Origin of the sequence: Streptomyces scopuliridis (assembly GCF_042790125.1) — a bacterium.
In the GTDB taxonomy this organism is placed as follows: Bacteria; Actinomycetota; Actinomycetes; order Streptomycetales; family Streptomycetaceae; genus Streptomyces; species Streptomyces scopuliridis_A.
On the sequence record NZ_JBHTZS010000027.1, the window covers coordinates 1 to 55332 of the forward strand.

The window sequence follows — 55332 nt, forward strand, 5'->3', positions numbered from 1 at the left end:
GGCTACGAGGGTGCCGGCCTCGCCGACCTGGCCGAAGCCATGGGTATCTCCCGCAAGAGCATGTACGCGGCCTTCGGCAACAGGGAGCAGCTCTTCCGAAAGGCGTTGCAGCGCCACACGGAAGGGCCCGGCGCCTTTCTCGTCCAGGTGTTGCAGGCATCCACCGCCCGCGAGGTCGCCGCGGCTCCTCGCCGGCTCGGTTGCGAGCCCAGACCCGGACCGGATGCCCCACTGGGCGCCTGGGCGTGCAGGGCGCGCTGGCCGTCGGCGAGACCGGGCAGGTCGCGCGTGACACCCTGACCGAATGGCGTGCCCAGAGCCAGGTGTACCTGCGCGACCGGTTTGAGCGGGCCGTCGCGGAGGGCGACTGCCCGCCGACGCCGCCCCGGAACTGCTCGCCCGCTACGTCACGACGATCGAACGGCATGGCCGTGCAGGCGGCAGGTGGTGCGGCGGGCGAGGATCTCCAGCGAGTGGCCGACGCCGCTCTCCGGAACTGGCCGCCGTCCTGACAACTGCTGCGTTTGAAGCAGCCGACCAGTGAGGTTCGCGACCAGGATCCGTTTTCCTGGACCGGCCTGTCATCGGCGGATCCGCAAGGCCTGATGTGCTGTCCACAACACGCAGACGATCACGCGGTGCCCGAGCCTGTTCCAGCGGCCTCAACCGGCTGGATCACGAACTGCGCTGGAGTACTGACGACAGGCAGTACCCGACACGGATCGGTGCCGGGGTAGCGGTGGCGTCATGCCTCGTTTCCGGTGGGCGTGGCCAGGAGCTGCATCTCCCAGGCGAAGGCCACACCGCTGGCACCGCCGTGCTGCGACTGGACCTCGGCGGCGCCCGGCACGGTCTTCTCACGGGCCCAGTCGCGCTGCCACTCGCCCATCACGGCCATCCAGGTGATCGGCACCACGCCCGCCTGGACCATGCGCAGCACCGCCATGTCGTGGGCCTCCTTCGAGACACCGCCCGACGCGTCGGTGACGACGTAGACCTCGAAGCCCTCGCCCGCCGCCTGTATCGCCGGCATGGCCACACATATCTCCGTCCAGAGGCCGGCGATGATCAGCTTCTTGCGTCCTGTCGCCTTGACGGCGTTCACGACACGCTCGTCCTGCCAGGTGTTGATGAAGGTCCTGTTGATCGGCTTCTGCTCCGGGAACACATCCTGCAGACCCTGGAGAAGAAGGCCACCGCGCTCCTCCAGGACGGTGGTCAGAATGGTCGGAACGTCGTACACCTTGGCGGCCTTGGCGAGCCCGACGGCGTTGTTGATGACCATCGTCGGTTCGTGGCTGTGCAGGTTGGCGACCTGGAACGGCTGGTGGTCGATAAGGGCGAGCACGCTCTCCTCGGGCGTCAGCAGCGCGCCGAGTCCGGCCTTGTTCTCAGTACCCACGAGATTCCCCTTCTGAAACTTTGCGTCCGTAAGTCTCCGGCAGTGCACCGACCTCTCGATACCCCGCAGTGAGCCAGATACGAGTTGGCCGGGCTGGCGACCCCAAACCATTTTGTTGACGCGTCATCGACATTAGATGTTGATCGGTGATGCGTCAACTAGCAACCGTCTTGGGCGTTCAGGCGAACTGGTCAGGCATGGCCACCGGCGTCCAGCGCGAAGAAGCTTTCCATCGCGGCGTTGTCACCCGCCGCACCGACCCGGCCCATCGAGCCTTGCGGTCTCAGAAGAGACCGACTGTCGCTCATGCGCCTTCCGTTCACGTCAGTTGACGACTCCGTGCTCCCACGCCCATGCAGCGATCTCCACACGGTTGCGGGCCCGCAGTTTGTCCTGGATCCGGCTCAAGTGGCTTTTCACTGTGCTCAGCGAGAGGGTCAGCTCCTCCGCAATCTCCTTGTTCGTGCGCCCTCGCGCCACGAAGCGGACGATCTTGTGCTCCTGCGGGCTCAGTCGCTGTGTGGCGGCCGAGTTCTCGGTGTGCTGCGGTGGGCTCAGGTGCTCCAGAAGCCGCACCGTGACAGACGGGGAGATGAGAGCGTCCCCTCCGGCCGCGGCATGCACCGCCTCGATCAGCAGCCGAGAGCCGGAGTTCTTGACCACGAAGCCGCTCGCGCCGGCGCGCAGCGCGCTATATACGTACTCGTCGAGGTCGAAAGTGGTCACGATGACGATCTTTGTGTCGTCCGTCGCGTTCCCCGGCGTCCGCCGGAGCTGCCGGGTGGCCTCAAGCCCGTCCAACTTCGGCATCCGGATGTCCATGAGACACACGTCGGGGCGCAGCCGACGCACCGCCTCGACAGCCTCCACACCGTCGGACGCCTCACCGATCACGGATATCTCGTCCTGTGCCTCCAGGATGAGGCGGAAGCCTGTCCTCACCATCTCCTGGTCGTCAGCGATCACTACTGAGATGCTCACCGCGGTTTCCTGTCTGCCCAATTCAGGGGTATCGATGCGGATAGTTCCCAGCCGCCTTCCGGCATCGGTCCGCTGCTGAGTTCACCGTCGAGTTCGTGGACTCGCTCCCGCAGACCGATCATGCCGAACCCACTGGGCAGGAACCAGGACCGTCCGTGGTGCTGGCTGGTCGCGTTGTCCCGAACATGGATGACCAGCCGGCCTGCCGCGACCTCCATCCTTACTTGTACGGCGGACGCGGTGCGGGCGTGCTTGCGCACGTTGGTCAGACCTTCCTGAACCAAGCGCTTCGCGGTCTTGGCGAGCTGCGGTGGCCAGTCGTCGGCCTTCACCTCCTCGGCGATCTCCAGCGAAACACGCTGCCCTGCTGAGTCGGCACGCCTGACGAGTTCCTTGATGCTCGTCACCACGGGTGTCACCGCGGCCTGCGCCGTCGCGGTCTCAGAGGTGCGCAGGAGTCTGACCATGCGTTGCATCGCCACCAGACCGTCCTGGCCGGTCTGCTCGATGTTGCTGAACAGCCTCCGCGCCGTCGCGGGGTCCTTCTCCACGATGTGCTCGCCGGCCTGGGCCTGGACAACGATGGCGGTGACGTAATGAGCCACGTGATCGTGCAGATCCCGAGCCAGGTCCAGCCGCTCGGCCCGCCGGACGTCGTGTGCGGCCGCCCGGCGTCTGCCGTCCTCACTGCGCAGATAGCCGCCCAGCAGCACGAAGGCCATGGGGAGGAGGACGAACAAGCCGTCGATGTCCCTGAACACCGGCAGCTCCGATACCACCGGAGCACGCTCCTGCGTCCGCATCGCCGCGAGGAACAGCGGAACCGAGCACACCATGACCAGTGACGGCCGTGCATAGCGACAGGTCAGACACAGCAGGGCCAGAAGGCCGCACAGCTCGGCCCAGCCGGGGGTGCGCTGCAACACCGCACCTTGCACCAAAGACGTGGTGAGCAACGAACACGCCGCCACGCAAAGGCTGAGCCCGCACGCGACGACATGCCGGCCTGTGCCGTATATCCATGTCTGCGCCGCTGCGCCTCCCAGGGCAAGGGCTCCGCTCGCCAGGACCGCCAGTCCCACATGACTCCTGCTCACGACAGACGCGTCGAGCAGGAAAGACAGTAAGCACAGGCCCGTCATGACGCTGGGCCCGACAGCGGGACGGCGTGGGGGTACACGGAGCATGGACAGAACCTCAGGCAGCCCTTCAGCGACGAGGAGAGTTCGTACTTTCGGCCATCCCCAAGGGGGCGGATTCCGCCTTACGACCGAACCGACGCGGCAGCGCGTCACGAACAATAGGTCACACAAGACGAGCGAACCACCTACCCGCAGGAGTTGCCGTGACATCCGCCAAGACCCGCCCCCTCGGCAAGGTGCTGCTGGTAGTGGGAGCCCTCTCACTGACCGCAGTGATCGGCTGGAGCGTGTCCGGAGAGAGCTGGGACGTCAAGCTCGAAGTGGTCGGCGGTGGCAGCGGCAACGTCAGCTACGCCTTCTCCGGCGACAACGAGGGCAAGTCGGAGAACGGCCAGAAGCTGCCCTGGAGCAAGACCCAGAACGTCGGCTTCGGCTTCAACGACGTCACTGTCACCGACGCGGAACCGGGCGCCGCCTGCCGCATCTACGTCGATGGAAAGCTCAAGGACGAACAGCGGACGCCGAATGCCGAGGGCAAGATTTCCTGCTTCGTGAACCTCCAGGACTGAGCCGTCCGCGGCACACCGTCTGCCTGGCGGACACCCAGGAGCCGACAAGGCCACAGCAGGGTCTTCGCCGCGTTGACCAGGAGGCCCCGTGGGGACAGTGGGAGATGCGGCTGGTGGCTGCCTGTGGCGACACCAGCCGCATCGCTTGTCAGCACGCGATGTCAGGCACGGGCCGGCTGGGACTTCCCTGTCCGGTGGGGGCCGGCGCCCGCCCATGACGGCCGGCCCCTGACTGATCATTTTTGCCGGACAACCTTCACCGCCGGCCAGACCCGCCGCCTGGGACGGTCACGAAGGGCAAGGCCGAGTCGGAGCAGCGCCCGGCGGACGTCATCGGAAGCGCCGGGCACGGTGCCCACAAGGGCGTCCGCCCCAGGCGTGGGTGAGGCACCGATCCGCAGCGAGCCCGGGTGGCGGTGACCTCCTGCGCGTACGGCCGGGACGGCTCCTGGGCGAAGTAGGGGGCGCCCGGTCCCGGCCGCGCATCCGGTCGTGCAGCGCCGCACGGTCACGTACCGCGCGGCTGACGCCGATGTACGGCCAGGCCGTTGGTGGCGTCTGCGATCGGGATCACTCCGGCTACGACGGCAGCGCCCGCTCCTCCGCTGGACTCACGCGCTCTGCGCTGCGGGTACCACGGGTTGCGGGTCGCGCGGTGCGGTACAGCACTGCGTAGTGCTGCTGCAGGCCATCTCCGGTGTCGCGGTACGCCCGAACGTCGTGAGGCCGACGCGTCGGTAGCGGCATGGAAGCGGGGACGCTTCAGATGCCACCCACCGTGTGGTGCCTCAGGTCTGGTTCTCGCCACCGTCGACGTAGACGTTCGCGCCGACGACGTAGCTGCTCTGTTCCGAGGCCAGGAAGGCCACGACCGCGGCGGCCTCCTCGGGCCGGCCCATGCGGCCCTTGGGCACGGTCGCGGCGACCTGCTCCTTGATGGCCCGGGCGGTCTCCTCGTCGCCGAAGGCGGCGGTGCCCCCGGGAGTCTCGATCCATGCCGGCGAGACCACGTTGACCCGGATGCCACGGCCCTTGAGCTCGGCGGACCACGTCCGCGCGAAGGACCGGACGGCCGCCTTCGACGCCGCGTACGCGCCGAACGCCTCCATTCCGCGGTCAGCGGCCGTCGAACCGACCAGGACGATCGAGGCTCCGTCGTTGAGCACCGGCAACGCCTTCTGCACGGTGAACAGCGTGCCTCGGGTGTTGACCGCGAAGGTCTGGTCGAAGTGCTCCTCGGTGGTCTGCTCCAGCGTCATGAACGAACCGATCGCCGCGTTCGCCACGAGCACGTCCAAGCCCTGGCCTCGTGCCCGGACCGCCTCGTAGAGCCGCTCCAGGTCCTCCGGGTTCGCGATGTCGCCGACGACCGCGGTGGCTCGGTCCGTTCCGATGGTCTTGACGGCGGCCTCCAGTTCGGCCTCGCGTCGCCCGGTGACGAACACGTACGCGCCCTCGCCCGCCAGCCGTACGGCGGTGGCCAGACCGATACCGGTGCTGCCCCCAGTGACCACCGCTGTCTTGCCTTCCAGCTGTCCCATGTGGGTGTCTCCATCACTTTCTCGATGCCGATCCATCCAACATCGATACTGCGGGAGATCGCGAATACTATCTATGATGCACAGTCCACAGTTCTTTACGTATCGTCCAGGAGGTGTCGTCGGTGCTCGGATTTCGGGATCCAGTGGCTGACGCGATCAGCCTGCTCCGGCCCCGCACGGTGATCGGGCCCAGCCTCCGGGCCGCGGGAGAGTGGGCGCTGCGCTTCGACACGTTCTTGCACGTGCGGATCGGGGGCCTCGTGCGCGGCACGTGCTGGTTGATCCTCGAAGGGCACGAGCCGGTGCTCCTGCAGGAGGGTGACACCTTCATGCTGGGCAACCCGCCGCCCTACGTGCTGGCCGGCACGCTCGACGCGAGCCCGCGCCCTGCGGAGCAGGTGTGGGCGGGTGCCGAAGACGGGTTTGTGCGGATCGGCCCGGAGTCCGAGGAGGACCTCTACCTCTGCGTCGGGCACATCGCGTTCGACGACAGGAACGCGGCCCTCCTGACCGATCTTCTGCCGCCGCTCGTGATCGTCCGCGTGGGCGATCCTCATGGCGGGCGGCTCGCGCAGCTGATCGATCTCCTGGCCACCGAGGTCGGGGTCGCCGCCGCCGGCGGCCCGCTGGTGCAGAACCACCTCGCACAGATCCTGCTCGTGCACATGCTGCGTGCTCACGCCGGTCAGACGGACCGGCCCACCGGCTGGCTGAGCGCCCTGAACAAGGACGGCATCGGGGCCGCCCTGCGCGCCGTGCACGCGGACGTGGCCCACTCCTGGAGCCTCAAGGAGCTCGCCGAGATCAGCCACATGTCGCGTTCCGCGTTCGCCCAGGCATTCAAGAGCCACGTCGGGGTCCCGCCGTTGGAGTACCTGATCCAATGGCGCATGAGCCTCGCGCGCGACGCCCTCGCCCGCGACTCTCTGTCGATCTCCGAGCTCGCACGGGCCACGGGTTACCTGTCCGAGAGCGCGTTCAGTACCGCGTTCCGCCGCGTGGTCGGCTCATCGCCCGCACAGTTCCGGAGCCAGGCACGGCAGCCAGCGCACTCGGCCGCGAACGGAAGCTGAAGGAGGCGTCCTGTGCTCAGCAGCGAGCTCGGTCGGCGTGGCCGTCCGGGGGATTCGGCCGTGGATCGTGGACGACGAGTTGTGGGCGCTGATCGAGCCGCTGCTGCCGCCTTGGCCGGCCCGTCGCAGGCCCGATGCCCCGCTCGGCGACAAGCGTTACGACTCCAACGCCCACCGCGACGAGCTGCGACAACAACGAATCCTGCCCGTCATCTCCCGCAAGGGATCACCGAACATCAAGGGGATGGGGAAAGCTCCGCCACGTCGTGGAGCAGGCCTTCGCCCCGCTCCACCACTTCAAACGCCTCAGCGTCCGCTGGCAACGCCGCACCGAGCTCCACGACGTCCTTGTCTCCCTCGCCTGCAGCCTCATCGGCTGGAGAGTCGCTACAAGAAGACCCGCTCATGCTCGTGTTACGAGCTCCAAGCTCGTCCTTTTCGGCGGTCGTGAGCCGGTCATCGTCTTCGCTGCGGTCGGCCTCGGCCTGGCGGACAGATCAGTGCAGGGCCTCCTTGCGGATGCCCCGGTCGCGGACCGGCAACGCAGTGCCGATGCCGCGAATACCAAGGGCCGGTCAGCGGGCAGGGGATGCATTCCCCCGGGAGCTCCAGGTTCCGCTCGGCGTCCGCTGTCTGCCGGTCGGGCCAGGCTGGCGGCAAGTGGTGGGAGGAAAAGGCGGGCGGTACGTGGTCGAGTCCGCGGCCGGGCCGGCGTGCGAGGCCGAGCCGACGGCGGCTGTCCGTTCAATCCCGTGGCGGTAGTTGCGGCAGGTCGGCCACGATCAGGGTCTGCAGGCCCGTCATGTCGGGGGACCCCTCGTGGCCAGGCGGCGGGCCTGGCGGGTGGCCATGCGTTCCACGGTCTGCCGGGCGTTGCCGAAGGAGCGGTCTCTCGGCTGGGCCTCGAAGAACTCCAGCAGCGCCTGCCGTACGTCGGGGGCGCACTCGAACCCGGACAGGGCGGCCTGTCGGCGGACGATCGTGACGAGCTGCTCCGAGGTGTGGAGTCCGGGAACTCGATGTGCCGTGAGAAGCGGGTGGACAGACCAGGGTTGGAGGCCGGGAAGCGGTTCATCTCGCTTGTGTATCGCGCGACGATGACCACGACGTCGTCGCGGTGGTCCTCCATCAGTTTCAGCAGGGTGTCGACGGCCTCGCGACCGAAATCGGCGCCTGAGTTCTGCTGTCGGAGGCGAGCGTGTACGCCTCGTCGACGAACAGCACGCCGTCGAGCGCCCGGTTGAACGTTTCGGTGGTCTTGATCGCCGTGCCGCCGACCACCTGCGTGACCAGGTCGGCTCGTGAGACCTCGACGAGGTGTCCGGAGCGCAGACTGCCCAGCTCGGCCAGGACGGAGCCGTAGAGACGGGCGACGGTGGTCTTCCCGGTGCCGGGGGCGCCCGCGAAGATCAGGTGCCTGCTCATCGGCGGGGCCGGAAGGCCGAGGCTGGCCCGGCACTGGGCCAGCCTCGTCAGGGACGGCGAGAGCCTGTTCACCAACCAAGCCGAAGCCGACGAGGAGAAGCAGGACACTAGCCCTGGACGGGTGTGATCACAGACGCCCTCGACCGCCTGCAGGCTCTCCCGAACCCGGCTGACCGGCACCTTCCCGCCCCGGCATGACGGCAGGCACCGGAGAAGGCCCGGCTGTTCCGCAGGGTTCCGTGGTCGAGCTCGACCGTCACGGATGCACCGGTGTTGTCAGTCAATCCCTGAGTCATCTGACTGTCTTTCTTCAGAGAGCGTCACGGAGTGGCCACACTGCTCCGGTCCGGCCGAGTGCGTCTGTTTTCTGTGACGAGGGCTCAAAAAGTTTTGTCGGAGCAGGGGTGGCGGTAAGCACGCGAAGCCGGTCGGCGTCGACATTGGCTCCGAAGGCGGGGGTTCCGGGCTCGAGTCGGACGCCCGCTGCGAGGTCGCCGATGGTGACTGGGTCGAATCCGAGAGTGTCAATCAGCGCAGACACCACAGCGAGATCCTCGGGCGAGTCACCGGCGAGCGCGATGGCCTTGCGTCCGAGGCCGCCGGCTGGACGAGCCTCGTCTTCGAGGTCGTGGTAGCCCATGTGGTTGAGGGCTTTCACGACACGTGCGCCCGCCAGGAACCGCTGAACCACTTCGCTCGAAGAGGCATCGAGCGGGAGGATCGCGTCGCGGGGACCATCGACCTCCCACCAGTGGTTCATCGCGTCGATGACCAGCTTTCCTTCCAACTCCGGAACTGGGAGGTCGCGGTGTTTGCCGAGCGGGAGAGCCAGGACCACCACGTCGGCGGCATCCGCGGCCTGGGCCGGCCACACGGCGGTCGCTCCGGGGGTGAGGATTTTGACGGTAAGCGCGATCTTGGAGGGGTCACCGGACCCTGAAATCAGGGCTCGATAGCCGGCGGCGACCGCCAGGCGCGCCAGGACGGTGCCGACTTTCCCGGCTCCCAGGATCCCGATAGTGGTGACAGGGTTGGTCATCGCGCCGCTCCCGCCGTGGTCGCGGGCTGCTCGGCCAGAAGCTCGCGGACCCGGGGGATGACTTGGGTGCCGTACAGCTCGACCGAACGTAGACGTGCGGAGGCTGAAACTGTGCCGGCAGCGGAGTAGATCATGTCGAACCGGCCCGCGTTCAGTACCCGGATAGCATGAGCGATCTTGGTCGCGACCGTCTCAACCGAGCCGACATACAGAGACCCGCGGTCCACTTCGGCGTTGAATTCTTCCCGGCGGAGCGGCGGCCAGCCCCGCTCCCCTCCGATCCGGTCGCGGATCTCCTTGTACCCAGGGTAGAAGAGCTCCTTGGCCTCTTCGTCAGTGGAGGCGACCAAGCCGGGCGAATGCGTCCCGATCGGATGTGCGGTCGTGCCGAACTCCTTGCTGGCACGCTGGTACAGATCCACGTAGGGAGCGAACCGGTCAGGGGCGCCGCCGATGATTGCCAGCATGAGCCGGAAGCCGTACTGAGCGGTGCGGAGCACGGACTGCGGTGTCCCGCCAACCCCTACCCAGGTGTTGAGACGTCCCGAGTCCGTCTTCGGGTACACGTCCGCATTGTGCAGGGCGGCGCGTGTGGTGCCTTCCCAGGTGACCGGCCTCTCGTCCAGGAGCCGATGGAAAAGGTCGATCTTCTCCTCGAAGAGCACCTCGTAGTCCTTGAGGTCGTATCCGAACAGGGGGAACGACTCGGTGAAGGAACCGCGTCCGAGGATCACCTCGGCGCGACCGTTGGAGAGCGCATCGACCGTGGCGAACCGCTGGAAAACTCGCACCGGGTCGTCCGAGGACAGCACTGTCACGCCCGAGGCGAGCCGGATACGCTTCGTGGTTGTCGCGATGCCGGCCAGTACTGTCTCAGGGCTGGAGATCGCGTACTCAGGCCGGTGGTGCTCGCCCAACGCAACAACGTCGATACCCACCTGGTCGGCAAGGACCGCTTCGGCCACCGCGGCGCGGATCGCCTGCGCGTGCGAGATGATCACGCCCTGGTCGTTTCGGGGCCGGTCTCCGAAGCTGTCGATACCGAACTCGATTTGCGAAACATCCATCGTGTTCACTTTGTTCAATGCTTTCGTCGTATCGGGGTGTGGTGGCGCGTGGTTCGTGACGACCGGGCGGGACGCCTGTCCCGGGCAACCTGCGCGAGTTCTCTGCCGGTCGGGCCCCGCGTGTCGTCATCGCCGGCAGCAGTTCGCGCGCAGACGGGGGAGGGGATCCTGTTCGCGAACGTCGGATGCTCTGCTCCGCAGTCCGCTTGGTCACCCACACCACCTCCGCCGATCTAGTTGACACGTAAACCATGGCACTTTTATGGTTTACGTGTCAACTAGATCGTGGCGCGGTGGGTGCAACTGCACGTCGCCGGTCGGGGCAGCCCCTCTTGGCAGGCCCCGGCGGTGCGAGCAATCCCAACGTCACGAGATCCGCGCCCCACTGTTCAACGGCCTCGGCGGGCTTGGCGTTTTCGCGCTCGGCGACATCGGAGCGCATTATCGAGCTTCTCGACGACATTCAAGCCGATTCATCGGCAGCTGCTCTCGATGACGGGTTTCACGGCCGCTTTCCCGCGGCCTCTACGTCGGAGCCGGGAGGATCCTTCGATGGCGGCTTCAGTCGTATAAGGGATCGATCGCTCGTCGGGTCGACCAGCTTTCGGGAATCTGCATCCTCGTGCTTGCGGGTGCGTTGGCTGTGAGCAGTGTTTGACGGCGGTCAGCCTGATCAGGTGTTCTGCCGGGCGTACTCGGTGGGTGTGAGTCCATAGCGCAGCTTGAAAGCGTGGCTGAAGTGGCTGCTGTCGGCGAACTGCCAATGTGCGGCGATTTCCGAGACGGCCGGCCGAGACGCCGACGGCGCCAGCCTGGCCAACTCCAAGCGCCGTTCCCGGATGTAGGCGGTCAGCGATTCCCCGCCCGCCGCGAACGCGCGCTGCAGAGTACGCACGGAGACGTTCAGCTCCCGGGCCAGCGTCGCCGGCGAGAGATCAGCGTCTGCGAGCCGCCGCTCTGCGAGCTTCTTCGCCGCCTGGGCGAGGGCCGGGGCAAGGCGGGTATTGACATCGTCGAAGCCGTAGTGCGTCACCGTGGTGGCCAACTCGACCAGCGTGTCTCGCGCGGCCTGGACACCGGCCGGGCTCAGATCGGGCAGCGTCTGCTCAACCATGTCGGCGTGCGCCACCAGGAGGCGTAACTCGGCGGCGTCGGCGGGACCGGCGACTTCCCGGCCGCCGAGCAAAAGGGAGAAGGGGGCAGCAGGCAACACGATGCACTTCGCTCTCGTGTGGGGCGGGAGAGCGAAGTGACGCATCCGCGCGGCATGTCGGAGCAGGAAACGTCCCGGCATCACGGTGTGTTCCACCGTGTTTCGCTTGCCGCCCAGCGCCCAGGCTCCGCTGTGCACCAGCCATAGGCGTACCTGATCGGCGTCATGACTCGGCCCGTCCGCCGTCTGCGCTGCCGACGCCCCGTCCACGCTGGTGATCGCCACGTCGCGCACCCTGGCGGCACGGAAGCGTAGTCGGAAGTCGGTCGCTGTCGCCTCGCTGAACCGGGGGAGGGGGAACTCATCTCCGACGTGGGTACGCGAACTCCGCTCGAAGTCGTCCCGACCGGTCGTGGCGGCATGGCGTGAGTCGAGCGAAAAGGATGCCGTCTTGTTGTCTCCATCGTCCTACGAGTCTGCTCTCAGGATGTGCTTGTCGCCGATGTTCCGGTCGGTTGTCGCCCTGATACATGCCGGGACTTCCGTGATCTTCCTAGTCTTCGAAGCACCCGCACATCAGGAGGACTTGGTGAACGACCAGAACAGCCGCGTGGCCGTGATCACTGGTGCCAGGGGCGGCCTGGGCGTCCATATCGCACACCGCTTCGTCGCCGACGGATCCACCACAGTACTGGTGGGGCGTACCGAATCGCCCTTGCGCCAGGCTGCCGAGAGCGGACCGGACGGGGGCGACATGCACCCGTGGGTCGGCGACGTCTCCGACCTGGCCGCCGTCACCACACTCATGGACGGGGTGGCCGAGCGGTTCGGGCGTCTGGACGTCCTCGTCAACAACGCGGGGCTGGCGCAGCCGGGCACCGTAACGGCCAAATCGATCTCTTCCGCTGACGCGGCGCGACCACGGTTCAACCTTGTAAGGGGGCGGCGTCGCCGCGGCCGAATCGGCGACCCGCGCCGTCGGCGTGCAGTTGCGACGCCTCGAATCCATACCAGCAGGTCACCCCCCCCCGAGCCGGGGTGGGAGCCGCGAAAGGAAAGGGAAGTAGTGGTTTTCAAGGTCGATGTGCCGGGCCGCATGGTTCACGGTGACGTGGATGAAGGCTACGGCGTAGTGGCCGACGCCTGTCGCGAGAACTTCGCCGTACGCAACGAGATCGGCGCTGCCTGCGTCGTCTACCACGGCGGGCGGAAGGTCGTGGACCTCTGGGGCGGCTACCTTGACGGCCGCAACGTCTCCCCTGGGAGGCGGAGACGATGGTGCCGGTCTTCTCGATATCCAAGGGTGTGGCAGCAGTGACGCTCGCGGTGTTGCACGCACGTGGTCTGCTCGACCACGATGAGCGTGCGGCGGCCTATTGGCCCGAATTCGCTGCCGCCGGCAAGGGCGATGTCACCGTCCGCCGTTGCTTGCCCATCAGGCGGGACTGCCGGTGATCGACCGGCCACTTGGGCTCGGCGACCTGAACGGCTCCCGCACCCTTTCCAGGGCTCTTGCCGAGCAGCGTCCGGCGTGGGAGCCGGGCACCCGGCACGGCTACCACGGCCAGTCGTTGGGCTGGTACGAGAGTGAGCTCGTAAGTCGGATCGACCCTGGGAAACGTCGTATCGGCCGGTTCTTCGCCGACGAGGTCGCTGCGCCGCTCGGCCTCGGCTTCCACTTCGGTCTGCCGCAGGACACTGATCTCGATCGGGTCGCCCGTATCCAAGGATTTCGTCCCTGGGAGGTGATGCTGCACCTGAGAGCGATGCCGGTGTCATTCGTCCGGGCATACGCGAATCCACGCAGCCTGTCCGCCAGGGCGTTCGGCAATCCGCGGGTGCTGGGCACCGTGGAGAACTTCAACCGGCCGGACGTGCAGGCCGCGGAGATTCCGGCGGCCAACGGCGTCGGCCAGGTGTGGTCGATCGCGAAGCTCTACGGGGAGGTGGCAACCGGCGGTGCCGCCCTGGGGCTCACCGATGCCACGATGGACGCGTTGCGCGTCGCTGCCCCACCTCCGACGAACGGACTGTTCGACGGGTGCTGCGCGTCGATACGAGGTTCTCCCTGGGGTACGTCAAGCCGTTCCCGGCGTTCAGGTTCGGCTCCGCGTCGGTCCGGGCCTTCGGCACGATGGGCCTGGGCGGGTCGCCTTCGCAGACCCGGATACCGGTACGGGCTTCGCGTACGCGATGAACCGCACTGGATTTCGGCTTTGGGACGATCCTCGTGAAGTTGCGCTGCGAGAGGCGCTCTTCGTGCGGATCCTCGGCGAGCGGCCTCAGCGGCCCGACCCGACCTCCGAGCGTTCTGGCCTCTGATGCGCGAGGTGTGCGCCCACGGCGGCGAACAGTGTCTGAGGATTGCCGGCGAGCGTTTGCGGAGTGCGGCTACTTCTGTCCTGAACGTCAGAAGTTGACCGGTCAACCATGTTGGCCTAGAGTCTTGGGTGAAAGCTCAGCAAACCCTGCGCTCTTCCAGTCCCGGCGTGGGAGGAGTGGAGGGAAGCCCCCGTGTACATGGCTGCGGCTGTCGTCGGCGTGACCCTCGCTCTCGTGAGCCTGGCCGCGGGTGCGCCCAAGGAGAAGGAGCTGCTCAAGGGTGAGGTCTCCGCCGGGTTGCAGTCCCACATCGGGTTGAGCGCCGGGTTCGTCCGGTTCATCGGGCTGGTCGAGGCCGTCGCCACTGTCGGCTTGGTTCTCGGGCTCTTCTGGCAGCCCCTGGTTATTGCCTCTGCTGTCGGTGTGACCGTCACGTTGGTCGGTGCGGTCGTCCTCTGTGTCAGGGCGGGGGGCCATGCCGACCCCGGGAACCAGGTAATTCAGCGGTGTGCGAGTCTGTCGCGAATTCGGCCGGGGCCCCGCGCGACGTCGCTCCGGCCGGAAAAGGGCGGACCTCTCGTGATCCAGGCATTCGCATCCGCCCTCCCGGTCAGTCCGGCTGCTTCTCTATGTGGTCCAGGATGCGCTGGGAGATCCGGCCGAATGTTTTGAGCTGGTTCGGGGTCAGGGCGTCGATGAAGAGGTGGCGGACGTGCTCGACGTGCTGGGGTGCGGCCTCTTCGATCGCCTTGTAGCCGGCCGGGGTGGCGACGATGAATGCTCCGCGTCCGTCGTCGGGGCACTCCTCCCTGACCACGAGCCCGCGTTTCGCCATCCGCGTGACCTGGTGGGACATCCGGCTCTTCTCCCACTCAGCGAGTTTGGTCAGATCCAGGAAGCGCATCCGCCCTTTGCCTCTTTCGGTGAGGTTGACGAGCACGATGTAGTCGGAGGCTGACATTCCGGAGTCGGCCTGGATGTGTCGGGACAGCCGTCCGATGAGTGTCTCCTGCATTCGGATGAAGCTGTTCCAGGCGTCCTTTTGTTCTGGGTCGAGCCAGCGTGGCGGTGCGTCCATGAGGGCAGTCTAACCAAGTAGATGACAGGTCATCTACTGGCGGTGGCGGCGATGCAACCCTCAGCCAGGCCGTGTCCGTCGTGACCGAGATGCTTCGGTTCACGCCCGGCCCCGGTGCGCGAGCCGGAAGGTGCCGGGACCGATGCCTGTCGGACGGGTGGGGAACGTCGCCGAGGGTTAAGTTGATGCATCAACCTAGTGAGGCTAGGGTGAGGTCCTGGCTGGCGAGATTCCGCCGAGTTGAGCAGGATCAGACCCCCCAAGGAGGACACATGACGATCGAAGTGAGCGACGCGCCCGAGGCGAAGCGCTACGAGGCCCGTGTCGATGGAGAGTCCAAGGTGGCGGGCGTCGCGGAATACATCCGTACGACGGAACTCATCGCGTTCCTGCACACCGAGGTCGAGGCGGAGTACGAGGGCGCGGGAGTCGGGTCCGCGCTGGCCCGTACAGCCCTTGACGAGGCTCGCGCCTCGAACCTGCGGGTGCTGGCCACCTGTCCCTTCTTCGCGGGCTGGATCAGCCGGCACCCCGAGTACCAGGACCTGCTGTACCAGTCCCGCAGCAAGGTCAGTGACTGAAGAGCCGAGCACGGCAGGAACGGAGGATTGCGAGGTGGCGGCCGGGCCGATGAGCATGGTTTCCTCACCGCGAGCGGCGAGTGGATCACCGACGCACCACGCTGGGCCCCGCGCGTGCTGGGCTTCACGCCCGATCCGCTGACCGGGCAGGTTGTGATGCCGCACCCGACGACGGTGCGCCGCCTGCTCGCCCCGCCTGAACGGTGACGAGCTGGACACCGCGATCGGCGCCTTCTTGGCCGCTCGGACGGACGAGGCCGGTCGCAGCCCTTCCGTCTTCCCCGTACGAGGCTGGCGATGTAGTCGCCGAGGCTCAGGCCGCGATCAGCGGCGCCGGTCTCCGCCAGGTACTTGACATCGTTGTCGATGCGCGCGCCCAGTTGTGTCGCCATCTCCCCGTGATAGCAGCTGTTACCCCCCTTCGGGCGCCTGGGCGGAGGCCCTGCTCCATCACGACGGGCCAAGTCGTCCCTCGGGCTGTGTGGAACTGGTGAGGCTTTCCCGCAGCCAGGCGTGGCGGAACTGGTAGGCCTGTCCCGTTACCCGGAGGAGGTTGCGGCGATGGGCGTCTTCCAGGAAGGACATCAGGCGCACCGGGGTGCCTTCGCTGCGGGAGAGCTGGACGGCGGTGAGGGCAGCGGCAACACCGAGATTCCCCGACCGGGCCGGCCATGAGGCACTGCCACAGGCCTGCGGTGCCACCGACCAACAGCCCTGTCATCAGGCCGTACTGGTGGGCCACGACTGAGCCGAAGAACAGCGCGACTGCGACTCCCGTCGTCAGGCCGAGGACCAGCCTCAGCCTGATGTGGTGGCGCCATACATCCTGTGCCAGGGTCGCGCCGAAGCCGAGCGGAAGCATGGAGAGATAGGTGAGCCAGGCCGGCAGCGGATAAACGAGCCAGGACACGGTTCCCGAGAACAGCCAGACAAAGGCGCCGAAAGCGACGGCGCCGGGTGGGAAGATGTCGCGCCACCCCGCGCTGGGGAGTGACTGCTGCTCGCTGAGCTTTGAATGGCGGCGGGCGGCCTGGGATGCCGCGATGAGTACGCCGAGGGGTGCGAGCAGGCATGCCCACACCAGGCCATTCGTCCACCACAGCATGAAGAAACCGGCCATCCCGCACAGCAGGCCCGTGATGGCCCCGGCGAGTTTCATCCTGGGGCGGGGGTCGGTCCACGCGGGGATGCGCCACCAGCGCAGCTCACGGTCGTCTTGGGCCCGGGTGACCTGCGCGGCGAGATAACGCAGCGTCCGTTCGGCGGTCTCGGTGGAGTAGCGCGGCGTGGGCGGTTGGGGCCGGGGGTGTACGCGGCGGTGATCACTTGGGCCAGGAGGTGGTTCTGGAGGGATCGGGTGCTGGGGAAGCGGGCGGTGTCCAGCAGCTCGTCTACGGGGCGTCCTCCGTTGTCGGTGTAGATGTCGCGGAGCAGGCTGATCGCCAGCGGATTGGTCAGAGTCCCGGCCACCACGCTGCCGGGTTCGTCGAGAAGTCTGCGGTTGAGTTCCTGCCAGCCGGACGGCGTCGGGTCCGGCAGGGGTGTCATCAGGTAGGTGCTGGCGTCCTGGGAGCACACCGGCTGGATCTCCAGCGCCAACGCTCCGCTCAGCCGCTGTCGCCTGCCGACCAGATCCCTGGCCCGGGAGACAGCGACCACACGGAAGTCCGCGTCCGCCAGCGCGCTCAGCATGGCGGCGCGCAGCTTCCGATCGACCTCGTCGAGCTCGTCCAGGAACAGCGCGATCCGTCCCTTCTCCAACAGTTCCCTCGCACGGGCGAGCCCGTCTTTGCCCCGGAAGAGGGTGTACTCGCGGGAGAGCCGGCCGCCCAGTCGGTCGCACTCTCCTTGGCGGGGTCCCACCCGAACGGCGTGAGCATCACCGGTACGGGGATACGGGCCTGCTTGTCCGGCTCCGCGTCCGCGCGGTAGTCGAGCGCCGCCAGAAGCAGCAGCACCGCGGCGGACGTCTTGCCCACCGCCGGCTCGCCCACCAGCAACAGACGGCCCGAGGCCAACCCCCCGTACACCGCGTGCAGTTCGGGCAGCGCACCGCCCTGGCGCAGAACGTCGCGGGTGACCGCGGTCAACCCCGGCAGCGGGGCGAAACGGGCGCGGCCTTCCCCGGCGATCGCCCCGTCGATCCGGCCTGCCACCTTGCGCCGGGTCGCCTGCCATCGCACCGGAAGGTGCGCAGGCTCCAGGAGCCGCCGCAGCTTGGCCTCCTCGTTCCATTTCTTGCGCACGGCCGTGGCCAGTGCATCGGCAGCAACGTCCAGCGGGGGGCGCGGAGCGGCGGCCTGTTGCACCAGGATGAATTTCCTGATCCACACAGGTCCGGTGCCGGCGAAGCTGTTGTTGCTGGCATGGGCATCCCCGGTGCCGCTCACATGTACCGGGCCTGCGGGCCCAGGTCCGGCGCCGGATTGACCGAAGGGGTGGTGGCGGCGACCGGGCCATCTCACCATCGGACACACCTCTCCGGGCTGCTGTGGCCCTGACCGCGGCCCGGTCAGCTGAGGTCGACACCTGTACTCGCGCTGCTGCCGGGCCCGTCCGCAGTGGCGTCACCGGTTCGCTCCACCCGAAAGGGCACGTTCCCAGCCTCCGGCGTTCCTCGCACACCGGTGGCTGCCTGGCCTCCATCGGTCACCGTGGCCCTCCCGGTGTCGAGCACCACAAACCCGAGCTGCGGGGGCTCCGGATCGGCGGAGGACCGCATCAACGCCACAACCAGAGCGCCGATACCAACGGCGCCCTGGACCGAGGCACCAACCATCTGGCCGGTATCCGGGTTGTCCATCAGCCAGAAGAACGGCGTCGACGCCATCAGCACGACCGCGACCACCATCACCGTGATCTTCCTACTTCGCGACATACCCACTCACCCCTCCGGCACCCAACGAACATCCCACCCAACAGGCTCGGACGCGCCCGGCTGACGCGCAAGAACGCCTCTGCACGACGACCACCGGTTCCAGCCACACGCCACTGTCACGCTGGTCGGCTGCTCCCGCCCCTGGAACGGCTCGTTGGCGCGGGCTGCGGACGGATGGGGCGTGAGCGCTGTCTTCCCCGTGGGACCTGCTGGGCGAAAGTGGCCAGGTAACGGCAGGGGCGAGTGCGGGGTGGGGCGACTTCCCCTCCTGGGCCTGCCTCCAGCTCCCGGGACGACGGGGCGCAGACCGTAGGCTGCCTGCACGGCGGCGATGGCCTGCTCGTAGGTGTCTGTTTCGGTGTTGATGGTCAGCCGCACGCTCGCGCCCTTTCGTAATTGCTGTTGCCGTCGTGCCGCAACGCTCTGCTGGTGTCTGCCTGTTGGGTACCGGCGGCCGAACAGTGAGTCGGGCCGGGGGCTGAGATGTGGGATGGTGAAGTGATACGTGTCGCAGACACGTATCACTTCACGCGGGGTGGTGCCCGGCAGCGGGATGCCTGCGACGAAGATGGGCCTCGGGGGGGGGGGGGGCCCGGGGGGGGGCGCGCCCCCCCCCCGGGGGGAATTAATATGGGGGACGAGACCAAAACCGCCCGAGGGGAAATGTCAGTGGCTCACGTACCGATCACCGGACGCGTGGGTGCGGGGCGCGCGTGTCACCCGGTGGTGTCCCACTTCCACCTGCCGCAGATGTCGTCTCGGGCGGGAATATCGACACATGCCCGGTACTTGATGGTCTGTCCCTTGGTGAAGCTGCGGTTGAAGTCCTTGTAGGTACGGCAGCCGCCGCTGTGACGCAGGGTTTGCACCTTCGCTCCGGCCCTTTGGTACTGCGCGTATACGGAACGGCTGTCGCACTTGGTGTCCGAGACGCGGAAGTCGTCGGTACTGGTCCAGTAGGTGACCCGGCCCGCTTCGGACTGGTTGGTGTACACCTGGGCCTTCCCCGTCGCGGATGCCGGTGATACGACGATCAGCGATATTGCGCCCGCCGCGCAGGCCGCCATAGCCGCACGGCGCAGATTGTTCATGTACATGTTTGGCCCTTCGTCGTTGTGGAAGCCGCATGCGGCTTCCCGATGAGCCCGCTTGCTTTGCCGGCCGACTAGCCCTCCCCCGCAGGGCGAGTGCCACGAGTCCGGCGTGGCAAGGAGCACCTTCGAGAATCGAGTCTTGGCTGCCGCGAGTTGTTGCGCAGCCCCCGTTTGCGCAGCGAAACATTTCTTTGCGCTGCTCTCGGGGCGATGGACTGAACTCCGGTCTCGTTCCTTCGCGGAACGGGTCGTTCATGCCACGTGCATGAGGCCCACTCATGAGCCCGGACGGCAATGGGTCATTGTTGCGTACCGCGAATCCGGGCTGCGCAACAATGCGGGCACCTCTAAGACTCAGTGGTGCAGGGCCTGCCTTCCGTCGTCACCGTGACGGAGCGCATGCGTTACGGCTTAGGCGATACCTGAACGGTATTCGGATCACGCTTCGGCAGGTTTCTGCTCAACCGGAGAACAGGGATGAGCCTCACCGGCTCAAGAAGCTAAGGAACGATCTATGCGAATGAGGCGCTCACCCGTTGCCGTGTTTGCAGCGGGGGCCGCGATTGCCCTGTCTGCACCGAATACGGCGACCGCGTCTGCCGCTGCCGTCCCGGCATCTTTGCCCGTATCCGTCGCACTGGAGCAGCCGATGGGGGCGTCTCGCGCCGCCGGCCAGTGCACATTCGGCAAGGTGTGCGGCAGGGTCCACAATGCCGACAACCGGATTGACCTCCTGATCACCAGCAACTGGTACTACAAGAACCAGTCGTGGACCTGGCGCGTACTCAAACCTGGACAGGACGGCCGCAATGTCGGCGTCAAGGATGTCGACGGGCTGTGGGTCGGGCGCGGATGCAGGGTGAAGACGAAGATCAGGTACTCGTTTGTACCCCGGACGTACTACAAGACCTTCGGACACGGTTGGCACAGGGTGAAAGACCATATGACCGTAAAGGTCTACGACACCCTCTGCTGACCAGGCACTGAATGGCGGGCTCGGAGCCTTCACGGGACCTGCCGCACCGGCCGTTCGTCCGTCGGCTCCGCTCATGACGGGGCCGACGGACTTCCCTCGGCGAAACTCATCCTGCCGACGAGGGCGGCACCGACCGGGCTCGGCTTCCGGTGCAGGTCTTGCGGTAGGGAATTCCGGGGAGGAACTCCCGCCATTCCTTGCGTGTGAGGTCGCGGGCCACCGAGGCGCAGAGTTGCGCTTCGGTGTGCTGCGGTTCGGTGTTCCACAGCATGGCGGTGTGATCGTCACTGCCGGTGGCCAGAGTGCGGCCGTCGGGGCTGAACTCCACGGAACGGACCTGCCGGGTGTGGCCGGCGAGTGTTGCAAGTTGGCTACGTCGGGCCAGATCCCAGAGCACTACCGTTGTATCTGCGCTGGCGGTGGCCAGGGTGCGGCCGTCCGGGCTGAACGCCACGGCGAGCGCGGGCCCGGTGTGGCCCCCAAGAGTCGCCAGGCGCGTGCCGTGGGCGACATCCCACAGTGAGACTGTCTGGTCGATGCTGGCGGTGGCCAGGGTGCGGCCGTCGGGACTGAACGCGACCGCTCTGATGGATCTGGTGTGGCCGACGAGGGCGGCTCGGCGGCTGCGCTTGGACACATCCCACAGGATGGCGCTCCCGTCGCGGCGGGCGGTGGCCAGGGTGCGGCCGTCGGGACTGAATGCGACGGCGTTGGATGCTGCCTGGGTGTCGATGGTGGCCTGTTGGGTGTCCTTGACGGCATTCCACAGCTTGATCGTTCTGTCCGAGCTGGCGGTGGCCAGAGTGCGGCCGTCGGGACTGAACGCGACGGCCATCACTCGGTCGGTATGCCCGGTGAGTTCGGCGAGGGAGGAGCCGGTCGCCGGATTCCAGAGTGCGAGCGCGTAGTCGTGGGCACGGACAGGCTGCTGGGCGGTGCCGGTAGCCGCGGCCAGGGTATGACCGTCGGGACTGAACGCGACGGCATTGACCGGCCCGGTATCGCCTGCCAGCGTGGTCTTACGAGTGCGGCCTTCGACGTCCCAGAGCACGGCGGTTCCGTCATCACCGGCGGTGGCAAGGGTGCGCCCGTCCGGGCTGAACGCGACATTGTTCACGCGGTCTGCGTGTCCAGCGAGCGGGATCCGCGTGGGATCCCATAGGACGACCGTTCCGTCCTCCCCGGCCGAGGCGAGAAGGTGACCGCGCGGATCGAACGCGAGCGTATAGAGATTGCTGGTGTGTCCGGTGAGGGTCGCCCTGCGGATATGGCGGTCGGCATCCCACAGCATGACGGTGTTGTCGTGCCCAGTGGTCGCCACGGTGCGACCGTCCGGGCTGTAGGTGATTGCTCGGACTTGTCCGCTGTGCCCGGTGAGGGTGGCCTTGCGGGTGTGGCGTCTGGCATCCCAGAGTATCGCGGTCTGGTCCTGACTGGCGCTGGCCAGCGTACGGCCGTCGGGACTGAAGGCGATGGCGTCGACGGATTGAGTATGGCCGGTGAGCGTGGCCAGCCGAGCACCGGTCGCCGCATCCCACAGTCCGATGCTCCGGTCGGCGCCGGCGCTGGCCAGCGTGCGGCCGTCCGGGCTGAACGCCACCGCGTTCACAAGGCCGGTATGGCCGGAGAGAGTCAACCGCCCGGATCGGCGTTCGGTGTCCCACAGCTTCACAGTGCTGTCACTGCCGGCGCTCGCCACGGTGCGGCCGTCGGGCGCGAACGCGATGTCCTCGACCTGTTGGGTGTGCCCAGTCAGGGTCGCCACTTTCTTGCGTGCCGGGACGTCCCACAGCACCACGTTCTTATCATCTCCTCCGGTGGCCAGCAGGCGGCCGTCGGGACTGAATGTCACCGCTCGGAGCCAGGTGGCATGGCCGCTGAGCGTGGCCAGCTGACGACGACGTTGTGTGTCCCACAGCCTCAAGGTCTGGTCCCGGCTGACGGTGGCAAGGAGACCATCAGGGCTGAAGGCGACCTCGGAGACGGCGTCGGTGTGGCCGGCGAGTTCGGTTCGGTAGTACTCGTGGGCGGACATCGTCAGCAGCGCGCCGCGTGCCTCGGGTGTCGGCGCGATGCGGTATGCCTCGACACTGAGTAACATCGCTGTGCCTGGTCGTGACTCGGCCAGTCCCAGCGCCTGTGCTGCCAGTTGGCGGGAGAGCGCGACCTGGTGGGCCTGCACGGCGTCCTGACGCTGCTGAACGGCGACCACGCTGATACCCGTGACCACCAGCAACATCATCGCGAGGCCGGCGGCGAGGTAGCGCAGTTGGCGGTTGCGCCGTGCGGTCACAGCGCGCTCCTGCTCACGCAGGCCGACGCTGGCATCGAGAAAAGCACGCTCCGGTGAGTTGAGGCTGTCCCGGTTTCCTTCCCGGGCCGCCCAGTCGCAGGCGACAGCCAGCCGCACGCCCCGGTACAGCGCACCTGAGTCCCGGTCCAGTTCCTCCCACACGCCGGCCGCCTCAGTGAGCCGTCGCTGCAGAAGCAGACCTTCGCGATCCTCCTCGATCCACGCGACCAGCCGGGGCCAAGCGGTGATCAAGGCCTCGTGGGCAAGGTCTACGGTGTCGTCGTCGAGGATGACGAGCCGGGAACGGGCGAGACGCTCCAGGACCAGGGCGGTGTCATCGGGCCGGCCGGTGTCGAGCTCGCTGCGGGCAGCAGGACGGCGGGTATCCTGCGCACTCTCACCCGGGATGATCAGACGCAGCAGAATGCGCCGGGCGACGCTGACCTGATCAGGCGTCAGGCGGGTGCAGAGGTCTTCAGCGGTCTTCGCGATGGCGCCGCGAAGACCGCCTGCGGCTTCATAGCCGGCCTCGGTCAACGCACGGCCGCGGCGGCGACGCCAGGTCTCCAGGAGTACGTGCGACATGAGCGGCAACCCACCCGGCTCGGCCTCGACCTCGTCGATGATCCTCGCGGTCAGGGCGCGCTCGACAATCAGGCCCGAGGCCGCCGCCGGTTTCACAATCGCCTCGCGAAGCTCAGCCGGACTCATAGGACCGAGCAGCAGACTCGCGTCACGTAAGGCTACGGCGAGTTCCCCGTACTCGGCGCAACGCCCGTAGAAGTCCCCGCGTATGGCGATAATGACGCGTAATCGACTGTCCGGCCGACGGGCAGTAAGCAGCAGGTCGATGAACTCTCCACGCTCACTGGCGTCATGGCAGAGAGTGAACACCTCTTCGAACTGGTCGACGACGATGACCGTATCGCCGGCAGTGTCCTTTGGCACGAGCAGGTCTGCGTGAGTACGCACCGGATGCTCGCCGGGCGTAAAGATCACGATGGCCCCGGGACGCTCACGCGGTTCTTCGGTGTGCTGAAGCAACGGGATCAACCCGGCACGCAGCAGAGAGGACTTACCGCTGCCCGAGGAGCCGGCCACGGCGACGAACCGCCGCCCGCGCACCAGTTCCGCCAAGTCACCGAGAAGCTGGTCTCGACCGAAGAACCGATCCCGGTCGCCCGACTCGAACCGGGCCAACCCCTGATACGGCGGCGCGGCGTCGTCATCAGCCGCCCCGAGAGCCGCATCCTCAGCCGCCAGGTGCCAGCGCCGCTCCCACTCCTCGCGGTCCCCACCACACGCCTCAACGTACGCCAGGACCACTTGCAATGTCGGCAGTTGCTCGCCCGATGCAGCCCTCGACAGCGTAGGGACCGTGTAAGGCGTACGCCGCGACATCACCCGGTAGGTGACACCACCCGCCTCCTGCCGAAGCTTCCGCAACTCGAACGCGAAACGCTGCACCGGACCAGCGCTCGGATCCAGTGGGCGCTCTTGACGGCCCATATGGGCTCCCTCTCCAGCGCTCACGGGCATCAGGATGGGGATGCACCTGACCGTTCGTGACAACCAATCTGGACACTCCCGTGACCGCGCTGTAGCCAGGATCCACGATAAATGGACAGGCATCCAGTGTGCCGAATCGGTCATTCGCCGGCCGCATGTGGCCAGTGATTCGAGGATCTGATCCGCGGTCTTCGTCCAGACGAACGGCCTGGGGTCTTCGTTCCACGAGTCGGTCCAGGTGCGGATGTCCTTCTCCAGCGCCTGGACCGACTCGTGGACGCCTCGCCGTATCTGCTTGTTTCGTCAGCTCCGCGAACCATCGCTCGACCAGGTTCAGCCAGGACGTGCAGGAGGGTCGCGGTCCGCGACCAGGTAGCGCGGGATTTTCCTCGCGTGGCTGCGCGGGTGCGGGCGTTCGCGGTCGACGACGGCCGTCGTCTGACCGAGGGGGAACGGGAGGGTGGACGTGCCGCCTTCGGCATTCCCTCGGCGGAGGCGGCGGTGTGTCTGGTCGGCGGCTGGTGGCCGCATAAGGACATCGACGTGATCGACCAGGCGTTGGCCCGCCTTCGGGAGCCGCTCCATCTGATCGTCACCGGCCATCCGCTGGACGACAGCGTCCTCGCCCGCTGGCGGGCCCTGCCAAACATGCGGCTCCACGTCGAGCCCGGGACGCTCTCCGAGCCGATACTGCGCCTGGTGTACGCCGCCGCCGACGCGGCCCTGGTGGCCCGGCATCCGGGCGTGGGGAAGGAGTCCGGGCTCGTGATGGACGCGGCCCGCTACAGGGTGCCGCTGATCGTCTCCGACCACGACCCGGACCTCACCGCACGGCTGCGGGACCAGCCCTGGGCTCGCATCTTCACCACCGGAGACCCGGCCTCTCTCGCCTCGGCTCTGGAGGACCTGGTGCGCCGGCCCTTCGACCTGCCGGGCCCCGGCGCCCCGAAGGTGCTGGACATGTGGACTGCTGCCGAACAGGCCGGGTTCCTGACCCGGACCGCCCTCGGCCTGCACTCGAAGGAGGCAGGATCAGGATGCTGACGCCTACCCTGATCGCCGTGGTCGGGCCCGTCGAACCACCGCTGCTCACGGCCTGGATCCGGCACTACCGGTGGCTGGGCGTCGAACGCTTCCTGCTCGCCTTCCACTTCCCCGAGCACGTCCCCAACGCATTGCGGCACGAACTGCAGGCCGTGTGCCGCCAGGCGGGCATCATTCCCGCCGGGACCAGCAGCGGACCGTGGCACGAGCACACCGACACGCGGATCCGTGACGCGCTGCGCCACCAGGCGGGCCAAGGATGGCACCTGTTCGCCGACGCGGACGAGTTCCAGCAGTACCCCGCCCCGCTACGCGAAGTCGTCGCCCAGGCTGAACGCAACCGCCAGCCGGTGGTGGGCGGCGTGCTCCTGGACCGTATCTCGGCGAGCGGGCGTCTGAGCGACTGGAATCCGCGTGGCGGCCTGGATCTCGCCTATCCGCTCGGCGGGCACATCACGCACCGGCTCCTGCACGGCGACCCGCGCAAGATCGTCCTCGCCCGCCACGACATCACCCTCGCCTCCGGCAACCATCGCACGCCCGGCCAAGAGGGTGGCTGGTCAGCAGTTCCTCGATCCTTGTCCGAGGCGGTTCCTCCCGTGTTCCTACGGGTTCCGTCCGAAGCGCCGGGCTCATGACGCCATCGCCGAGTCGCGCTTCCTTGCCCGCTACTCCTACGAGTGGGTGGTCGAGGGCGACATCGAGGCGTGCTTCGACACGATCGACCATGCGGCCCTGATGGACCGAGTGCGTCGACGCGTCGGGGACAAACGCGTCCTGGTCCTGGTGAAGGCATTCCTCAAAGCGGGCATCCTCACCGAAGGCGGCCTGCTCAAGGACTCCAGCACCGGCACCCCGCAAGGGGGGCATCCTCTCCCCGCTGCTGGCCAATATCGCCCTGACCGTGTTGGACGAGTACGTCGCCAAACGGCCGGGCGGACCGGGCACCTCCCCGGACCGACGCAGGACGCGGCTCCGCCGTGGCGAACCCAACCTCCGGTTGGTCCGCTACGCGGACGACTTCCTCGTGCTCGTAGCCTGGACTCGCGAGCACTGTGACGTGCTTCGCGAGGAGGTGGCAGCGGTCCTCGCACCGATGGGCATGCGCCTGTCGATGGAGAAGACGAGGATCACCCATATCGACGAGGGCCTCGACTTCCTCGGATGGCGCATCCAGCGTCACCGCAAGCGAGGCACCGATCGGCACTACGTCTACACCTACCCGGCGAAGAAGTCCGTGAGGACCGTCGCCAGGAAGATCAAGACCATCTGCCGGACAGACGTCAACCAGCCGCTACCGGTCCTGCTGCGTCAGCTCAACTCGATGCTGCGAGGCTGGTGCGCCTACTTCCGGCCCGGCGTTTCAAGCGCCACGTTCCAGTTCCTGCGCCAGCTCGTCTGGGGTCAGGCCATTCGCTGGATCAGGCGCAAGCACCGCCGGATCCACCGCCGGATCACCTGGAAGGATCTCCGCCGACGCTACTGCAACGGCGGATGGTGGCCAACCACGGAGGACATCACCCTGTTCGGCCCGGCCAAGGTACGCACGACGCGCTACCGATACCGGGGAGCGGTGATTCCTTCGCCCTGGCCCACCAAGGGATAAGGAACCCGAGGCTGTCAAAGGGGACTTGTGGAGAGCCCGGTGCTCGGAAACGGGCACGCCGGGTTCGGGAGGCGGTTCGGGGAAACCCATCAGCAGCAATGCCGGCAGGGCGCCCCGAACCGACCTCACATCAAGCAAGGCGAGCACCACACCCAGGCCATCCTCAGCCTCGCCCGCCGCCGAGCAGACGTCCTCTTCGCCATGCTCCGCGACGGCACCTCCTACCAGCCCCAACCCGCCCCATCAGCTTGACGAAACCCATAGGGGCACCCCCCCGAAGGAGTCACCTGTTGAGTGTGGAGTGGTCGAACTTCACGTGCTAGGTGATCCGTTCGTCGAGACCATGCGGTGAACCGTGTGCAGCACGAAGCGGATGGCTCCGGGGTCCTCAAGGGCCAAGTGAGCGCAGTCGGCGATGCGCAGTGTGGCCTGCGGGAGGCCCGTGACGAGTTCGCGGGCATGTGCCAACGGGGTAGCCACATCTTTCGTCCCGCCGACTACCCATGTGGGCGCCCGGACGCTTGGCAGATCCGCTCGCAGGTCGAGTTCTGCAAGGGCGTCGCAGCAAGCCGCATAGCCGGCAGGGTCCACGGCCGCGAGTGATCGGACCAGAGACCGGCCGAGCCCCGACTGTGCCGTCTTCTGATCGCCGAACCATCGGGCGGAGCTGCTTGCCACCACTGGGGCCATGCCCGCGCTGCGGACCAGGGCGGCCCGCTCCAGCCATCCTACCCGGGCGCCGAACTGGGCCGACGTGCAGATCAGGGCGAGAGCGCTGACCCGGTCCGGGTGTCCGACAGCGAGTTGCGTGCCGATGGCTCCTCCCAGGGAGACGCCCGCGTAGCTGAAGGTCTTCCGACCTTGTGCGTCCACCACGGTAAGTACGAGGTCGGCGAGGTCCGCCACCGTCGTGCGCCCGGGCAACGGGTCTCCGAGAGCCTCCGTCGGTGAGGCGCCATGGCCCGGCAGATCGTAGCGGAGCACTCGGAACGTTTCGTTGAGGCAGGCGATGTGCGGGTCCCACAGGGCCCGAGTGGTGCCCAGGGACGGGCCGAGAACCAGCAGGGGCCCGTCGGGCGGGCCGGAGATGTCGTAGTGCAGTCGAGGCCGGTCGGCGGATCGGCGTATTTCTGATGCCATTGCGTTCAGCTTTCGAGAACGAGGGCGAGACCCTGCCCCACGCCGATGCACAGCGTGGCGACACCGACGCCGCCGCCCCGCCGGGCGAGTTGGTGGGCGACCGTGCCGACGAGGCGCGCCCCGGACGCTCCGAGCGGATGCCCCAATGCGATGGCTCCGCCCTGCGGGTTGAGGACGGTCGGGTCGAACGGGGGCCACTCGGCGAGACAGCCGAGTACCTGTGCGGCGAATGCCTCGTTGAGCTCCAGAACCGACAGATCCGCGAAGTCCTTGCCGGCTTTGGCCAGTGCCCGGTTGACGGCTGTGACCGGGGCCAGTCCGAAGTAGCGCGGGTCGAGGGCGGAGACACCGGTCGCGCTCACCCGTGCCAACGGCTCACGGCCCGTGGCCCGCAGGCCTTCTTCGTCGGTGAGGAGCAGCGCGGCGGCGCCATCGTTGAGAGGAGAGGCATTGCCCGCGGTCACGGTGCCGTTCTCGGGACGGAACGAGGGCTTGAGCTGTGCCATCGCCTTGAGCGAGGTATCGGCGCGCACTGACTCGTCGGCGCAGAAGACCGCGGGGGTGCCGTTTCGCCGCGGTATCAGCACGGGTGTCAACTCGGACCGGAACAGCCCCTGTTCCTGCGCGGCGACCGCTTTGCGGTGGCTGTGCAGGGCGAACTCGTCCTGCTGCTCGCGGCTGATCTTGTGCTTCTCGGCGACCAGCTCGGCCGACTCGCCCAGCGGGATGGTCCACTCGGGGTTCATGGCAGGGTTGACCAAGCGCCAGCCCAGTGTGGTCGAGTACAGCTCGGCGTGCCCGGCAGGGAACGGCTTGCCGTTCTTCGGCAGCACATAGGGCGCGCGGGTCATGGATTCCACGCCGCCGGCGACTGCGATCGAGGCATCACCGGCGGCGATGGCACGGGCGGCCTGGATAACGGCTTCCAGGCCGGAGGCACACAGACGGTTGACAGTCACCCCGGGTACAGAGACGGGAATGCCCGCGAGAAGGGCGGCCATGCGGCCGACGTTGCGGTTCTCCTCGCCCGCGCCGTTGGCGTTCCCGAAGTAGACATCCGCAATTTGGGAGGGGTCCAGTGCCGGTGTCCGGGCCAGCAGATCGCGGATGGTGTGCGCGGCCAGGTCGTCCGGGCGCATGCCCGCCAGCGCACCGTTGTACCGGCCGATCGGTGTACGCACCGCGTCGACGACGTAGACGTCTCTCACGCCTGGCTCCCCTCCGCTACCCGTACCGCCGCGCGCGTCCTGGCCACTACGGTGTCGGTGCTGATCCCTGGTGCCGTCTCCACGAGGACGAGCCCCTGGTCCGTCACGTCGAGCACGCCGAGGTCGGTGACGATCCGGCTCACACAGGCCCTTCCCGTCAGCGGCAGGGTGCACCGTTCGAGGATCTTCGGTGCGCCGTCCTTCGCGGTGTGTGTCATGATCACGATAACCGTGCGCGCACCATGTACCAGGTCCATCGCTCCGCCGATTCCGGTGACCAGCTTGCCGGGGACGGCCCAGTTGGCCAGGTCGCCGGTCGCGGACACCTGCATCGCGCCGAGCACGGCGACGTCGATGTGTCCGCCTCGGATCATCGAGAAGGACAGCGCCGAGTCGAAGAAGGAGGCCCCCGGCAGTACGGTGACGGTCTCCTTGCCCGCGTTGATCAGATCCGGGTCCAGGGCGTCCTCGCGGGGGTAGGGGCCGGTGCCCAGAATGCCGTTCTCGGATTCCAGGATCACCTCAACGCCCGGCGGCAGATGGTTCGGGATCAGCGTTGGCAGTCCGATGCCGAGATTCACGTACTGCCCGTCCCGCAACTCGCGCGCGGCCCGTGCGGCCATCTCCTCGCGTGTCCAGGCCATCAACTACTCACCGTCCGTCGTTCGATCTTCTTGTCCGCGGCCTGCTCGGGTGTCAGGGCGACCACCCGCTGCACGAAGATGCCTGGCAGATGGACCGCGTCCGGGTCGATCTCGCCGGGCTCGACGAGTTGCTCCACCTCGGCGACCGTCACCCGGCCGGCCATCGCGGCGAGGGGATTGAAGTTCCGGGCGGACTTGTTGAACACCAGGTTTCCGTGCCGGTCTCCCTTCGCCGCGCGTACCAGCGCGAAGTCGGTACGGATGCCGTGCTCCAGGACGTACCGCACGCCGTCGAACTCCCTCACCTCCTTCGGCGGCGAGCCGAGTGCGACGCCGCCCCGGCCGTCGTAGCGCCAGGGCAGTCCGCCCTCGGCGATCTGCGTGCCGACTCCGGCCGGAGTGTAGAAGGCGGGGATGCCGGCGCCGCCGGCGCGCAGCCGCTCGGCCAGCGTGCCCTGGGGGATCAGCTCGACCTCAAGTTCACCGGCGAGGTACTGCCGGGCGAACTCCTTGTTCGCGCCGATGTAGGAGCCGGTCACGCGGGCGATCCGCCCGGACGCGAGCAGTACCGCGAGGCCGGACTCCATCGCCCCACAGTTGTTGGAGACCACCGACAGCCTGCTCGCACCCTGTCTGTACAGGGCCTGGACGAGCGCGTTCGGTACACCGCTCAGCCCGAAACCGCCCACCGCCAGGGAAGCGCCGTCCGGCACATCGGCCACCGCCTCCGCCGCGGTGGTCACTACCTTGCTCCTCATGCTGCGCCCTCACCGGCGGCCGCGAGATCGGATGGGTGTTGTGCCAGCGGTACGACTTCGATCTTCATGAAGGGGAAGAGGGGGAGGTTCCAGAGGATGCGGTGCAGTGCCTCGTTGTCGGCGACGTCGAAGACGCTGATGTTGGCGTACTCGCCGACGCACCGCCAGATGTGCACCCACTGTCCTGACTTCTGTAGCTCCTGGCAGTATGCCTTCTCTCGCGCCACCAGGTCCCCGCGGACCTCGGTGGCGAGGTCGCGGGGCATCGTCACGTCCATCCGTATGGCGAAAAGCATGACGCATCAGGCCTTGTCGAGGACGAAGTCGTAACGGACTTCTTGGTCGTTACCGTTCCCGGTCGGGGTCGGGTGCAGGATCAGCTCGGGCTTCACCGCCGAGGCGATGTCGTTGTCGACGTACTGGCCGCCCTGGAAGTACAGCTGGGTCGTGATGAGCTGATGCCCGGGTGCGGAGACCTTGAGGTGCAGGTGGGCGGGGCGCCAGGGATGCCAGCCGGCCGCCTCGATCAGCTCGCCGCAGGCGCCGTCGGTGGGGATCCGGTACGGCGCGGGCTGAATCGTATGGATCTTGAAGTGCCCCGTCTCGTTGGCGAACACGGTGCCCCGCAGGTTCCACTCGGGCAGCCCCGGCGCGAACTGGGAGTAGTAGCCCGCGTCGTCGGCCTGCCAGATCTCCACCTTGGCGGCCGGCAGTGGGCTTCCGTCCACGTCGGCCACCTGGCCCTGGAAGAGCAGCGGGGTGCCCGCCTCTTCCTCGCTCATGGGCAGGGTCGCCTCGGCGGGCAGGGCCGGCGCGTCGGGAACGTAGTACGGGCCTTCGATGGTGCCCTTGCTGCCCTCGCGGGTCTCGCCGGCGACTTCTTCCACGACGTGCTCGACCCAGACGTCCAGGAAGAGTGGCCACTCGCCGTCCTCGCCGACCTGGATCAGCCAGGACTTCAAGGCGTCGTACTCGGCGTAGGTGACCTTGTGGCGGCGGACGATGTCGTGTGTGGCGTTGAGCAGTTCGGTGACAAGAGTGTGGACGCGCTGGGTGTCGACGTCGGTGGTCCGCGATTTCTGCTTGCTGCGGAACTGCTCGGTCGCGGCGGCTCCGGAGGCAGCGGCTGTGGCGCTCTCGGCGGCGATGTCGGTCATGGTGTCCCGTTCCCTTTCCGTGGTGTGCGGCTTGTGCTGGGTCAGCGATCCTGGCGGTAGCGCGCCAGTTTGTCCGAGTCGATCTGGATGCCGAGTCCGTTGCCCTCGCGGACACGGAGGGTTCCGCCCTCGATGGTCAGCGGCTCGGAGAGCAGGTCGTCGGTCATATCGAGGAAGTTCGACAGTTCTCCGGGGTGACGGGCGCTGGCGAGGTGAGCGGCCCCGAAGGCGACGGTGCACAAGGTGCCGATCTGTCCGTCGATCTGATTGCCCATCACCACCTCCACACCGAGCCCCACGCACTCGTGGAGCACGCGCTGGGAAGCGGTGAACCCGGTGCGCGCGGTCTTGATGCTGATGGCAGTGGCCGAGCCGCCGAGCAGTTCACGAGTGACTTCCGCCGGCTTCGTGGCGCTCTCGTCCGCGATAAACGGAAGGGGGCTGCGCGCCACCAGCCAGCGGCGGCCCAACACGTCGTCCGCAGGGCAGAGTTCCTCGGCGAAGGTCAGATCGAGGTCCTCCATCTCACGCAGGGCGCGCGCCGCCTCGGAGGGCGTCCAGCCCCGGTTTCCGTCGATGTACAGGCTGACGTCCGGCCCGAGCGCCTCGCGCAGGGCGCGGCACGCGACGACGTCGTCGGTGTAGGGTCGGCGGCCCACCTTCACCTTGAATGTGGTGATGCCGTAGGTGCCTCGGATGCGCCCGGCCTCCGCGACCATCTCGTCGACGGGGGCGAAGCCGACCATGTGGCTCACGCGCATTCCGTCGCTGTAGCCGCCGAGCAGCCCGGACACCGGCATGGCGGCGTACTGGCCGAGGATGTCCCACAGAGCCATGTCGATGGCCGCCTTGGCGGTCGGGTTGCCGACGGTGCGGTCGAGCCTCTGGTGCACGACCTCGCGCGACAGGGGGCTCAGGCCGAGGATCTGCGGTGCGAAGACCTTCTGGATGACCGCGATGATCGATTCCTGGGTCTCGCCGTAGGTGAAGGGGCGCGGCGGTGCTTCGGCCGTGCCGACGACACCCTCGTCGGTGTGCACCCTCACCAGAACGTGCTCGGCCGTGCGCACCTCGCCGCTGGCGAATCTCAGCGGCTTCGCGTACGGGATGGCGAAGGGGATGGCCTCCACTTTGGCGATCTTCATGACACACCTTTGAGTAACACGTCGTCGTGCTCCGGCACCTGGGGAAGTTCGTGCGGCGGCGAGTTGTCGCCGCGATGAGGCAAAGGAACGCCTTGGGATCGGCGGGGTTCACCAGTGGCTCTCGGCGCTGTCGTGGATGAGTGCCTCCATGTGCCGGGCAATGCCGAGTAGGAGGCCCGCGCGGTCGGGGTGTCCGATCAGCTGGAGGCCCAGGGGCAGGCCGTTGGGGTCGCGGTGGCCGGGGACGGTTGCCACGGGCAGTCCGAGCAACTGCCAGGGACGGCTCAGGACCGGTGTTCCTGTGGCGTCCAACCCGCGGGGTGCAGGACCCGGGGCGGCCGGGCCGAGGATCACGTCGGCATCGTCACGCAGCAGCGCGAGGACTTTGGCACGGGAGACGGCCCTGACGGCAAGGGCGGCCTCGTAGTCGGCTGTCGAGGTGTCGCGTCCGCGGGCCAGAAGTTCGTTGAGGGGGGCGCTCAGGGATTCGGGCCGCTGTGCCTCCACGTCGAGTGCGCGGGCGGCTTCGTAGGCCATGACGACCGCGTGTGTATGCGCGAGTTCCGTCGTACTGACGGGGAGGGCCGGTCCCGCCGTCCGCGCGCCGGCCTTCACGAGGGCCTGGCCGGCGTGCTCCAGGGCGGCGAGCATCGCGGGGTCGATATCGGTCAGTTCGGTACCAGGCCACAGCAGCACTCTGATCGACCCCGGCCGTTCGGCCCGGGTGTTGTCGACGGCCTCGACCGCCGTGGCCAGAGTGCTGGTACCGGCTGCGAGTAGCCCCGGAGCATCCAGGGTCGGGCTCAGTCCGGTGAAGCCCGCCATCGGCCAGGCGCCTGTCGCGGGGACGTATCCGGCGACACCGCAGAACGACGCGGGCCGGGTCAGGGAACCCGCGGTCTGCGAGCCCAGCGCGAGCGGCACCACCCCCGCCGCGACGGCGGCGGCCGAGCCACTGGAGGAACCGCCCGGCGTGTGCTCCGGCTGGTGCGGATTGTGGGTGGGGCCGGGATGGAAGTAGGCGAACTCGGTGGTCACGGTCTTGCCGAGAGGAACGGCCCCGGCCGCGCGCAGCCGTTGGACCAGCCAGGCGTCGGCCTCGGCGATCCGGCCACGGCGCAGCGGCGAGCCGCACTCCGTGGGCAGGCCGGCGACGTCGATGATGTCCTTGACGCCGAACGGTACCCCGCACAGCGGCCCGTCCGGTGCCCGCTCGGCCCGCGCCCGGGCGCGATCGGCGTCGACGCGGACCCAGGCCCGCAGACCGGGCTCGGTCAGCTCCAGCCGGCGCAGCGCCTGAGCCACGGCAGCCGCGCGTTGGGCCGTCATGACGCGGAGCCTTCCGGGACGAGGGGGGCGGCGTCGAGCCGGTGGAACTCCCTGTTGAAGTAGACGAGGCTCTGGCCGCCGGAGCAGGTGCGTATCTGTTCGATGTCGACGAAGAGCACGCTGTGCGAGCCCATGGGGACGGTGTGCTTGATGGTGCCGACCGCCGTGACCAAGGCGTCCTTGAGGACGGGAACATCCTGAGTACGGTCCCAGATGTCCCAGGTGAAGCGTTCGGCCATGGCCACCTTGGTGGCTCCGGCGAAGTGCAGGGCCAGTTCCTGCTGGTCACCGCCGAGGACGTTCAGGCCCACACGCCCGTTGGCCCTGAAGACGTCGTGCATCGCGCTGCCCTGGTTGACGCACACCAGGACGGTCGGTGGGTCGTCGGTCACCGAGCACACGGCGCTGAGGGTGATGCCGCAACGTCCGCTCGGTCCGTCGGTGGTCAGGATGTTGACGGCGGCCGGGAGGTGAGCCATCGCCTCCCGGAAGTCGGTGCTGCTGGGGGGCACGGCGTCACCCTTCCTGTTGTGTTCGTACGTCGGAATGCTCGGAACTGTCGGTGTGCCGACGTCGTCCGGAGAGTCAGTGGCACGGGGGCCGCTCACCACAGCTCCACGACCAGACGCGGCGACTTCGCTCGTGACACACAGGCGGCGATCTGGTCTCCGGCCGCCTTCTCTTTCGCGGACAGGCAGTGGTCCCGGTGATCGGGCTCGCCGTCCAGGACGCGCAGCACGCAGGTCCCGCAGATGCCCTCGCGGCACGAGGTGTCGAGCGGAACGCCGTTGGCCTCCAGCACCTCGGCGATACTCCGGTCCGGCGGGACCGTGTACACCTCACCGGTGTCCAGCTGGACCTCGAAACCGCGCGCGGGACCGGCGTCCGGCACATCACCGGCCTGGAACAGCTCACGGTGGATGCGCTCTTCGGCAACCGTGCGAGCAGCCAAGGCCGTGATCTCGTCCATGAAGCCCAGGGGGCCACACGTATAGACATGGGTCCGCGGGCCCGCGTCCGCCAGTTCGGTGGTCAGAGCAGCGGTGGTGGCCTCGCGCCGCAGGCCGAAGTGGAAGCGGACCCGGTCGGCGAAGGAGCAGCGCTCCAGCAGGCCGGCGAAGGCCGCCTGGGCCCGGCTGCGGGCCACGTAGTACAGCCGGAACTCGGCCCCGGCCGCGTGCAGCTCGTAGGCCATCGCCAGCAGGGGGGTGATGCCGATCCCGGCGGCCACCAGGTGGTGCATCGCCGCGTCGTGGGCGAGGCCGAACAGCTGGCGGGGCGCGCCGACGGTCAGCTCCGTGCCCGGTGCCGCCTTCTCGTGCAGGGCCACCGAGCCGCCGCGCGAGTCCTCCTCGCGTTTGACGGCGATGGTGTACGCACCGGTGTCGTCGGGCGGTCCGCACAGCGAGTACGGCCGGGTGACCCCGGTGGGCCCGGTCACATCGACGTGCGCGCCCGCAGGGTAGGCGGGGAGCCTCTCCTCGTCTGTGCGGACGAGCCGCAGGACATTGATGGTGTCGGTTTCCTCGACGTTCTCGGTGACGGTGACAGTGAACATCCGTCCGCCTTCGCGGTCGCAGGTGGGGCTGACGGCGCTGTCAGCGCATGTACAGGCCGCCGTTGGCGTCCCAGCAGGCTCCGGTGACCGCGTCAGCGTGCTCGGCGGCGAGCAGGACGGCCATGTCGGCCACGAAGTCGGGTCGGCCGAGCCGACGGACGGGAATCGAGGACTCGATCCGCGCGAGCTGCTCGGCGGCCACCATCTCGCGAACCACCGGCAGGTCCTGCGGTCCGGGGGAGATGGCGTTGACCGTTACTCCACGCGGGCCGAGTTCCCGGGCGAACACCTTCGTCAGGGTCGCGACTCCGCCTTTGGCCGCCGCATAGTGGGCGCCGGTGGCCGTCCCTCCGTTCTGTCCGGCCAGCGAAGCGATGTTGACGATGCGTCCGTCGCCGCGCTCGGCGAAGTAGGAGCCGAAGACCTGGCAGCCGAAGAACGTGCCGTTGAGGTTGGTCGACACCACGGCGTCGAAGCTGTCCGGGCTGATCTCCATCAGCGCCTCCACCTTGGAGCGGCCGGCGTTGTTGACCAGGACGTGCACGGCGCCCCAGCGCTGGACCAGCCGGTCGAGGACGGTGTCGAAGGCGCTCTTGTCACGGACATCCAGGGCGAGTCCGACGGTGCGGTGTCCCTCCGGGTCGAGGCGCGCCGCCGCCTCGGCCGCGGCCTGTTGGTCGAGGTCGGTGAGGGCCACGCGATAGCCGTGGTCGTACAGCCGTGCGGCGATGTGGGCGCCGAGGCCCCGGGCCGCGCCGGTCACCAAGGCGACGCGGCGGGTGTCCTCCTCGGGCCGGCTCACAGCAGAAACCCCGACGCCGTGACGGCTTCCTCCGAGTTGACCAGCTGAACGATCTTCCGGAGGATGCGCGGGCCATCGGCCTCGAAGACGATGCGGTGGGTGACGTCGGCGGCGAGGACGAACGTCTCCCCGCGCTTGTGGCCGGCCAGGATCTGTGCCGAGCAGATCTCGACCGTATCCTCCTCGCGTCCGGTCACTACGAACCGGGAGACCGAGCGGACGGTCCGGGCCGCCGCGGTCGCGGAGATGGAGAATCCACCGGTGAGGCGCTCGACGCGCATACGGCGCATACGGTCGTCGTCGTACATGAGGTTGAGACGGGAGGCGAAGTCGCCCGCCTCGCGGTCGATCGGGACCACGTACTCCCCTCCCTCGGCCCACAGCCGGTCCCATTCCTGGTAGCGGCGGGCATCCAGGAGGTGGGCCTCGCGCCAGATGAGGGAGATCGCGGCCAGGGCACGGGGGTCGTCGAGCGGAAGGTCCGCCGCCGCGACCGCCCTGCTGGGGGCGTCAGTTGACATCGTTCATCATCCTCTTCCACATGGCGTACGCCTCGCGCATGCCGGTCTCGTCGGTCGCGTGGGAGGTGGCCTGGCCCAGGTCGTTCGGCTTCTCGCGGCCGAGTCCGCGGTTGACGAGGATCGGCATGTCCACACCGCCGGTCACGCCGCGCTGGACGCGGTTCCAGGCCTCGGCGTCGTCAGGGCTGCCGAAACCGAAGGGGCCCTGGAAGTGCTCGTGGATGCGCAGCCGTTCACGATTGACGGTCTCCGGGCCACCGTCGAGGCCGAGGGCGACGTGCCGGATCTCGGTCTCGGCCACCGAAATCGGTTGCAGGACGCGGAAGAAGGCCATCGACATCGCGACGTTCGGGAAGAGATTCAGGTTGAACCCGGCGCCGTGCAGTGAGCGGACAATGCGCCGCACCTTCTCCGGCGGCATGTCCTTGGACAGTTCCTCGACGATGTGGCTGAAGCGGTCCTGGAGCTTCTCGGCACCGTCGTCGACGTCGAGGTCGGCATGGTCGGCGACGGAGACGGACACGCTGTGGCCGTTGCCGAGGGCGTGGGTGACCGCGGTCTCATCGGTCATGATCGACAACATGCTCGCGGTCTCGGCGTCGACCGAGGACATCCAGGAACGGTGCACGATCGGGAAGTGGTACCAGTCGGTGGTGTTCTCCAGCTGGATCTTCCAGTTGCCCCGGAACCGGAACCTGTGCTCGCCCTGCACCTTGATCGGGTAGCCCGCGCCCTGCTTCATGAAGCGGTCGATCCACAGCCGCGCTCCGCCGAGGAAGTCCTCCAGCGGTTCGATGCCGTCGCTGAAACTGGCGAAGATCATGCCCGCGTACGTGCCGACCTTGAGGCGCTGGAGCGGGAGATCCTTCTTCTCGACGACGTCCTCGTAGCCCTCCGGGTACGGGATGCCGCGCAGCGTGCCGTCGAGAGCGTAAGACCAGGCGTGGTACGGGCAGGTGAAGCCGTTGCCGTTGCCCTTCGGGGTCTCGCAGACGCTGGCGCCGCGGTGGCGGCAGCGATTGAGGAGAACGTTGATCCCACCGCGCCGGTCACGGCTGACGATGACCGGGCGGCGGCCCACCCAGGCCATCTTGAAGTCTCCGGCCTTGGCGATCTCGCTCTCGTGGGCCACCCACACCCAGGTGCGGTGGAAGATCCGGTCCATCTCCTGTTCGAAGAGAGCCGGGTCGGTGTAGAGGGTGCCCGCGACGCGGTCGGATTCGACGAGGGAGGAGAGATCTTGGCTCATCGGGTTGCCTCCGGTTCAGGCAGAGGGCGGCCGACGCGCGCCTCGATCTTCATGTAGCGCCACAGTCCGTGTTCGCCGACCTGAACGGTGCGAAACAGGTTGCAGACGGCGGCGACCGTGGCCTGGTCGGTGACATCGGCGAGGACGTAACAGGTCCACGGCCACGAATCGGAGGGACCGACCATGTGCTGATCGTCGTCGATGGTGCCGAGCACGCTGACGCCGGGCAGTTCGTAGAGCTGGGCCAGCATGGTGGTGAAGCCGTCCCAGACCGTCTTGCCCTGACCGGTGGGCAGATCGAAGAAGTTCTGGTTGACGCCTATGCAGAACAGCACGCGCAAGGGCGAGGTGGCGGTGTCGGACATGAGGGGGATCCCGTCTGTCGGTTCGGTCAGAGGTAGCCGGGGAAGGGCTGGACGCCGGTCAGCACCGCGCCGGCACCGTCGTACATGCCCTCCTGGAGGAAGGCGTGCTGCGGTACGACCGAGGCGTCGCGCAGGTGGCGTTCGAGCGGGGTGCCCGTCCCGATGGCGCCGATGCCGCCCAGCTGGTAGGCCACCCGTACGACTTCGAAGGACGTCTTGGCGAGGTGAGCGGAGGCAAGACGCAGCAGGCTGGCCTGCCCGGGGCTCACGGGGTCGCCGGCCTCGACGGTGGTCCAGGCGTCCTCGGTGGCCTCGTAGAAGAAGGCGCGGGCGGAGCGGAGCTGCGCCTCCGCCTGGCCCACCGAGATGCGGTAGGTGGCACGTTCGGCGGGCTTGGGCGCGCCGGTGTAGCCGGAGCGCCCGCCCTGGGCGGTGACATGGTCGAGGGCGGCGCGGGCGACACCGAGACCGACCACGGCCAGCACCTGCGCCGCGTACGGCACGGCCGGGTAGCGGTACAGCGGTTCGTCGACGGTGGGGGTGCCGCCGCGGACGAAGGTCCACTCCTCAGGTACCACAACGGAGTCGACCACCAGGTCGTGGCTGCCGGTGCCGCGCATGCCGACGACATCCCAGTTCTCCACGATCTCCACCTGGGCAGGCCGCAGGACTGCTGTCAGGGGCCGTCCCGCGGCCTGGTCCCCGCTCGCCCTGACGCCGACGCCCAGAACGTCGGCGCCCTTGCAGCCGCTGGCGAACCTCCAGCGGCCGCTGACGCGGTAGCCGTTCTCCGTGTGTTCGGCGGGCCGCACCGGGAACAGCCCTCCGGCGAAGGCCACATCGGGTCCGTCCGCGTAGAGTTCGGCCTGCGTTTTCAGGGGGAGTGCGGCGAGGTAGACGGCGGAGGAGCCGAAGCTGGCGACCCAGCCGGCCGAGCCGTCCACTGCCGCGACCCGCTCGACGAGTCCGAGGAACTCGGCGGGCGGCAGGGCGTCGCCGCCGAAGCGCTGCGGAACACCCGCGCGGTATATCCCGGCCCGCTTGAACTCGGCTACTACATCGGGTGGTACGTGCCTCTTCTCCTCGAATTCGGAACGTCGTGCGGCCACCGTCTCCAGCATGTTCTCGAAATTCTCCATGCGGGATTCTCCTCCCTGCCGGGTTTCTTTCACCGCCTGTACCATCACGGTATTCGCGGTTATCAGGATCCCGCCATTGGGAATTGACCCCGGAGAGTAGGGGAAAATCCCTACGCCCGTACTCCTACAGGAGGTTCTTGCGCTCCACTCCGCCCTGGGCGACGAACACGATGGCGTCGGGGCGGCCGAGCGCGCCGATGTCCTGAAGCGGGTCGCCGTCCACAACCACGAAATCGGCCGTCTTGCCTGCCTCCAGGGAGCCGAGCCGGTCGTCGACGCCGAGCAGGCGGGCGGCGTTCAGTGTGCCCGCGGTGATGGAGGCAAGCGGGGACATGCCCAGACCGACGAGATGGCCGAGTTCGAGCAGATTGCGGGCGTGCGGGACGACGCCGGCGTCCGTACCCAGCGCGATGGGAACCCCTCTCGCGATGGCGTGTGCGATGTTCTCCTTGCTGATTCCCGCCCATCTGTTCTTCTTCTGGAAGTGGTACTCGGTCATCGTGGCCGGATCGAGCGGCGTGAATACGGTGGAGAGAGTCGGGACGAGGAAAGTGCCCTTCTCCAGGGCCAGATCACACAATTCGTCGGTCATTCCGTAACCGTGTTCCACGCTGGCGACCCCGGCGTGCAGGGCGTTGCGGATGCCGGCGGTACCCTGCGCGTGCACCGCCACGGGCTTTCCCCGGTGCCGGGCCGCCTCGTCGACGACGGCCCGCAGTTCCTCGACGGTCAGGCCCTCGTCGTCGGGGTCGTCGTGCGGGCTGCCCATGCCGCCGGTGGCGCAGACCTTGACCACGTCCGCACCCGCCCGCAGCATTCTGCGGGCCGCGATCCGGGCCTCGTCGGGGGTGTCGGCGATCTCGCCGAGGTGGGAGGCGGCATCGATGCCGCTGGGCAGGGAACAGTCGGCGTGACCGCCGGTGTGACTGATCACCTTGACTGCGACCTGCAGACGGGGCCCCTCGATCAGTCCGCCCTCGATCGCGCTCCGGTAGCCCGCGGGGATGCCGCCGAGGTCGCGCAGCGAAGTGACGCCGGCGTGCAAGGTGGCGCGCAGCCGGGCGGCGATCTCGAAGGTCTCCACCGTGGGGTCGGCGGTGAGTCCGGCGAACAGCGCCCGCCGGGGAGTCATGCACAGGTGCGCGTGGCAGTCGAAGAAGCCGGGCAGGAGAGTACGTCCGCCCAGGTCGACGGCTGTCGCCGACCCCGTGGCGGACGCGGGCGCATGAGAAGCTGACGCGAGCGGTGGGGCGGTGGCCGCCGGACCGGCGTAGGCGATCAACCCGTCGTCGACGTCGAGGACCGCGTCGAGCACAGGTGCTGCTCCAGTGCCGTCAATGAGTACGGTGTTGTGGTAGCGGGTGGTCATCCCATCTCCGTTCGGAACACGTGGGCGCGGAGGCGGCCTCGACGGGGGCGTGGCCGTCCGGCTGGTCGATCAGGGCGGTGGTGTCGGGCGGCTGAGCGGCAGTGAGAAGCCGAAGACGGCGCCGCGCGGCCCGTTCGGACGGACGCCGATCCGGCCGCTGTGGCGGGTGATGATGCGGTGGCTGAGGGCGAGGCCGATCCCGCTGCCGTTCTCCTTGGAGCTGAACACTCCGTCGAAGACGCGGTCGTCGGGGGCCGGCCGGTGCCCCTGGTCACGCACATCCAGTACGGCTGCCGGTCCTCTCCTGTCGAGCCGGGTGGTGATCTCGACCGCCCCCGCGCTGCGCGGCATGTGGGCCATCTCGTCGATCGCGTTGAAGGCGAGGTTCATGACGACCTGTCCGATCAGCACGTTCTCGCACCGCACCGGGAGCGGCTCAGGGGTGAGGTCGAAGGTGAGCGCGACGCCGTGTTCCTGGGCGCGCAGTTCGATGAAGTAGGCGCAGTCGCGGACGATGCCGTTGAGGTCGGTGAGCTGTTCCGACTGCTCCAGCCGACCCACGTAGTGGCGCAGGCTGCCCAGGATGCGACGGGCCCGCTCGATCTGCCGGACGGCGTTGTCCAGGCCCCAGGCCACCGATGCGTCCTCCGTGCCGAGCAGGCCGCGGGTGCCTTCGACAAAGTTGTAGGCGGCCGCGAGGGGCTGGCTGACCTCGTGGGCGATGGCCATCGCCATGTCACCCATCGCGTTGTACCGGGCGAGGTGGTCCAGGTGCTGGGTGTCGCGGCGGTGCCGTTCTTCGGCGTGGACGCGGTCGGTGACGTCGTGGAAGAGCAGCATGCGGCCGTGCAGGTCGCTCTCGATCTCGATGCGCTGGCAGGTGGTGGCGTACCAGTGGGGTTCGGCGCCCGGCGCGGCGAACCGGTAGCGGCCCTCTTGTACGGGCACCGGCTCGCCGCAGCAGTATGCGACGAAGTCCGCGCCGTCCAGCCCCTTGCCGAGGTGGCGCAGGGCGGACTCGCTGGCGAAGACGACACGGTCGGTGTCGTCGAGGACGACGATGCCCTCGGCGAGATTGGAGAGGAACGTGTGCAGCCGGTGTTCGGTGCGGAACAGATCGCGGCGGACCGCCTTCTCCTCGGCGATGTCCCGGAACTGGGCCATCACCGCCGTGCGTCCGGTGAGTTCGACGCGGACGGCGATCGCTTCGGTGAGGATCTCCTCGCCCGTTCTCGACCGGTAGCACCACTCGGTGGCGCTGGTGCCGTGCGCCACGGCGCGGCCGAGCCAGTGGTGACCGAGTTCGCGGGTGTACTGGCGGGCGTTTTTGCTCATGTCGGGTGCCTTGAGCGGCCGCAGCTCGTCGACGGACCAGCCGAGCAGGTCGCAGGCGGCCCGGTTGGCCCAGAGGATGTCGAAAGTGCGGGCGTCATGCACCAGGACGCAGTGCTTCAGGGCATCCATGAGCTCGCGGAAGTCCTCCGGCACCGGAGCGTGGTCCGTCACGCGCCCTCCAACCGCAGTACGTCGCGGACGAGGGCCGCCATGCTCTCGGCCCCCGTCTTCTCCCGGATGCGGGCCCGGTGCACGTCCACGGTCTTGGTACTGATTCCCAGGCGCCCGGCAATCTGCTTGTTGGCGACCCCCTCCACCGACAGGTCGAGCACTTCCCGTTCCCGGGCCGTCAGATCGCCGAGCCTGGCGCGCAGTTCGGTGTGGCGGGCATGAAGGGCGAAGCGATCGCACGCCGTGCGCCGTGCCGCCTGCACGACGTCGAGCAGGTGCTGCGGCTCGTACGGCTTTTCCAGGAAGTCGACGGCCCCGTTGCGCATCGCGCGCACCGACATGCGGATGTCCCCGTGGGCCGAGACGAACACGACGGACAGCGGCGCCCCGGCCTCGTTCAGCAGGTCCTGGACACCGAAGCCGCTCATCTCCGGCATGCGCACGTCGAGGACGACGCAGGCAGGCCGGGACCGGTCGTAGGTGCTCAGGAAGGCACGGGCGTCGTGGAAGCGCTGCGAGCGGATGCCGACCGATCCGAGGAGCCAGGCCAGGGATTCACTCAGCTCCTCGTCGTCGTCCACGATGTAGACGAGGCACATCTCAGTCGCCCCAGGCGGCCTGCGCGGTCCAGTACTCGCTGCCGTCGGCGCTGACGCCGTGCTGCCAGTCGGTGGTGCGTCGCAGGGTGGGCTCGACGCGGGCGGTGGCCGCGTCAGCGCCGCTGGGGCCGTCCTCGTCCACGGTCCAGTGGACCCAGTTCACCTCTCGGCCAGTGCTATCGCGGGTGAACAGGTCCACGTGGTGCCAGCCGTAGTCGTGCGTGTCGGCGTAACAGGTCAGCAGCATCGTACGGGCGTGTGTCCGCGTGGTCATGGTCCCTCCCTCAGGGGTGCGCTGAAGAGTCGTTCGGTGCGGAACGCGGACATACGGGGCCGGTCCGGGGCCAGCCGGAAGGACACGTCGAGCCGGGCCACCATGACCTCGGTCTGCCCGCTGTCGTAGCGCGAGAGCTGCTGCATCAGCCAGCTGCCGTGCGCTGACGAGCCGTCGGCGTCGGCATGGGCCGTGCCAGGGAAGAGGAGGTGGACGTTGGCCCTGAAGTGAGGGCTGGGCGGGAGATACCCGGCGAGCATCGTGACGATCGCCGCCCTGCCCTCGGTGCGGCCGAACTTCGCGGCGTAATCGCTGCCGCCGCCCTCCCAGACGGCATCCTCGGTGAACAGGTCCCCGAGGGCCGAGAGGTCCGTGGGCGGGCCGGCGGCTCCGGCGGGTACGTCGCACAGGGCGAGGTAGCGGGTGAGGGTCGCGACGACCTCCGCGGTCACGACGCGGCCAGCCGCAGTCGCTCGGCCCGCCGCTGCGCCTGCCGCTCGGGATCGGGCACGGGCGCCGCGAGCAGCAGCCGCTGGGTGTAGGGGTGCTCCGGGCGCTCGGTGACCTGTGTGGCGTCGCCCGTCTCCACGATGTCACCCCGGTACAGGACGGCCACTCGATGGCTGATGTGACGCACCACCGACAGGTCGTGGGTGACGAAGAGATACGCCACGCCCGTCGCCTCCTGGATCTCGATGAAGAGGTCGAGGACGCGGGCCTGGGTGGTGAGGTCCAGCGCGCTGACCGGTTCGTCGCAGACGATCAGCCGGGGATTGCGGCACAGGGCACGGGCGATGGCGATGCGCTGGCGCTGGCCGCCGGAGAACTCCCGGGGCAGCCGGTGGGCGGCGTCCTGGGGGAGGTACACGTGGTCGAGGAGTTTTTGCACCCGGCGTTCGGCGTCGGCGCGGGCGACGCCGGTCACCAGCAGCGGTTCGGTGAGGATGTCCATGACCGTCATCGCCGGGTTGAGAGAGGTGAAGGGGTCCTGAAAGACGACCTGGATGTCCTTGCTGAGAGCCCTGCGTTCCCGCTTGCCCAGCCCGGAGACCGGCCGTCCCGCGTAGCGGATCTCGCCGGAGGTCACGGGGGCGAGGCCGAGGACGGCCCGGCCCAGTGTGGTCTTGCCGGAGCCGGACTCGCCGACCAGGCCGAGGGTTTCGCCGGGGGCGATGGACAGGGAGACACCGTGCAGGACGCGGAACGGCTTCTGGCGCCGTCCCTTGCCCGGGTACTCCACGACGACGTCGTCGAGTTCGAGCAGGGGAGCGGGCATGACGTCACCTTCGGGAGGGGTCATGACGTCACCTCCTTGAGGGGTTGGTCGGGAAGACGCAGGGCACCGCGGGCGGGGCCGCCCTCGAGCGTGGAACCCAGCAGCATCCGGGTGTAGTCGTGGGCGGGTTCGTCGAAGATCCGGCGGACCGTAGCGGTCTCGACGATGCGGCCCCTCTGCATCACCGCGACCCGGTCGCATATGTCGGCCACCACACCGAAGTCGTGGGTGACGAGGATCATGCCCGCCTGCCGTTCCTCCCGGAGCGAGCGCATCAGATCAAGTACCTCGGCCTGCACGGTCACGTCGAGCGCGGTGGTGGGCTCGTCGGCGATCAGCAGCTGCGGGTCGCAGGAGACCGCGCCGGCGATCAGGACGCGCTGGGCCATGCCGCCGGACACCTGGTGCGGGTAGGACCGGAAGACTCGCTCCGGATCGGAGATACCCACCCGGGCGAGAAGTTCGATCGCCCTGGCGCGGGCCTGGGCCCGGGACAGTCCCAGATGCTTGCGCATGGGCTCCACCAACTGGAAGCCGATACGGAAGCAAGGATCGAGGTTGGACATAGGTTCTTGGGGGATGTAGCCGATGCCACGGCCGCGCAGCGCGTTGAGGTCGGCGAGGTCGAGCCCGAGCAGGTGCCGACCGTCGAAGACAAGCTGGTCGGCTGTTACCTCGGCCTCGTTCGGCAGCAGTCCGAGCACCGAGAACGCGGTCTGGCTCTTGCCGGAACCCGACTCGCCCACCAGGCCGAGAACCTCTCCCCGGGCAAGCGTGAGGTCGACGCCGTCGACGACTCTCTTCTCCCCGTAGGCGACCCGTAGGCCGGAGATCGTGAGCAGACGATCGTCGGGTACGTGGTCGGAGGCGACGGTGCTGTCGGACCTTACGGCCCTGCGGCGCCGCACCACGCGGGGCGGGGCCGTGCCCAACGCGTCGCGTACGGCGTTGCCGAGGAGGCTGGCGGCCAGGATGGTGAGGCCCATCACGACACCGGGCCACACCAGCAGCAGGGGGGCGTTGTAGATATTGGTGAAGGCGTCGTTCAGCATCGCGCCCCAGCTGGACTGGGAGGCCTTGCCGAGGCCGAGGAAGGCCAGGCCCGCCTGGATGCCGATCGCCACGGCGAACACCTGGGTCGCCTGGATCACGGACGGCGCGATCACCACGGGCAGGACATGCCGACGCATGATCCTCGGGTCACCGAGCCCGGAGACCCGGGCGGCATCGACATACAGCTCTTCGCGGACGGCGAGGGCCGAGGCCCGGATGAGGCGGAAGACCATCGGGGCCATGATGACGCCGAGGACGATCATGGCGACGTTGAGGTCCTGCGAGATCGCCGCCATCACGACGAGCATCACGATGATCGCGGGTACGGCCATGATGATGTTGACGGCCCAGTTGGCCGCCGCGTCGAACCAGCCCCGGTAGAACCCGGCGATCAGGCCGAGGGGCGCGCCGATCGCGAAGGCGACGAGCACAGCGAGCGCGCCGCCGGAAATGCTGGTGCGCCCGCCATACAGAAGACGAGCGAGGACATCCCGGCCGACGCCGTCGCCGCCGAGTGGGTGGGCCGTGGACAGTGGAGCGAGGGTGTCCGACAGGTTGCTGTGGTCGGGCGCGTAGTTGATGAGCAGGGGGGCAGCGAGGCTTGCGGCGATCACGACGCCGAGGACCACCAGACAGACGATGGCCACGGGATCGCGCAGCGTGCGGCGTAGCAGGCCGTCCCGCCGGGGCACCGCGGGGGACGGGACGGCGGACTCCGCTGAGGTCATGAGACACGCACCTTGGGGTTGAGCCAGCCGTACGCGATGTCGAGCAGCAGATTGACGGCGACGACGATGACGACGGTGACCACCACGGTGCCGAGGAGAACGGGTGCGTCCCCCCGGGTGGCGGCCGAGTTCGCGAGGGTGCCGATGCCGGGAAGGCCGAAGACCTTCTCCACGACGACGGCACCACCGATCAGCCCGATGAACTGGAGGGCGAGCACGGTCAAGGCGGGCGGTGCGGCGTTGCGCAGCGCGTGCCGCAGGACGACGCTGCGGGTGCTCAGGCCCCGGCTGCGCAGGGTCCGTACGAAGTCCGCGCGCAGGACGTCGACCATGGCGCCGCGCACTTGCATCGCGGTCGCCGCGGTGGCACCGACGGCGAGTGAGACGGCGGGCAGCGTGATGGAGCGCAACCAGTCCGTGCCCGAGGCACCAAGGGCGACGTAGCCGGTGGCGGGCAGCCAGCCCAGCCGGACCGCCAGGGTGACCGCGAGGATGAGGGCGATCAGGAAGCTGGGCACCGCGGTGCCCAGCACGGCGGCGAACTGCACGCACCGGTCCACCCAGCCGCCGCGCAGCGCCGCAGCCGTGCCGAGCGCGACGCTGAGGACCGCGGCGAGCAGCAGGCCGGCGAGCACGACGGACAGGGTGACGGGCAGCGTGTCCACCAGGGACTGGTTGACCGCGTCGCCGGTGAACCAGGAGCTTCCCAGGTTTCCCTGCAGGGCTTGTTCCGCCCAGTGCCCGTAGCGCTCCGCCAGGGACTGGTCGAGTCCGAGTTCATGGGTCTTGGCGGTCACCGCGGCCTGTGACGCGGTCTCGCCCAGGACGTTGCGGGCGACGTCGGTACCGGTGAGGTTGAGCAGCAGGAATGTCGCGGTGGCGACGACCACCACCAGGACGGCGCCGGCGGCTATGCGCCGGATCAAGAAGACGAGCACGGTCGGTTCCTCCTTCCGCGTCAGGGATGACGGACCGGGGCCCTACTGGGGGGCGGGCGCGAAGTTGTAGATCGGCGGGAACTGGTAGCCCGGCTGCGGTGTCACCTTCACGTCCTTGGCCGTGGCGTAGGCGTTGGCGACGACGTTCCAGGGGGCGTTGTACGCCTGCTTGACGATGTACGTGTTCAGCTGCTGGAACAGCTCGGTCTGCCGGTCACCGCTCGCGGTGCCGATTCGGGTGATCAGCTCGTCGACCTTCGGGTCGTCGTACTTGAGCGGGTTCCAGGTCGCGTTCTTCGGCAGTTGGAGCTGGATCTTGTCCCAGGCCGTGATGGCGCCCAGCTTGAAGTAGGACATGGCGTACTTGCCTGCGATCAGACTGCTGAAGAGCTGGTCGCTGGGCAGGTTATCGACGGTGACCTTGATGCCGATGTCCTTCAGGGACTGGTTCAGCGCGGCCTGCTCCTGCGGGAAGATCGACGACAGGTCGGGGATGGTGACGGAGAAGCCGTTCGGGTAGCCGGCCTCTGCCAGCAGCTGCTTCGCCTTGGCCGGGTCGTAGGGGTAGGCGTCGTCCAGCGCGGCGTCGTAGCCCTCCTCGCCCTTGGCGAAGAGCTGGGTGGTGGCGGTACCCAGGCCGGTCTTGGCGGACTTGATGATGGCCTTCCTGTCGAACGCGTAGTTGAGAGCCTGGCGGACCTTGAGGTTGCCCAGGGCGGGGACCTTCTGGCCGCCGCGGTCCCAGATGTAAAGGCCCTCGATGTCGCCGGGCTGGTAGGTGGCGACGTTCAGGCCCCGGCCCTTGACGGTCTTGACCCGGTTGAGGTTGAGGGTGGCGCCATCGATCTGGCCGGAGAGCAGCGCGTTGGTACGGGCCGTCGGGTCCTGGATGTACTTGATGACGATCGTGTCGTAAGGGAACGCCTTGCTGTTCCAGTAGTCGGCGTTCCGCGTGTAGGTGTAGGCCTGGCCGGCGGTGGTGGCGGACGTGTCCAGTGTGTACGGGCCGGAACCGACCGGGACCTTCGGGTTGTCGAGAGCCTTGGGGCTGGCGATCATGCCGGATACCTGCCCGAGCGCGGACAGGATCGCCGCAGTGGGGTGGCTGAGCTTGATGGCCACGGTGCCGGTGTCGACGGCCTCGACACCGGAGATGTCCTGGATCTCGTCGGCGGCGGTACCGGCGCCGCCCTTGGTGTGCAGCAGGCTCTTGGCCACCGCGTCCGCGTCGAGGGCGGTGCCGTCGGTGAATTTCACGCCCTTGCGCAGTTTCAGCGTGAGCGTGGTCCGTGCGGTGTCGTACGCCCACGACGTGGCCAGGTTGGGAGTCGGTTCTCCCTTGGTGTTCAGCCGGATCAGCGTGTCGTACACCGGCTGGTAGTACTGGGCCTCGGGGCCGATGCTGGCCTTGGCCAGGTCCCACGGCGTGGCGGCGACCGACTCGGCCAGGTTGAGGGTCTTGTCCTTGGCGGCGGTTCCGGTGCCGCCACCACAGGCCGTGACGGAGACCGTCAGAAGTCCGGCTCCCACGAACAACACTGTTTTGCGCATCTTGTCTCCATCTGTTTCACTTCTTCGGCTCCTGATCGTCCCCCCGTGGGTCCCGCTTCCGGCCGCGGGTGGCCGGCACCGCTCGTCTGCCCCGCGTCCCGGTCGAGGGCGCGGGCGCGGTTAACCGGCTCACGGCTGGGCGTGCCGGCCGGCCCATTCTCCGCACAGCCGCACGCTCTCCTCCGGGGTCGGCTGCGCCCCGCGGTCGACCTCGATGATGAGCCACCCCTCGAAGTCATCCGGCAGAGCGTTGACGAACCCGTCGATGTCCGCACTGCCGTGGCCGGGCTCTGACCACAGTCCCGCCAGGACCGTCTTGCGGTAGTCCCAGCCCGCAGCGCGGGCCTGGGCGGCGAGGGAAAGGTCCAGGTCCTTGATGTGGACGCTCGCCACCCGGTCCGCGTAGTCGCGCACCAGTCCCGTGGCATCCGCACCTGCCCAGGCCAGGTGGCCGAGATCGGGCCCGAAGGCGAGCACGGAGGCGTCCACGGTGTCGAGGACGAACCGGGTCTCCTCCTCGGTCTCCGCCCAGGTGCCGACGTGCGGGTGGAAGGCGGGGGTGACTCCTTCGGCACGGATGATCCCGGCGATCTCGGCGAGCAGGTCGCGCACCTTCTCCAGCCGGTCCTGGTCAGCGAGATGGCCGACGGCGGGACGGGCCACACGTTCGGCGTCCTTGGCCATACCCATGGCCAGGAAGACGGTGGGCACGCCGAGCGCGACGTGCTCGGCGGCGACCCGGGCGGCTGTGTCGCGGAAGGTCCGACGCTCGGGTTCGTCGTCGCTGAGCCGGACGGGGATATAGCCGGGGGCGGGGCTGATCCCGTACTCGGCGAGCCGCTCGGCATAAGCCCGGGGGGTCAGGTCGCCGGGGACGGTGCTGTGCAGGGCGGTGATCCCCGAGTCACGGATGACGGAGAGCTGGTCGTCCAGCGACGGGGCGAGTGCGGGGTTGATCCAGCCGTCGGCGCTCGCGACCCACTGCAATGGGTTGATGGCGAGTCGGTCCTGCCTGATCTTCACGGTGGTGAGGTCCTTTCGGTGGGCTGTGCTCGGTTCAGGAGGCGGTGCGCGGGGCGGGGCGCTCGCAGCTGCTCCCGATGGCGATGAATCGGTTCTCCCGCTGAGAGGCCTCAACGCTCTCCAGGACGTCCAGGGTGTGGAAGGCGAACCCGGCGCCCACCCTGAGCGGCTTGCCCCCTATCGCTCCGGCCAGGTCCTGGACTCCCAGGCCACGCCGGTGCTGCTCCGGGGTTCCGACGGCGCCGAAGGGCTTGATGACAGGTGCGAGCACCTGCCACTCCTCGTCCTGGTGGCGCTTGAGGCGTACGTCCCCGTCAAAGAAGTTGGGGTTGGGCAGGGCCAGGGTGCCCTCGGTGCCGTAGATCTCGATGCGCGGCAGCTCGGTGTCCCAGATGTCGAAGCTCATCAGGGCGGTGCCGATCGCGCCGGAGGCGAAGGTCAGCGTGGCGGAGGCGTGGGTGGGGACCTCGACGGCGACCTCCTCCACCACCCGCTCGGGGCTGGTGACCCTGCGGGTCGGCGCGCCGACCCGGGTGGCAGCGGAGATCTGTGCGACCGGGCCGAGGCAGTTGATGAGCGCGGCCAGGTAGTACGGGCCCATGTCCAGGACCGGGCCGCCGCCTGGTCCGTAAAAGGCCCGTGGGTCCGGGTGCCAGGTCTCGGCGCGGCTGGAGCGGACGAAAGCGGTGGCGCCGATGACCTCGCCGATCAGCTCCTGGTCGATCGCATGCCGAGCGGTCTGCACGGCGCTGCCGAGGAACGTGTCGGGGGCGGAGCCGAGCAGCGCGGTGCCACGTTCGGCGGCGTCGAGGACCTTGCGAGCCTCCTCGACGGTGGCGGCGAGCGGCTTCTCGACGTAGACGTGCTTGCCCGCGTCCAGTGCCGCGATCACCGTCGTGGCGTGGAACCGGGGCGGGGTGATGTTGACGACGATGTCGACGCCGTCGTCGGCGAGGAGGTCGTCGCCATCGCCCCACGCGGGGATGCCGTACTCCTGTGCCGCCTGCTTGGCGCGGCCGGGGTCGACGTCGGCCACCCGGACCACGTCGAGACAGGGGAGGGTTCTCATGCCTTCGACGTACCGGCCGAAGATGTTGCCGGCGCCGAGGATCCCGACGCGGTGCCGTGTTTCTCGCTGAACCATGACTCTCCTGAGGGGCGTTGTGCGGTGGTGGGGAGGCTTGTCGTCAGGCGGCGATCAGCGGCGAGAGGGTCCGGTGAGCGATCTCCAGACCGGTCTTGACCTTCTCCTCGGTGCCGCTCCACACGGGGTCCTCGTGCTCGACCGAGAGGGTGCCGGTGAAACCGTTCTCGTAGAGGGCGTCGACGACGGCGTTCCAGTCGACCTGGCCGCGGCCCGGCAAGCGGTAGCGCCACCAGCCGGTGTCCCAGGGGTCCTGGCGCCGGACCGCCTTCCCGAAGACGCCGTAGCGGTCGATGCGGCCGGGCTGGATCTGCACATCCTTGGCCTGAGCGTGCACGATGCGGTCGGCGTACGGTGCGATCGTGGTGACCGGATCGATGCCGATCCAGGTCAGGTGCGAGGGATCCCAGTTGAGATACAACCCCAGGGAGAACATCCACTCCCACAGCTCGGGCGAGTAGGCGAGGTTGCCGGGGTAGCCATCAGGGTGCCAGCCCTCCATGACACAGTTTTCGATGATGATCCGAACGTCCCTCTCGCCCGCGTACTCGACGAGTTCGGGAAGAATCTTCTCGGCCTCGGCGAGGTTCTCCGCCACTGGACGGGTCCAGTCACGGCCGACGAAGGTGCCGACGTACGGGATCCCCAGCAGCGCCGCCGCGTCCACGACCGCCTTCAGATGGCTGCGGATCTGCGCCCGCCGACCCGCGTCAGGGTGGAGGTTGTTCTCGTAGTAGGCGAGGGCGGAGACGGTGAGGCCGTGCCGTTCCAGCAGGGTCCGGGTCTCGTCGGCCACGGCCGCGTCGAAGCTGGTCACCGGGAGGTGCGCGGCCTCGAAGTCACGGCCGCCGGTGCGTGGCCAGGCCGCGACCTCGAGGGCTTCGTACCCGGCCCCGGCCGCCCATGCGGCGATCTCGGCGAGTGACAGCTGGGGCAGACAAGCGGTGAGCATGCCGAGTTTCATACGGCGGACTCCAAAGGCTTCGGGTGTCATGCGGCCACCTCTTGTGGCACGGGGGAGACGCTGGTCCAGGCGAGGGAGGCCGCTGACTCCAGCACCGCCTCGACGAGCCGGGCGGAGCGGATCCCGTCGGTTCCGGTGGGCAAGCCGTCGGGGGCCGCGCCACGGATGGTCGCATAGGTGTCGGCGACGAACGAGGTGAAGCAGTCGGTGTAGCCCTGGGGGTGTCCGGCGGGAAGGCGGGAGAGGCGGCGCTGCTCGGCGGATCCGTGGCCCGGGTCGCGGAACAGCAGGCGTGCGCCGTCTTGTGCGCCGAGCCATACCGTTTCGGGGTTCTCCTGGTCGAAGACGGCGGAGGCTGACGCTCCGTCGAGTTCGAACCAGAGCCGGTTCTTGCGGCCGGCCGATACTTGGGAGACCGTCAGGCTGCCGAGCACTCCCTCGTCGGTGCGCAGTAGCAGGGTCGCCACGTCCTCGGTGCGTACCGTGACCCGGGGACCGTCCCCCGCGGCACCGAAAGCGGTCCCGGTGCCGGCCGGGCGGGTGGCCACGGTGGTGCCGAGCCGGGCGGTCAGCTCCGTGAAGCGGACCCCGGCGACCCATTCCACGAGGTCGCACCAGTGGGAGCCGATGTCGGCGAAGGCCCGCGAGCGTCCGCCGGTGCCCGGCTCGACGCGCCAGGACATGGCGTTCTCCGACAGCATCCAGTCCTGCAGGTAGCTGCCGTGCAGCAACTGCCAGGCCCCGAACTCGCCACGCAGCCGCCGTTCACGGATCTCCCGGACGAGGGGGTGGTAGCGGTAGACGAAGGGGACGGCGAGGATCAGTCCGGCCTCCTCGGCCAGCCTGGTCAGGCGTTGTGCGTCCACGGCCGAGGTGGCGAGGGGTTTCTCGCACACGACATGCTTGCCGGCGGCGAGAGCCGCCTCGGCCTGGCGGACATGCAGGGCGTTCGGGGTGCAGACGTGGACGACCCGCACCGTGTCGTCGTCCAGCGCGGAGGTGAGGTCCGGGTAGCCGCGGGGGACGCCCCAGGACTTGGCGACCTCGGCACTTCGCGCCGGCGTCGAGGCCATCACTCCGGCCACCTCGCCTCCGGCGGCGCGGATGGCGGTCGCGTGCACGGCGCCGATCATGCCCGTCCCCACCACCACGGCCCGCATCACGTCTCTCACCGCACACCTCCGTTGTCCGAAACCCGACATGAACGCCGCGTTGCGCCACACCTTCGTTTAGTTCGTCCATCGCACACAAGAGGCGTAGTTAATTTTTTTTAAGGCCTAAAGGGCGGCATAATGTAAGCCGGTTTATCGCATTTGATCTAGCTCCTAGCGGGAATCACCTGGAGTAGCCATGTGTTGCTTGACGTTATAAATCGGAGGCATTAAGTTCACGAAAATGCTTAAAGATGACGTCACCAGTGCTGATTCGATAAGGCCCGAGGCTGTGCCCCTGGCTCTGCGCCGGGTTCTCGGACTGGTGGTCTCCGGGGAAGCGACCAACCGTGCGGAGATCGCCCGCCGGAGCGGTCTGGCGCGATCGACGGTGGGGCAGCAGGTCGACCACCTGCTGGACACAGGCATCCTGGAAGAGAGTGAGTCGAAGAGATCGGTGCGGGGGCGCCCTCCACGGGTGCTCACGATCAGCCCCCAGGCGGGAACGGTGGTCGTCGCCGACATCGACACCAACGCCTCACAGATCGCGATCGCCGACCTCACCCGCCGGATCCTCGGCACAGCAACGCTGCCTGTACGGATCGAGGCGGGACCGCGTGCGGTACTGGACACGGTGGCCGAGGGCCTGCGCGCGCTCCTGGAACACCACGGGTGCGATCCCGTCCGCGTGCGCCAGGTCGTGGTGGGTCTGCCCGGACCGGTCGACTTCGAGCATGGCTGCGCTGTCCAGCCCACCGGCATGCCGGGCTGGGACGGTTACCCGGTGGCGGAGCACCTGAGGCGGCTTTTCGAGACCTCTGTCATCGTCGACAACGACGTCAACTTGATGGCCTTGGGCGAGGCTGCCCAGCAACGGCTGGACTCCCCGCTGCTGTGTGTCAAGATCTCCAGCGGTATTGGCGCGGGACTCGTCACAGCCGACGGAGGCCTCTATCGTGGCGCGGACGGTGCCGCCGGCGACATCGGGCACATCAGAGCCGTCGGCGGGGGCAACACGTTGTGCGTCTGCGGCAACGTGGGCTGCGTCGGTGCCCTGGCCTCGCACCGCGCGGTACTGCGCGGTCTGGGCATCCCCGAATCAACCGATGAGGACCCGACGTTCGGCGCCAGGGAGCTGGCCCGGCGGATTGCCGAGGGCGAGCCGACCGCGTTGCATGCGGTCCGCCAGGCCGCCACCGAGATCGGCGAGGTGGTCGCGATGCTGATCCATATGTTCAACCCTCGCACCGTGGTGCTGGCCGGACCTCTGAGCGAACTGCGCGACGATCTCGTGTCCGCCGTACGTGCCGCGGTGTACCAGCGGGCGCTTCCTCTGGCCACGCGCAAACTGACCATCACCGCGACCCGGCCTCAAGCCAACTCCGCTCTGCATGGCGGCATTGCGCTTGGCGCCCAGGGCGTCTTCAGTCCTGCTGGCATCGGCCGACTGCTCGCAGTCGGCGCGACATGATCTGGATTTCTGTCGCCGACTCCACGTCGTGATGCCGTGTCCCCCGTTGGCAGACGTGGTCGAACTGCGGCGGATGGTGTCAGGTCGGCGACAGTGGCCACTCGATCTCGAACCACCGCACACGAACGACGCCGGCTCACCCACGTCGGAGATCGCACCGCTGTTCATGCGCATGTGATGCGGCTGTGGGTGGTGAGGCCTGTGAGGACAAGCGTGAGCCAGCGGGTGCGGGCGGCGGAGGGCTGGTCGGTGGGGGCGGTGGAGATGAGGAGGTAGATGTCGTCGACGGTGACATCGGAGTGGATGTCACCGTCTCTCTGGCCGACGCGGATGAGGTCGGCGAGGGCAGTGCCGGCGCGGGCCTCCGCGTCAGTGTCGGCAGGGTGGGCACCGAGGGTACGGGCCGCGGCTTTGACCGCGTGGTTGGTGGCGGTGGCCTCGACAACGCGGGTGAGGAAGCCGGTGATCTCGTCGAGGGCACGGGAGCCTTCTGCAGC

55 protein-coding genes and 4 pseudogenes (1 of these 59 only partly in view) are annotated in these 55332 nt (G+C 68.2%); 15 read left to right on the plus strand and 44 right to left on the minus strand.

The window, feature by feature from the left end:
* Positions 1–300 (plus strand): TetR/AcrR family transcriptional regulator (locus ACFRKB_RS30240; protein ID WP_383109784.1); only part of this gene is annotated, 300 nt, incomplete at its 5' end.
* 445 nt (positions 301–745) lie between these two features.
* Here the strand turns inward: ACFRKB_RS30240 and ACFRKB_RS30245 are convergent.
* The 3 genes from ACFRKB_RS30245 to ACFRKB_RS30255 form a co-directional block, all read right to left on the minus strand.
* On the minus strand, positions 746–1402 hold the full coding sequence (locus tag ACFRKB_RS30245; RefSeq protein ID WP_383109786.1) for a hydrolase: 657 nt from the start codon (positions 1400–1402) through the stop codon (positions 746–748).
* Positions 1403–1726: 324 nt separating this feature from the next.
* Positions 1727–2347, minus strand: a complete 621-nt coding sequence (locus ACFRKB_RS30250; protein WP_383109884.1) for a response regulator — start codon at positions 2345–2347, stop codon at positions 1727–1729.
* A gap of 32 nt (positions 2348–2379) precedes the next feature.
* Positions 2380–3465: a sensor histidine kinase gene (locus tag ACFRKB_RS30255; protein WP_383109788.1), complete on the minus strand. Its 1086-nt coding sequence runs from the start codon at positions 3463–3465 to the stop codon at positions 2380–2382.
* 263 nt (positions 3466–3728) lie between these two features.
* Between ACFRKB_RS30255 and ACFRKB_RS30260 the strand changes: the two genes are divergently transcribed.
* Positions 3729–4094 carry an MmpS family transport accessory protein gene (locus ACFRKB_RS30260; RefSeq protein WP_383109790.1) on the plus strand — a complete coding sequence of 122 codons (366 nt, stop codon included), beginning with the start codon at positions 3729–3731 and terminating at the stop codon, positions 4092–4094.
* A 788-nt stretch (positions 4095–4882) separates the two neighbouring features.
* Here ACFRKB_RS30260 and ACFRKB_RS30265 read toward each other — a convergent pair.
* A complete protein-coding gene (locus tag ACFRKB_RS30265; RefSeq protein WP_383109792.1) occupies positions 4883–5635 on the minus strand; it encodes an SDR family NAD(P)-dependent oxidoreductase in 753 nt (250 codons plus the stop codon).
* Positions 5636–5748: 113 nt separating this feature from the next.
* Here ACFRKB_RS30265 and ACFRKB_RS30270 point away from each other — a divergent pair, with 113 nt between their 5' ends.
* Positions 5749–6708 carry an AraC family transcriptional regulator gene (locus tag ACFRKB_RS30270; protein ID WP_383109793.1) on the plus strand — a complete coding sequence of 320 codons (960 nt, stop codon included), beginning with the start codon at positions 5749–5751 and terminating at the stop codon, positions 6706–6708.
* Between the two features lie 52 nt (positions 6709–6760).
* A pseudogene (locus ACFRKB_RS30275) lies at positions 6761–7103 on the plus strand (transposase family protein); the annotation flags it as partial.
* Between the two features lie 420 nt (positions 7104–7523).
* Here the strand turns inward: ACFRKB_RS30275 and ACFRKB_RS30280 are convergent.
* The 4 genes and pseudogenes from ACFRKB_RS30280 to ACFRKB_RS30295 form a co-directional block, all read right to left on the minus strand.
* Positions 7524–8187, minus strand: a pseudogene (locus ACFRKB_RS30280) (AAA family ATPase); the annotation flags it as partial.
* A 256-nt stretch (positions 8188–8443) separates the two neighbouring features.
* A complete protein-coding gene (locus ACFRKB_RS30285) occupies positions 8444–9172 on the minus strand; it encodes an NADPH-dependent F420 reductase (protein ID WP_383109795.1) in 729 nt (242 codons plus the stop codon).
* A complete protein-coding gene (locus tag ACFRKB_RS30290; protein ID WP_383109885.1) occupies positions 9169–10239 on the minus strand; it encodes an LLM class flavin-dependent oxidoreductase in 1071 nt (356 codons plus the stop codon). Before ACFRKB_RS30290 ends, ACFRKB_RS30285 begins: the two co-directional genes overlap by 4 nt.
* A gap of 673 nt (positions 10240–10912) precedes the next feature.
* Complete coding sequence (locus tag ACFRKB_RS30295) at positions 10913–11677, minus strand: helix-turn-helix domain-containing protein (RefSeq protein ID WP_383109796.1); 765 nt, start codon at positions 11675–11677, stop codon at positions 10913–10915.
* A 304-nt stretch (positions 11678–11981) separates the two neighbouring features.
* Between ACFRKB_RS30295 and ACFRKB_RS30300 the strand changes: the two genes are divergently transcribed.
* The 4 genes from ACFRKB_RS30300 to ACFRKB_RS30315 all read left to right on the plus strand — a co-directional run bounded on the left by ACFRKB_RS30300 (position 11982) and on the right by ACFRKB_RS30315 (position 14386).
* On the plus strand, positions 11982–12710 hold the full coding sequence (locus tag ACFRKB_RS30300) for an SDR family NAD(P)-dependent oxidoreductase (protein ID WP_383109798.1): 729 nt from the start codon (positions 11982–11984) through the stop codon (positions 12708–12710).
* Positions 12668–12847: a serine hydrolase domain-containing protein gene (locus ACFRKB_RS30305; RefSeq protein ID WP_383109800.1), complete on the plus strand. Its 180-nt coding sequence runs from the start codon at positions 12668–12670 to the stop codon at positions 12845–12847. The genes ACFRKB_RS30300 and ACFRKB_RS30305 overlap by 43 nt, the downstream gene beginning before the upstream one ends.
* A complete protein-coding gene (locus ACFRKB_RS30310) occupies positions 12817–13626 on the plus strand; it encodes a serine hydrolase domain-containing protein (RefSeq protein WP_383109802.1) in 810 nt (269 codons plus the stop codon). The genes ACFRKB_RS30305 and ACFRKB_RS30310 overlap by 31 nt, the downstream gene beginning before the upstream one ends.
* Before the next feature lie 286 nt (positions 13627–13912).
* Positions 13913–14386: a DoxX family protein gene (locus tag ACFRKB_RS30315; RefSeq protein WP_383109886.1), complete on the plus strand. Its 474-nt coding sequence runs from the start codon at positions 13913–13915 to the stop codon at positions 14384–14386.
* Here the strand turns inward: ACFRKB_RS30315 and ACFRKB_RS30320 are convergent.
* On the minus strand, positions 14325–14792 hold the full coding sequence (locus tag ACFRKB_RS30320; protein ID WP_383109804.1) for a MarR family winged helix-turn-helix transcriptional regulator: 468 nt from the start codon (positions 14790–14792) through the stop codon (positions 14325–14327). The two genes, ACFRKB_RS30315 and ACFRKB_RS30320, sit on opposite strands and share 62 nt — an antisense overlap.
* A 272-nt stretch (positions 14793–15064) precedes the next feature.
* On the opposite strand from ACFRKB_RS30320, the gene ACFRKB_RS30325 reads away from it, so the two are divergent.
* Positions 15065–15373, plus strand: coding sequence for a GNAT family N-acetyltransferase (locus ACFRKB_RS30325; RefSeq protein WP_383109805.1), 309 nt, complete (start codon positions 15065–15067; stop codon positions 15371–15373).
* A 1155-nt stretch (positions 15374–16528) separates the two neighbouring features.
* On the opposite strand, the gene ACFRKB_RS30330 is transcribed toward ACFRKB_RS30325, so the two are convergent.
* From ACFRKB_RS30330 to ACFRKB_RS30345, 4 genes are all read right to left on the minus strand, one after another.
* Complete coding sequence (locus ACFRKB_RS30330; protein WP_383109806.1) at positions 16529–17134, minus strand: hypothetical protein; 606 nt, start codon at positions 17132–17134, stop codon at positions 16529–16531.
* Positions 17059–17763 (minus strand): hypothetical protein, encoded by a 705-nt coding sequence (locus ACFRKB_RS30335; RefSeq protein ID WP_383109807.1) that lies wholly within the window; start codon positions 17761–17763, stop codon positions 17059–17061. Before ACFRKB_RS30335 ends, ACFRKB_RS30330 begins: the two co-directional genes overlap by 76 nt.
* A gap of 122 nt (positions 17764–17885) precedes the next feature.
* Entirely contained in the window at positions 17886–18251 is a 366-nt protein-coding gene (locus ACFRKB_RS30340) for a hypothetical protein (RefSeq protein WP_383109808.1), read from the minus strand.
* Positions 18252–18967: 716 nt separating this feature from the next.
* On the minus strand, positions 18968–19348 hold the full coding sequence (locus tag ACFRKB_RS30345; protein ID WP_383109809.1) for a hypothetical protein: 381 nt from the start codon (positions 19346–19348) through the stop codon (positions 18968–18970).
* A gap of 517 nt (positions 19349–19865) precedes the next feature.
* On the opposite strand from ACFRKB_RS30345, the gene ACFRKB_RS30350 reads away from it, so the two are divergent.
* Positions 19866–20321: a hypothetical protein gene (locus tag ACFRKB_RS30350; RefSeq protein WP_383109810.1), complete on the plus strand. Its 456-nt coding sequence runs from the start codon at positions 19866–19868 to the stop codon at positions 20319–20321.
* Between the two features lie 106 nt (positions 20322–20427).
* On the opposite strand, the gene ACFRKB_RS30355 is transcribed toward ACFRKB_RS30350, so the two are convergent.
* The gene (locus ACFRKB_RS30355; RefSeq protein WP_383109811.1) at positions 20428–24123 is read right to left on the minus strand and encodes an nSTAND1 domain-containing NTPase; all 3696 of its coding nucleotides are present in this window, start codon (positions 24121–24123) and stop codon (positions 20428–20430) included.
* Between the two features lie 162 nt (positions 24124–24285).
* A pseudogene (locus ACFRKB_RS30360) lies at positions 24286–24478 on the minus strand (IS630 family transposase); the annotation flags it as partial.
* 38 nt (positions 24479–24516) lie between these two features.
* Between ACFRKB_RS30360 and ACFRKB_RS30365 the strand changes: the two are divergent.
* The 4 genes and pseudogenes from ACFRKB_RS30365 to ACFRKB_RS30380 all read left to right on the plus strand — a co-directional run bounded on the left by ACFRKB_RS30365 (position 24517) and on the right by ACFRKB_RS30380 (position 26773).
* Positions 24517–25167, plus strand: coding sequence for a glycosyltransferase (locus ACFRKB_RS30365; protein ID WP_383109812.1), 651 nt, complete (start codon positions 24517–24519; stop codon positions 25165–25167).
* A complete protein-coding gene (locus ACFRKB_RS30370; RefSeq protein WP_383109813.1) occupies positions 25161–25805 on the plus strand; it encodes a glycosyltransferase family 2 protein in 645 nt (214 codons plus the stop codon). Before ACFRKB_RS30365 ends, ACFRKB_RS30370 begins: the two co-directional genes overlap by 7 nt.
* Positions 25720–25965 (plus strand): annotated as a pseudogene (locus ACFRKB_RS30375) (hypothetical protein); the annotation flags it as partial. The gene ACFRKB_RS30370 and the pseudogene ACFRKB_RS30375, both read left to right, overlap by 86 nt.
* Before the next feature lie 106 nt (positions 25966–26071).
* A complete protein-coding gene (locus tag ACFRKB_RS30380; RefSeq protein ID WP_383109814.1) occupies positions 26072–26773 on the plus strand; it encodes a group II intron maturase-specific domain-containing protein in 702 nt (233 codons plus the stop codon).
* A 312-nt stretch (positions 26774–27085) separates the two neighbouring features.
* Here ACFRKB_RS30380 and ACFRKB_RS30385 read toward each other — a convergent pair whose 3' ends face one another.
* The 28 genes from ACFRKB_RS30385 to ACFRKB_RS30520 all read right to left on the minus strand — a co-directional run bounded on the left by ACFRKB_RS30385 (position 27086) and on the right by ACFRKB_RS30520 (position 53385).
* Positions 27086–27913, minus strand: a complete 828-nt coding sequence (locus ACFRKB_RS30385; protein WP_383109815.1) for an alpha/beta fold hydrolase — start codon at positions 27911–27913, stop codon at positions 27086–27088.
* A gap of 5 nt (positions 27914–27918) precedes the next feature.
* Positions 27919–29121, minus strand: coding sequence for a thiolase family protein (locus ACFRKB_RS30390; RefSeq protein WP_383109816.1), 1203 nt, complete (start codon positions 29119–29121; stop codon positions 27919–27921).
* Positions 29118–29765 carry a CoA transferase subunit B gene (locus tag ACFRKB_RS30395; RefSeq protein ID WP_383109817.1) on the minus strand — a complete coding sequence of 216 codons (648 nt, stop codon included), beginning with the start codon at positions 29763–29765 and terminating at the stop codon, positions 29118–29120. The genes ACFRKB_RS30390 and ACFRKB_RS30395 overlap by 4 nt, the downstream gene beginning before the upstream one ends.
* The gene (locus ACFRKB_RS30400; RefSeq protein WP_383109818.1) at positions 29765–30523 is read right to left on the minus strand and encodes a CoA transferase subunit A; all 759 of its coding nucleotides are present in this window, start codon (positions 30521–30523) and stop codon (positions 29765–29767) included. The genes ACFRKB_RS30395 and ACFRKB_RS30400 overlap by 1 nt, the downstream gene beginning before the upstream one ends.
* Complete coding sequence (gene catC, locus ACFRKB_RS30405) at positions 30520–30819, minus strand: muconolactone Delta-isomerase (RefSeq protein WP_383109819.1); 300 nt, start codon at positions 30817–30819, stop codon at positions 30520–30522. Before catC ends, ACFRKB_RS30400 begins: the two co-directional genes overlap by 4 nt.
* 6 nt (positions 30820–30825) lie before the next feature.
* A complete protein-coding gene (gene catA / locus ACFRKB_RS30410) occupies positions 30826–31680 on the minus strand; it encodes a catechol 1,2-dioxygenase (RefSeq protein WP_383109820.1) in 855 nt (284 codons plus the stop codon).
* A gap of 41 nt (positions 31681–31721) precedes the next feature.
* Positions 31722–32825 carry a mandelate racemase/muconate lactonizing enzyme family protein gene (locus tag ACFRKB_RS30415; RefSeq protein ID WP_383109821.1) on the minus strand — a complete coding sequence of 368 codons (1104 nt, stop codon included), beginning with the start codon at positions 32823–32825 and terminating at the stop codon, positions 31722–31724.
* 108 nt (positions 32826–32933) lie between these two features.
* Complete coding sequence (locus ACFRKB_RS30420; protein ID WP_383109822.1) at positions 32934–34154, minus strand: amidase; 1221 nt, start codon at positions 34152–34154, stop codon at positions 32934–32936.
* On the minus strand, positions 34151–34666 hold the full coding sequence (locus ACFRKB_RS30425) for a flavin reductase (RefSeq protein WP_383109823.1): 516 nt from the start codon (positions 34664–34666) through the stop codon (positions 34151–34153). The genes ACFRKB_RS30420 and ACFRKB_RS30425 overlap by 4 nt, the downstream gene beginning before the upstream one ends.
* A 92-nt stretch (positions 34667–34758) precedes the next feature.
* Positions 34759–35712, minus strand: coding sequence for a PDR/VanB family oxidoreductase (locus ACFRKB_RS30430; RefSeq protein ID WP_383109824.1), 954 nt, complete (start codon positions 35710–35712; stop codon positions 34759–34761).
* A gap of 40 nt (positions 35713–35752) precedes the next feature.
* A complete protein-coding gene (locus ACFRKB_RS30435) occupies positions 35753–36514 on the minus strand; it encodes an SDR family NAD(P)-dependent oxidoreductase (RefSeq protein ID WP_383109825.1) in 762 nt (253 codons plus the stop codon).
* On the minus strand, positions 36511–37035 hold the full coding sequence (locus tag ACFRKB_RS30440) for an aromatic-ring-hydroxylating dioxygenase subunit beta (RefSeq protein ID WP_383109826.1): 525 nt from the start codon (positions 37033–37035) through the stop codon (positions 36511–36513). Before ACFRKB_RS30440 ends, ACFRKB_RS30435 begins: the two co-directional genes overlap by 4 nt.
* The gene (locus ACFRKB_RS30445) at positions 37025–38284 is read right to left on the minus strand and encodes an aromatic ring-hydroxylating oxygenase subunit alpha (RefSeq protein WP_383109827.1); all 1260 of its coding nucleotides are present in this window, start codon (positions 38282–38284) and stop codon (positions 37025–37027) included. Before ACFRKB_RS30445 ends, ACFRKB_RS30440 begins: the two co-directional genes overlap by 11 nt.
* On the minus strand, positions 38281–38649 hold the full coding sequence (locus tag ACFRKB_RS30450) for a hypothetical protein (RefSeq protein WP_383109828.1): 369 nt from the start codon (positions 38647–38649) through the stop codon (positions 38281–38283). The genes ACFRKB_RS30445 and ACFRKB_RS30450 overlap by 4 nt, the downstream gene beginning before the upstream one ends.
* 26 nt (positions 38650–38675) lie before the next feature.
* Complete coding sequence (locus ACFRKB_RS30455; protein ID WP_383109829.1) at positions 38676–39788, minus strand: acyl-CoA dehydrogenase family protein; 1113 nt, start codon at positions 39786–39788, stop codon at positions 38676–38678.
* Between the two features lie 124 nt (positions 39789–39912).
* Positions 39913–41157 (minus strand): metal-dependent hydrolase family protein, encoded by a 1245-nt coding sequence (locus tag ACFRKB_RS30460; protein ID WP_383109830.1) that lies wholly within the window; start codon positions 41155–41157, stop codon positions 39913–39915.
* Between the two features lie 69 nt (positions 41158–41226).
* Positions 41227–42663 carry an ATP-binding protein gene (locus ACFRKB_RS30465; protein ID WP_383109831.1) on the minus strand — a complete coding sequence of 479 codons (1437 nt, stop codon included), beginning with the start codon at positions 42661–42663 and terminating at the stop codon, positions 41227–41229.
* Positions 42660–43244 (minus strand): response regulator transcription factor, encoded by a 585-nt coding sequence (locus ACFRKB_RS30470; RefSeq protein WP_383109832.1) that lies wholly within the window; start codon positions 43242–43244, stop codon positions 42660–42662. The genes ACFRKB_RS30465 and ACFRKB_RS30470 overlap by 4 nt, the downstream gene beginning before the upstream one ends.
* Positions 43245–43263: 19 nt before the next feature.
* Positions 43264–43536: a hypothetical protein gene (locus ACFRKB_RS30475; RefSeq protein WP_383109833.1), complete on the minus strand. Its 273-nt coding sequence runs from the start codon at positions 43534–43536 to the stop codon at positions 43264–43266.
* Positions 43533–43988 (minus strand): nuclear transport factor 2 family protein, encoded by a 456-nt coding sequence (locus ACFRKB_RS30480; RefSeq protein WP_383109834.1) that lies wholly within the window; start codon positions 43986–43988, stop codon positions 43533–43535. Before ACFRKB_RS30480 ends, ACFRKB_RS30475 begins: the two co-directional genes overlap by 4 nt.
* The gene (locus ACFRKB_RS30485) at positions 43985–44836 is read right to left on the minus strand and encodes an ATP-binding cassette domain-containing protein (protein WP_383109835.1); all 852 of its coding nucleotides are present in this window, start codon (positions 44834–44836) and stop codon (positions 43985–43987) included. The genes ACFRKB_RS30480 and ACFRKB_RS30485 overlap by 4 nt, the downstream gene beginning before the upstream one ends.
* Entirely contained in the window at positions 44833–46593 is a 1761-nt protein-coding gene (locus tag ACFRKB_RS30490; protein WP_383109836.1) for a dipeptide/oligopeptide/nickel ABC transporter permease/ATP-binding protein, read from the minus strand. Before ACFRKB_RS30490 ends, ACFRKB_RS30485 begins: the two co-directional genes overlap by 4 nt.
* Positions 46590–47531 carry an ABC transporter permease gene (locus ACFRKB_RS30495; RefSeq protein ID WP_383109837.1) on the minus strand — a complete coding sequence of 314 codons (942 nt, stop codon included), beginning with the start codon at positions 47529–47531 and terminating at the stop codon, positions 46590–46592. Before ACFRKB_RS30495 ends, ACFRKB_RS30490 begins: the two co-directional genes overlap by 4 nt.
* 42 nt (positions 47532–47573) lie before the next feature.
* Complete coding sequence (locus tag ACFRKB_RS30500; RefSeq protein WP_383109838.1) at positions 47574–49082, minus strand: ABC transporter substrate-binding protein; 1509 nt, start codon at positions 49080–49082, stop codon at positions 47574–47576.
* 129 nt (positions 49083–49211) lie between these two features.
* A complete protein-coding gene (locus tag ACFRKB_RS30505; RefSeq protein WP_383109839.1) occupies positions 49212–50105 on the minus strand; it encodes a sugar phosphate isomerase/epimerase family protein in 894 nt (297 codons plus the stop codon).
* A gap of 34 nt (positions 50106–50139) precedes the next feature.
* Entirely contained in the window at positions 50140–51249 is a 1110-nt protein-coding gene (locus tag ACFRKB_RS30510; RefSeq protein WP_383109840.1) for a Gfo/Idh/MocA family protein, read from the minus strand.
* Positions 51250–51292: 43 nt separating this feature from the next.
* On the minus strand, positions 51293–52243 hold the full coding sequence (locus tag ACFRKB_RS30515; protein ID WP_383109841.1) for a sugar phosphate isomerase/epimerase family protein: 951 nt from the start codon (positions 52241–52243) through the stop codon (positions 51293–51295).
* On the minus strand, positions 52240–53385 hold the full coding sequence (locus ACFRKB_RS30520) for a Gfo/Idh/MocA family protein (protein ID WP_383109842.1): 1146 nt from the start codon (positions 53383–53385) through the stop codon (positions 52240–52242). The genes ACFRKB_RS30515 and ACFRKB_RS30520 overlap by 4 nt, the downstream gene beginning before the upstream one ends.
* 304 nt (positions 53386–53689) lie before the next feature.
* Here ACFRKB_RS30520 and ACFRKB_RS30525 point away from each other — a divergent pair, with 304 nt between their 5' ends.
* Positions 53690–54835: an ROK family transcriptional regulator gene (locus tag ACFRKB_RS30525; protein WP_383109843.1), complete on the plus strand. Its 1146-nt coding sequence runs from the start codon at positions 53690–53692 to the stop codon at positions 54833–54835.
* Positions 54836–54999: 164 nt separating this feature from the next.
* On the opposite strand, the gene ACFRKB_RS30530 is transcribed toward ACFRKB_RS30525, so the two are convergent.
* Positions 55000–55332: the 3' portion of a TetR/AcrR family transcriptional regulator gene (locus ACFRKB_RS30530; protein ID WP_383109844.1), read on the minus strand. The gene runs 243 nt beyond the window's last position; only the last 333 of its 576 coding nucleotides appear in the window; its start codon lies beyond the right edge, outside the window; the stop codon is at positions 55000–55002.

What these genes read in the sequence shown, in the direction of transcription:
- ACFRKB_RS30250 (WP_383109884.1), bottom strand. Translation starts at nt 2,347, where the DNA reads ATGGTGAGGACAGGCTTCCGCCTCATCCTGGAGGCACAGGACGAGATA.
- ACFRKB_RS30265 (WP_383109792.1), bottom strand. Translation starts at nt 5,635, where the DNA reads ATGGGACAGCTGGAAGGCAAGACAGCGGTGGTCACTGGGGGCAGCACC.
- ACFRKB_RS30285 (WP_383109795.1), bottom strand. Translation starts at nt 9,172, where the DNA reads ATGACCAACCCTGTCACCACTATCGGGATCCTGGGAGCCGGGAAAGTC.
- ACFRKB_RS30290 (WP_383109885.1), bottom strand. Translation starts at nt 10,239, where the DNA reads ATGGATGTTTCGCAAATCGAGTTCGGTATCGACAGCTTCGGAGACCGG.
- ACFRKB_RS30305 (WP_383109800.1), top strand. Translation starts at nt 12,668, where the DNA reads ATGGTGCCGGTCTTCTCGATATCCAAGGGTGTGGCAGCAGTGACGCTC.
- ACFRKB_RS30315 (WP_383109886.1), top strand. Translation starts at nt 13,913, where the DNA reads ATGGCTGCGGCTGTCGTCGGCGTGACCCTCGCTCTCGTGAGCCTGGCC.
- ACFRKB_RS30320 (WP_383109804.1), bottom strand. Translation starts at nt 14,792, where the DNA reads ATGGACGCACCGCCACGCTGGCTCGACCCAGAACAAAAGGACGCCTGG.
- ACFRKB_RS30325 (WP_383109805.1), top strand. Translation starts at nt 15,065, where the DNA reads ATGACGATCGAAGTGAGCGACGCGCCCGAGGCGAAGCGCTACGAGGCC.
- ACFRKB_RS30340 (WP_383109808.1), bottom strand. Translation starts at nt 18,251, where the DNA reads ATGTCGCGAAGTAGGAAGATCACGGTGATGGTGGTCGCGGTCGTGCTG.
- ACFRKB_RS30345 (WP_383109809.1), bottom strand. Translation starts at nt 19,348, where the DNA reads ATGTACATGAACAATCTGCGCCGTGCGGCTATGGCGGCCTGCGCGGCG.
- ACFRKB_RS30350 (WP_383109810.1), top strand. Translation starts at nt 19,866, where the DNA reads ATGAGGCGCTCACCCGTTGCCGTGTTTGCAGCGGGGGCCGCGATTGCC.
- ACFRKB_RS30355 (WP_383109811.1), bottom strand. Translation starts at nt 24,123, where the DNA reads ATGGGCCGTCAAGAGCGCCCACTGGATCCGAGCGCTGGTCCGGTGCAG.
- ACFRKB_RS30370 (WP_383109813.1), top strand. Translation starts at nt 25,161, where the DNA reads ATGCTGACGCCTACCCTGATCGCCGTGGTCGGGCCCGTCGAACCACCG.
- ACFRKB_RS30385 (WP_383109815.1), bottom strand. Translation starts at nt 27,913, where the DNA reads ATGGCATCAGAAATACGCCGATCCGCCGACCGGCCTCGACTGCACTAC.
- ACFRKB_RS30395 (WP_383109817.1), bottom strand. Translation starts at nt 29,765, where the DNA reads ATGGCCTGGACACGCGAGGAGATGGCCGCACGGGCCGCGCGCGAGTTG.
- ACFRKB_RS30400 (WP_383109818.1), bottom strand. Translation starts at nt 30,523, where the DNA reads ATGAGGAGCAAGGTAGTGACCACCGCGGCGGAGGCGGTGGCCGATGTG.
- catC (WP_383109819.1), bottom strand. Translation starts at nt 30,819, where the DNA reads ATGCTTTTCGCCATACGGATGGACGTGACGATGCCCCGCGACCTCGCC.
- catA (WP_383109820.1), bottom strand. Translation starts at nt 31,680, where the DNA reads ATGACCGACATCGCCGCCGAGAGCGCCACAGCCGCTGCCTCCGGAGCC.
- ACFRKB_RS30415 (WP_383109821.1), bottom strand. Translation starts at nt 32,825, where the DNA reads ATGAAGATCGCCAAAGTGGAGGCCATCCCCTTCGCCATCCCGTACGCG.
- ACFRKB_RS30420 (WP_383109822.1), bottom strand. Translation starts at nt 34,154, where the DNA reads ATGACGGCCCAACGCGCGGCTGCCGTGGCTCAGGCGCTGCGCCGGCTG.
- ACFRKB_RS30430 (WP_383109824.1), bottom strand. Translation starts at nt 35,712, where the DNA reads ATGTTCACTGTCACCGTCACCGAGAACGTCGAGGAAACCGACACCATC.
- ACFRKB_RS30440 (WP_383109826.1), bottom strand. Translation starts at nt 37,035, where the DNA reads ATGTCAACTGACGCCCCCAGCAGGGCGGTCGCGGCGGCGGACCTTCCG.
- ACFRKB_RS30445 (WP_383109827.1), bottom strand. Translation starts at nt 38,284, where the DNA reads ATGAGCCAAGATCTCTCCTCCCTCGTCGAATCCGACCGCGTCGCGGGC.
- ACFRKB_RS30450 (WP_383109828.1), bottom strand. Translation starts at nt 38,649, where the DNA reads ATGTCCGACACCGCCACCTCGCCCTTGCGCGTGCTGTTCTGCATAGGC.
- ACFRKB_RS30455 (WP_383109829.1), bottom strand. Translation starts at nt 39,788, where the DNA reads ATGGAGAATTTCGAGAACATGCTGGAGACGGTGGCCGCACGACGTTCC.
- ACFRKB_RS30460 (WP_383109830.1), bottom strand. Translation starts at nt 41,157, where the DNA reads ATGACCACCCGCTACCACAACACCGTACTCATTGACGGCACTGGAGCA.
- ACFRKB_RS30475 (WP_383109833.1), bottom strand. Translation starts at nt 43,536, where the DNA reads ATGACCACGCGGACACACGCCCGTACGATGCTGCTGACCTGTTACGCC.
- ACFRKB_RS30485 (WP_383109835.1), bottom strand. Translation starts at nt 44,836, where the DNA reads ATGACCCCTCCCGAAGGTGACGTCATGCCCGCTCCCCTGCTCGAACTC.
- ACFRKB_RS30490 (WP_383109836.1), bottom strand. Translation starts at nt 46,593, where the DNA reads ATGACCTCAGCGGAGTCCGCCGTCCCGTCCCCCGCGGTGCCCCGGCGG.
- ACFRKB_RS30500 (WP_383109838.1), bottom strand. Translation starts at nt 49,082, where the DNA reads ATGCGCAAAACAGTGTTGTTCGTGGGAGCCGGACTTCTGACGGTCTCC.
- ACFRKB_RS30510 (WP_383109840.1), bottom strand. Translation starts at nt 51,249, where the DNA reads ATGGTTCAGCGAGAAACACGGCACCGCGTCGGGATCCTCGGCGCCGGC.
- ACFRKB_RS30515 (WP_383109841.1), bottom strand. Translation starts at nt 52,243, where the DNA reads ATGACACCCGAAGCCTTTGGAGTCCGCCGTATGAAACTCGGCATGCTC.